The sequence below is a fragment of the Pseudomonas sp. GM50 genome (genome assembly GCF_000282375.1).
In the GTDB taxonomy this organism is placed as follows: Bacteria; Pseudomonadota; Gammaproteobacteria; order Pseudomonadales; family Pseudomonadaceae; genus Aquipseudomonas.
The window spans coordinates 1-57,671 of record NZ_AKJK01000137.1 but is presented as its reverse complement, the minus strand read 5'-3'; the positions used below and the strand labels follow the sequence as shown (position 1 = coordinate 57,671).

52 protein-coding genes (1 of these 52 running past the window's edge) are annotated in these 57,671 nt (G+C 58.9%); 38 read left to right on the top strand and 14 right to left on the bottom strand.

All coding sequences use genetic code 11. The features are described 5' to 3' along the window. The 5 genes from ffh to rplS all read left to right on the top strand — a co-directional run. Window positions 1-971, top strand: the 3' portion of a protein-coding gene (gene ffh, locus PMI30_RS01860) for a signal recognition particle protein (RefSeq protein ID WP_008014733.1). It extends 406 nt beyond the left edge of the window; the window shows 971 of its 1,377 coding nt (coding positions 407-1,377); its start codon lies beyond the left edge, outside the window; it ends in the stop codon at window positions 969-971. A 249-nt stretch (window positions 972-1,220) separates the two neighbouring features. Further along, the gene (gene rpsP / locus PMI30_RS01865) at window positions 1,221-1,472 is read left to right on the top strand and encodes a 30S ribosomal protein S16 (RefSeq protein ID WP_003198088.1); all 252 of its coding nucleotides are present in this window, start codon (window positions 1,221-1,223) and stop codon (window positions 1,470-1,472) included. A gap of 5 nt (window positions 1,473-1,477) precedes the next feature. Continuing rightward, window positions 1,478-2,014, top strand: a complete 537-nt coding sequence (gene rimM / locus PMI30_RS01870; RefSeq protein WP_008014731.1) for a ribosome maturation factor RimM — start codon at window positions 1,478-1,480, stop codon at window positions 2,012-2,014. Further along, window positions 1,996-2,769, top strand: coding sequence for a tRNA (guanosine(37)-N1)-methyltransferase TrmD (trmD, locus tag PMI30_RS01875; protein ID WP_177318863.1), 774 nt, complete (start codon window positions 1,996-1,998; stop codon window positions 2,767-2,769). Before rimM ends, trmD begins: the two co-directional genes overlap by 19 nt. A gap of 45 nt (window positions 2,770-2,814) precedes the next feature. Beyond that, window positions 2,815-3,165, top strand: coding sequence for a 50S ribosomal protein L19 (rplS, locus tag PMI30_RS01880; protein ID WP_003175895.1), 351 nt, complete (start codon window positions 2,815-2,817; stop codon window positions 3,163-3,165). Between the two features lie 297 nt (window positions 3,166-3,462). On the opposite strand, the gene suhB is transcribed toward rplS, so the two are convergent. Beyond that, on the bottom strand, window positions 3,463-4,281 hold the full coding sequence (gene suhB / locus PMI30_RS01885) for a type III secretion system regulator SuhB (RefSeq protein ID WP_008014726.1): 819 nt from the start codon (window positions 4,279-4,281) through the stop codon (window positions 3,463-3,465). Window positions 4,282-4,427: 146 nt separating this feature from the next. Between suhB and trmJ the strand changes: the two genes are divergently transcribed. The 21 genes from trmJ (at window position 4,428) to PMI30_RS01990 (ending at window position 23,518) form a co-directional block, all read left to right on the top strand. Further along, window positions 4,428-5,198 (top strand): tRNA (cytosine(32)/uridine(32)-2'-O)-methyltransferase TrmJ, encoded by a 771-nt coding sequence (gene trmJ / locus PMI30_RS01890; RefSeq protein WP_007903572.1) that lies wholly within the window; start codon window positions 4,428-4,430, stop codon window positions 5,196-5,198. A gap of 2 nt (window positions 5,199-5,200) precedes the next feature. After that, window positions 5,201-5,977: a serine O-acetyltransferase gene (gene cysE / locus PMI30_RS01895; RefSeq protein WP_008014724.1), complete on the top strand. Its 777-nt coding sequence runs from the start codon at window positions 5,201-5,203 to the stop codon at window positions 5,975-5,977. A gap of 265 nt (window positions 5,978-6,242) precedes the next feature. Next, window positions 6,243-6,734 (top strand): Fe-S cluster assembly transcriptional regulator IscR, encoded by a 492-nt coding sequence (gene iscR / locus PMI30_RS01900; protein ID WP_003227911.1) that lies wholly within the window; start codon window positions 6,243-6,245, stop codon window positions 6,732-6,734. 50 nt (window positions 6,735-6,784) lie between these two features. Then, window positions 6,785-7,999, top strand: a complete 1,215-nt coding sequence (locus tag PMI30_RS01905) for an IscS subfamily cysteine desulfurase (protein WP_007903584.1) — start codon at window positions 6,785-6,787, stop codon at window positions 7,997-7,999. Between the two features lie 85 nt (window positions 8,000-8,084). Then, window positions 8,085-8,471 carry a Fe-S cluster assembly scaffold IscU gene (iscU, locus tag PMI30_RS01910; protein ID WP_003443374.1) on the top strand — a complete coding sequence of 129 codons (387 nt, stop codon included), beginning with the start codon at window positions 8,085-8,087 and terminating at the stop codon, window positions 8,469-8,471. Window positions 8,472-8,505: 34 nt separating this feature from the next. Further along, complete coding sequence (gene iscA / locus PMI30_RS01915) at window positions 8,506-8,829, top strand: iron-sulfur cluster assembly protein IscA (RefSeq protein ID WP_007903589.1); 324 nt, start codon at window positions 8,506-8,508, stop codon at window positions 8,827-8,829. 8 nt (window positions 8,830-8,837) lie between these two features. Next, window positions 8,838-9,359 (top strand): co-chaperone HscB, encoded by a 522-nt coding sequence (gene hscB, locus PMI30_RS01920; protein ID WP_007903590.1) that lies wholly within the window; start codon window positions 8,838-8,840, stop codon window positions 9,357-9,359. A gap of 51 nt (window positions 9,360-9,410) precedes the next feature. Beyond that, window positions 9,411-11,276 (top strand): Fe-S protein assembly chaperone HscA, encoded by a 1,866-nt coding sequence (hscA, locus tag PMI30_RS01925; protein WP_008014722.1) that lies wholly within the window; start codon window positions 9,411-9,413, stop codon window positions 11,274-11,276. Further along, the gene (gene fdx, locus PMI30_RS01930; protein WP_008014719.1) at window positions 11,276-11,617 is read left to right on the top strand and encodes an ISC system 2Fe-2S type ferredoxin; all 342 of its coding nucleotides are present in this window, start codon (window positions 11,276-11,278) and stop codon (window positions 11,615-11,617) included. The genes hscA and fdx overlap by 1 nt, the downstream gene beginning before the upstream one ends. A gap of 14 nt (window positions 11,618-11,631) precedes the next feature. Further along, window positions 11,632-11,832: a Fe-S cluster assembly protein IscX gene (gene iscX / locus PMI30_RS01935; RefSeq protein ID WP_007903597.1), complete on the top strand. Its 201-nt coding sequence runs from the start codon at window positions 11,632-11,634 to the stop codon at window positions 11,830-11,832. Between the two features lie 92 nt (window positions 11,833-11,924). Further along, a complete protein-coding gene (ndk, locus tag PMI30_RS01940; protein ID WP_007903599.1) occupies window positions 11,925-12,350 on the top strand; it encodes a nucleoside-diphosphate kinase in 426 nt (141 codons plus the stop codon). Window positions 12,351-12,378: 28 nt separating this feature from the next. Then, window positions 12,379-13,527: a 23S rRNA (adenine(2503)-C(2))-methyltransferase RlmN gene (gene rlmN / locus PMI30_RS01945; protein WP_007903600.1), complete on the top strand. Its 1,149-nt coding sequence runs from the start codon at window positions 12,379-12,381 to the stop codon at window positions 13,525-13,527. Window positions 13,528-13,539: 12 nt separating this feature from the next. Then, window positions 13,540-14,298, top strand: coding sequence for a type IV pilus biogenesis/stability protein PilW (pilW, locus tag PMI30_RS01950; protein ID WP_007903601.1), 759 nt, complete (start codon window positions 13,540-13,542; stop codon window positions 14,296-14,298). After that, entirely contained in the window at window positions 14,298-15,323 is a 1,026-nt protein-coding gene (locus PMI30_RS01955; protein ID WP_008014716.1) for a RodZ domain-containing protein, read from the top strand. The genes pilW and PMI30_RS01955 overlap by 1 nt, the downstream gene beginning before the upstream one ends. Window positions 15,324-15,326: 3 nt before the next feature. Continuing rightward, the gene (gene ispG, locus PMI30_RS01960) at window positions 15,327-16,436 is read left to right on the top strand and encodes a flavodoxin-dependent (E)-4-hydroxy-3-methylbut-2-enyl-diphosphate synthase (protein ID WP_007903603.1); all 1,110 of its coding nucleotides are present in this window, start codon (window positions 15,327-15,329) and stop codon (window positions 16,434-16,436) included. A gap of 37 nt (window positions 16,437-16,473) precedes the next feature. After that, entirely contained in the window at window positions 16,474-17,763 is a 1,290-nt protein-coding gene (gene hisS / locus PMI30_RS01965) for a histidine--tRNA ligase (protein WP_008014713.1), read from the top strand. A gap of 40 nt (window positions 17,764-17,803) precedes the next feature. Then, on the top strand, window positions 17,804-18,445 hold the full coding sequence (locus tag PMI30_RS01970; RefSeq protein ID WP_008014712.1) for a tetratricopeptide repeat protein: 642 nt from the start codon (window positions 17,804-17,806) through the stop codon (window positions 18,443-18,445). Beyond that, on the top strand, window positions 18,438-19,589 hold the full coding sequence (gene bamB, locus PMI30_RS01975) for an outer membrane protein assembly factor BamB (RefSeq protein WP_032836290.1): 1,152 nt from the start codon (window positions 18,438-18,440) through the stop codon (window positions 19,587-19,589). The genes PMI30_RS01970 and bamB overlap by 8 nt, the downstream gene beginning before the upstream one ends. A 236-nt stretch (window positions 19,590-19,825) precedes the next feature. After that, complete coding sequence (der, locus tag PMI30_RS01980) at window positions 19,826-21,295, top strand: ribosome biogenesis GTPase Der (protein ID WP_008014708.1); 1,470 nt, start codon at window positions 19,826-19,828, stop codon at window positions 21,293-21,295. A gap of 295 nt (window positions 21,296-21,590) precedes the next feature. After that, a complete protein-coding gene (locus PMI30_RS01985) occupies window positions 21,591-22,739 on the top strand; it encodes a pyridoxal phosphate-dependent aminotransferase (protein WP_008014707.1) in 1,149 nt (382 codons plus the stop codon). Beyond that, window positions 22,727-23,518: an amidohydrolase gene (locus PMI30_RS01990; RefSeq protein ID WP_008014704.1), complete on the top strand. Its 792-nt coding sequence runs from the start codon at window positions 22,727-22,729 to the stop codon at window positions 23,516-23,518. The genes PMI30_RS01985 and PMI30_RS01990 overlap by 13 nt, the downstream gene beginning before the upstream one ends. A 205-nt stretch (window positions 23,519-23,723) precedes the next feature. On the opposite strand, the gene leuA is transcribed toward PMI30_RS01990, so the two are convergent. Then, window positions 23,724-25,403, bottom strand: a complete 1,680-nt coding sequence (gene leuA / locus PMI30_RS01995) for a 2-isopropylmalate synthase (protein WP_008014703.1) — start codon at window positions 25,401-25,403, stop codon at window positions 23,724-23,726. 396 nt (window positions 25,404-25,799) lie between these two features. On the opposite strand from leuA, the gene PMI30_RS02000 reads away from it, so the two are divergent. Beyond that, window positions 25,800-26,156: a hypothetical protein gene (locus tag PMI30_RS02000; RefSeq protein WP_008014701.1), complete on the top strand. Its 357-nt coding sequence runs from the start codon at window positions 25,800-25,802 to the stop codon at window positions 26,154-26,156. 118 nt (window positions 26,157-26,274) lie between these two features. Here the strand turns inward: PMI30_RS02000 and PMI30_RS02005 are convergent, their stop codons facing one another. From PMI30_RS02005 to PMI30_RS02015, 3 genes are all read right to left on the bottom strand, one after another. Then, window positions 26,275-27,096, bottom strand: a complete 822-nt coding sequence (locus PMI30_RS02005) for a peptidoglycan DD-metalloendopeptidase family protein (RefSeq protein ID WP_008014699.1) — start codon at window positions 27,094-27,096, stop codon at window positions 26,275-26,277. A 3-nt stretch (window positions 27,097-27,099) separates the two neighbouring features. Next, window positions 27,100-28,479, bottom strand: coding sequence for an exodeoxyribonuclease VII large subunit (gene xseA, locus PMI30_RS02010; protein WP_032836294.1), 1,380 nt, complete (start codon window positions 28,477-28,479; stop codon window positions 27,100-27,102). 138 nt (window positions 28,480-28,617) lie between these two features. Continuing rightward, on the bottom strand, window positions 28,618-29,514 hold the full coding sequence (locus tag PMI30_RS02015; protein ID WP_008014695.1) for a LysR family transcriptional regulator: 897 nt from the start codon (window positions 29,512-29,514) through the stop codon (window positions 28,618-28,620). Between the two features lie 100 nt (window positions 29,515-29,614). Between PMI30_RS02015 and PMI30_RS02020 the strand changes: the two genes are divergently transcribed. The 4 genes from PMI30_RS02020 to guaA all read left to right on the top strand — a co-directional run bounded on the left by PMI30_RS02020 (window position 29,615) and on the right by guaA (window position 34,477). After that, window positions 29,615-30,382: a sulfite exporter TauE/SafE family protein gene (locus tag PMI30_RS02020; RefSeq protein WP_008014693.1), complete on the top strand. Its 768-nt coding sequence runs from the start codon at window positions 29,615-29,617 to the stop codon at window positions 30,380-30,382. Window positions 30,383-30,556: 174 nt separating this feature from the next. Next, the gene (locus PMI30_RS02025; RefSeq protein WP_007903617.1) at window positions 30,557-31,105 is read left to right on the top strand and encodes a hypothetical protein; all 549 of its coding nucleotides are present in this window, start codon (window positions 30,557-30,559) and stop codon (window positions 31,103-31,105) included. 231 nt (window positions 31,106-31,336) lie between these two features. Then, the gene (gene guaB / locus PMI30_RS02030; RefSeq protein WP_007903618.1) at window positions 31,337-32,806 is read left to right on the top strand and encodes an IMP dehydrogenase; all 1,470 of its coding nucleotides are present in this window, start codon (window positions 31,337-31,339) and stop codon (window positions 32,804-32,806) included. 93 nt (window positions 32,807-32,899) lie between these two features. Further along, complete coding sequence (gene guaA / locus PMI30_RS02035) at window positions 32,900-34,477, top strand: glutamine-hydrolyzing GMP synthase (RefSeq protein WP_008014690.1); 1,578 nt, start codon at window positions 32,900-32,902, stop codon at window positions 34,475-34,477. A gap of 103 nt (window positions 34,478-34,580) precedes the next feature. Here the strand turns inward: guaA and PMI30_RS02040 are convergent, their stop codons facing one another. Both PMI30_RS02040 and treR read right to left on the bottom strand, forming a co-directional pair. Next, window positions 34,581-39,299: a membrane-targeted effector domain-containing toxin gene (locus PMI30_RS02040; RefSeq protein ID WP_008014689.1), complete on the bottom strand. Its 4,719-nt coding sequence runs from the start codon at window positions 39,297-39,299 to the stop codon at window positions 34,581-34,583. Between the two features lie 102 nt (window positions 39,300-39,401). Continuing rightward, a complete protein-coding gene (gene treR / locus PMI30_RS02045; RefSeq protein ID WP_008014686.1) occupies window positions 39,402-40,106 on the bottom strand; it encodes a trehalose operon repressor in 705 nt (234 codons plus the stop codon). Between the two features lie 237 nt (window positions 40,107-40,343). Between treR and treP the strand changes: the two genes are divergently transcribed. The 5 genes from treP (at window position 40,344) to PMI30_RS02070 (ending at window position 47,764) form a co-directional block, all read left to right on the top strand. Beyond that, window positions 40,344-41,786, top strand: a complete 1,443-nt coding sequence (treP, locus tag PMI30_RS02050; protein ID WP_008014684.1) for a PTS system trehalose-specific EIIBC component — start codon at window positions 40,344-40,346, stop codon at window positions 41,784-41,786. 119 nt (window positions 41,787-41,905) lie between these two features. Further along, window positions 41,906-43,555, top strand: coding sequence for an alpha,alpha-phosphotrehalase (gene treC, locus PMI30_RS02055; RefSeq protein WP_008014682.1), 1,650 nt, complete (start codon window positions 41,906-41,908; stop codon window positions 43,553-43,555). Window positions 43,556-43,650: 95 nt separating this feature from the next. Next, window positions 43,651-44,874 carry a maltoporin gene (locus tag PMI30_RS02060; RefSeq protein WP_008014680.1) on the top strand — a complete coding sequence of 408 codons (1,224 nt, stop codon included), beginning with the start codon at window positions 43,651-43,653 and terminating at the stop codon, window positions 44,872-44,874. Window positions 44,875-44,936: 62 nt separating this feature from the next. Further along, complete coding sequence (ptsP, locus tag PMI30_RS02065) at window positions 44,937-47,471, top strand: phosphoenolpyruvate--protein phosphotransferase (protein ID WP_008014679.1); 2,535 nt, start codon at window positions 44,937-44,939, stop codon at window positions 47,469-47,471. 2 nt (window positions 47,472-47,473) lie between these two features. Next, a complete protein-coding gene (locus tag PMI30_RS02070; RefSeq protein ID WP_008014677.1) occupies window positions 47,474-47,764 on the top strand; it encodes a PTS transporter subunit EIIB in 291 nt (96 codons plus the stop codon). Between the two features lie 279 nt (window positions 47,765-48,043). Here PMI30_RS02070 and PMI30_RS02075 read toward each other — a convergent pair whose 3' ends face one another. Continuing rightward, window positions 48,044-48,367: a hypothetical protein gene (locus PMI30_RS02075; protein WP_008014675.1), complete on the bottom strand. Its 324-nt coding sequence runs from the start codon at window positions 48,365-48,367 to the stop codon at window positions 48,044-48,046. 908 nt (window positions 48,368-49,275) lie between these two features. Between PMI30_RS02075 and PMI30_RS02080 the strand changes: the two genes are divergently transcribed. Together PMI30_RS02080 and tadA are read left to right on the top strand one after the other, a co-directional pair. Beyond that, window positions 49,276-50,652, top strand: a complete 1,377-nt coding sequence (locus PMI30_RS02080) for a multicopper oxidase family protein (RefSeq protein WP_008014673.1) — start codon at window positions 49,276-49,278, stop codon at window positions 50,650-50,652. Further along, window positions 50,652-51,149, top strand: a complete 498-nt coding sequence (gene tadA / locus PMI30_RS02085; RefSeq protein ID WP_008014671.1) for a tRNA adenosine(34) deaminase TadA — start codon at window positions 50,652-50,654, stop codon at window positions 51,147-51,149. Before PMI30_RS02080 ends, tadA begins: the two co-directional genes overlap by 1 nt. Window positions 51,150-51,282: 133 nt before the next feature. Here tadA and cmoB read toward each other — a convergent pair whose 3' ends face one another. The 6 genes from cmoB to lon all read right to left on the bottom strand — a co-directional run bounded on the left by cmoB (window position 51,283) and on the right by lon (window position 57,521). Further along, a complete protein-coding gene (cmoB, locus tag PMI30_RS02090) occupies window positions 51,283-52,239 on the bottom strand; it encodes a tRNA 5-methoxyuridine(34)/uridine 5-oxyacetic acid(34) synthase CmoB (RefSeq protein WP_008014669.1) in 957 nt (318 codons plus the stop codon). After that, window positions 52,236-53,015, bottom strand: coding sequence for a carboxy-S-adenosyl-L-methionine synthase CmoA (gene cmoA / locus PMI30_RS02095; RefSeq protein WP_008014666.1), 780 nt, complete (start codon window positions 53,013-53,015; stop codon window positions 52,236-52,238). The genes cmoB and cmoA overlap by 4 nt, the downstream gene beginning before the upstream one ends. Before the next feature lie 165 nt (window positions 53,016-53,180). Then, window positions 53,181-53,687, bottom strand: coding sequence for a hypothetical protein (locus PMI30_RS02100; RefSeq protein WP_008014664.1), 507 nt, complete (start codon window positions 53,685-53,687; stop codon window positions 53,181-53,183). 161 nt (window positions 53,688-53,848) lie between these two features. After that, a complete protein-coding gene (locus PMI30_RS02105; protein ID WP_008014662.1) occupies window positions 53,849-54,490 on the bottom strand; it encodes a lysoplasmalogenase in 642 nt (213 codons plus the stop codon). A 2-nt stretch (window positions 54,491-54,492) separates the two neighbouring features. Next, complete coding sequence (locus tag PMI30_RS02110) at window positions 54,493-54,885, bottom strand: protease inhibitor I42 family protein (RefSeq protein WP_008014660.1); 393 nt, start codon at window positions 54,883-54,885, stop codon at window positions 54,493-54,495. 218 nt (window positions 54,886-55,103) lie between these two features. Continuing rightward, entirely contained in the window at window positions 55,104-57,521 is a 2,418-nt protein-coding gene (lon, locus tag PMI30_RS02115; protein WP_008014658.1) for an endopeptidase La, read from the bottom strand. Window positions 57,522-57,671 lie beyond the last annotated feature (150 nt).

The window sequence follows — 57,671 nt, the reverse complement described above, 5'->3', positions numbered from 1 at the left end:
CCGCGGACGTTTACCGTCCGGCGGCGATCAAGCAGCTTGAAATGCTCGCGGGTGAAGTTGGCGTTACCTTCTTCCCGTCCGACCTGAGCCAGAAGCCGGTCGACATCGCGCAAGCAGCTATTAAAGAAGCAAAACTGAAATTCATCGACGTGGTCATCGTCGATACCGCCGGTCGTCTGCACATCGACGAAGAGATGATGGGCGAGATCAAGGCGCTGCACGCCGCGATCAACCCGGTTGAAACCCTGTTCGTGGTCGATGCCATGACCGGCCAGGACGCCGCCAACACGGCCAAGGCCTTCGGCGATGCGCTACCGCTGACCGGTGTGATCCTGACCAAGGTCGACGGCGATGCCCGTGGCGGTGCCGCGCTGTCGGTACGTGCCATCACTGGCAAGCCGATCAAGTTCATCGGTATGGGCGAGAAGAGCGAAGCGCTCGAACCATTCCATCCTGAGCGTATTGCGTCGCGCATCCTTGGCATGGGCGACGTGCTCAGCCTGATCGAGCAGGCCGAACAGACCCTCGACAAAGACAAGGCCGATAAACTGGCCAAGAAGCTGAAGAAGGGTAAGGGCTTCGATCTCGAAGACTTCCGCGATCAGCTGCAACAGATGAAAAACATGGGCGGCCTCGGCGGCCTCATGGACAAACTGCCGAACATCGGTGGTGTGAATCTGGCGCAAATGGGCAATGCCCAGGGCGCGGCAGAGAAACAGTTCAAGCAGATGGAAGCCATCATCAACTCCATGACCCCGGCCGAGCGCCGCGACCCTGAGCTGATCAGCGGTTCGCGCAAGCGCCGGATCGCCATGGGTTCCGGCACTCAGGTGCAGGACATCGGTCGCTTGATCAAGCAGCACAAGCAGATGCAGAAGATGATGAAGAAATTCTCCGCGAAAGGCGGAATGGCCAAAATGATGCGCGGCATGGGCGGTATGTTGCCCGGCGGCGGCATGCCGAAAATGTAAAGTATTCACGCAAGGGCTTGCCCTTGCATCTCCCACATGGAAGTGGGATCTCCAGCAAACCCGCACTTGGCGGGAGCTGACTGGCCGTTTTCAACGACGGCTCTATAGCAAATCTGGATGGCGACCGATAGGCCGCCGGAAAAAGACATTTGCAAAAGTCCGGATATTCCTTAGAATATGCGGCCTTTCGGGCACCTATGCCCGCTGTGCCTTTAGATTTGCAGCACCGACTACAGGAACGATGTTCACATGCTAACAATCCGTCTTGCCCTTGGCGGCTCCAAAAAGCGCCCGTTTTACCACTTGACCGTAACCGACAGCCGCAACCCGCGTGACGGTTCGCACAAGGAACAGGTTGGTTTCTTCAACCCTGTTGCTCGTGGTCAAGAAGTTCGTCTGTCCGTGAACCAAGAGCGCGTAGCCTACTGGCTGAGCGTTGGTGCACAACCTTCTGAGCGTGTTGCTCAGTTGTTGAAGGAATCTGCCAAGGCTGCGGCCTGAGCAATATGAACGCGACGCCAGCTGTTGCCGATGATTTGATCGTTATTGGCAAAATTTATTCTGTTCATGGCGTTCGCGGCGAAGTGAAGGTGTATTCCTTTACTGATCCGACTGAAAACCTGTTGCAGTACAAAACCTGGACGCTCAAGCGCGAAGGCAATGTGAAACAGGTCGAGCTGGTCAGCGGACGTGGGAATGACAAGTTCCTGGTCGCAAAGCTCAAGGGTCTTGATGATCGTGAAGAAGCACGTCTTCTGGCTGGTTATGAGATCTGCGTGCCGCGCAACCTGTTCCCTGAATTGACCGACGGCGAGTACTACTGGTACCAGCTGGAAGGTCTGAAGGTTATTGATCAACTCGGGCAATTGCTCGGGAAAATCGATCATCTTCTGGAAACCGGCGCCAATGATGTAATGGTGGTCAAGCCTTGCGCTGGCAGCCTGGATGATCGCGAACGCCTGTTGCCCTATACGGAACAATGCGTGTTGGCTGTCGACCTTGCCGCAGGCGAGATGAAGGTGGAATGGGATGCGGACTTCTAAACGTGGCTAACCTGCGCGTAGAAATGATCAGTTTGTTTCCCGAGATGTTCTCCGCCATCAGCGAGTACGGCATCACCAGTCGGGCGGTGAAACAGGGGCTGTTGCAGCTCACCTGTTGGAATCCGCGAGACTACACGACGGATCGACATCACACTGTGGATGATCGCCCATTTGGCGGTGGTCCGGGCATGGTGATGAAGATCAAGCCCCTGGAAGATGCTCTGGTTCAGGCCAAGGCAGCAGCCGGGGAGGCGGCGAAGGTAATTTACCTGTCCCCCCAAGGCCGTCAACTGACTCAGTCGGCGGTACGCGAGTTGGCGAATCTGGATGCATTGATCCTGATTGCCGGCCGCTATGAAGGCATTGACGAGCGTTTTATAGATACTCATGTCGATGAAGAGTGGTCGATTGGCGACTATGTACTGTCTGGCGGCGAGCTGCCGGCGATGGTCCTGATCGATGCGGTTACACGACTGCTGCCTGGAGCTTTAGGGCATGCGGACTCCGCCGAGGAAGATTCCTTTACGGATGGTTTGCTGGATTGCCCGCACTACACCCGACCGGAGGTGTATGCGGATCAGCGTGTTCCCGACGTATTGCTAAGTGGCAATCACGCGCACATCCGGCGTTGGCGTTTACAGCAGTCCCTTGGTAGGACCTTTGAACGACGCGCCGATCTTCTGGAAAGCCGCTCGCTTTCTGGAGAAGAGAAGAAGCTGCTCGAGGAATACATCCGCGAGCGGGACGATAGTTAACAACGTATCGATGGTAGATCCGACGATTTACCTTAGGAGCACAGCATGACTAACAAAATCATCCTTGCACTCGAAGCAGAGCAGATGACCAAAGAGATCCCTACCTTTGCCCCGGGCGACACCATTGTCGTTCAGGTGAAAGTGAAGGAAGGCGATCGTTCGCGTCTGCAAGCGTTCGAAGGCGTAGTTATCGCCAAGCGTAACCGCGGCGTAAACAGTGCTTTCACCGTTCGTAAAATCTCCAACGGTGTTGGCGTAGAGCGTACTTTCCAGACCTACAGCCCGCAAATCGACAGCATGGCCGTTAAACGTCGCGGTGACGTACGTAAAGCCAAGCTGTACTACCTGCGTGACCTGTCCGGTAAAGCAGCTCGCATCAAGGAAAAACTGGCTTAAGTCCAGCTTCCGATGCGCAAGAGTCGGCCTGTACAGGCTGGCTCTTCAAGAAAATGCCTCGTATCGAAAGATACGGGGCATTTTTCGTTATGGGGTGGAGCCTGTAGGAGCGAGGCTTGCCCGCGAAGAGGGTGTGTCAGTCGACATTGATGTTGCCTGGTGCGCCGTCTTCGCGAGCAAGCCCGCTCCCGCACGGATCGTGGCGTTAGGGGGGAAGACTTTTTCCGCACAAAAGAAAACGCCCCGAACAAGTCAGGGCGTTTGCTTGAAGTGCTGCGGCTTTTTGAGCGTGGGCGCTTAGCGCTTCAGCGAAGCTGGCAGGTGCGGCTGGATCGCCGTCAGTACTGCCTTGAAGCATTTGGTGTTGCCAGCGACGATGTGGCCTTTCTCAAGGAAGTCGTGACCGCCGGTGAAGTCGCTCACCAAGCCGCCGGCTTCCTGGATCAGCAGGGCGCCTGCAGCCATGTCCCACTCGGACAGGCCCGACTCCCAGAACGCATCGAAACGGCCGGCAGCCACGTAGGCCAGGTCCAGGCTCGCCGAGCCAGCGCGGCGGATGCCGGCGGTCTGGCCAACCAGGGCGCGGAACATGCCCAGGTAGTTGTCGAGGTTGTCCATCTGGTCATCGCGGAACGGGAAGCCGGTACCCAGCAGGGCGCCGTCCAGGCTGGTGCGACCGCTGACGCGCAGACGGCGACCGTTCAGTTGAGCGCCGCGACCACGGCTGGCGGTGAATTCTTCCTGGCGAACCGGGTCCAGAACAACAGCGTGCTCCAGGCGACCGCGGTATTTGCAGGCAATGCTGACAGCGAAGTGAGGAATGCCGCGCAGGAAGTTGGTGGTGCCGTCCAGCGGATCGATGATCCACAGGTACTCTTCGCCTTCGATCCCGGTGCCGGCGTGCATGCCGGTTTCTTCACCCATGATCGAGTGATTCGGGTAGGCCTTGCGCAGCGCATCGATGATTTTCTGTTCGGCGGCGCGATCCACCTCGGATACATAATCCTTGGCGTCTTTTTCGTCGACCTTGATGGTATCCAGGCGCTCGATGGAGCGGAAAATCAATTCACTGGCGCTGCGGGCGGCGCGCAGCGCGATATTCAGCATGGGCTGCATGGATGTGTCACCTAAGGTTGTTAAAGAAAGCCGGGCATTCTATCAGAACTTTTCTACAGGTGAAGGTCAGTGTTCGCTTTCATAGCTTAACGGTAGGTTGAGCTGTAAGATTCTGCTCCCCATTAAAGTGTTCGAGAGCGCCTCCCTTGCTGCAAAACATTCGTGTCGTCCTGGTCAATACCAGTCACCCCGGCAATATCGGCGGGGCTGCGCGTGCCATGAAGAACATGGGCCTGTCGCGGCTGGTGCTGGTCGAACCGCGGTTGTTCCCGCACCACGAGGCCGATGCGCGTGCGTCCGGCGCCGGTGACATCCTTGAAAATGCTCAAGTCGTCGCCACTTTGGAAGATGCCTTGGTCGGCTGCAATCTGGTGCTCGGCACCAGTGCTCGTGATCGTCGCATTCCCTGGCCGTTGCTCGATCCCCGCGAATGCGGTGTGAAGGTGGTCGAGGAGGCGGGGCAGGGCGCCGAGATCGCGTTGGTGTTCGGCCGTGAAGATTCCGGCCTGACCAATGAAGAGCTGCAGCGATGTCATTATCACGTGCACATCCCATCAGACCCTGAGTTCAGTTCGCTGAACCTTGGGGCGGCGGTGCAGGTGTTGAGCTATGAAGTGCGTATGTCCTGGTTGGCGGCAGCAGGTCAGCCGAGCAAGGTCGAGAAGGAAGAAGTGGCGTCCACCAAAAGTGGTGAGCTGGCGACCATGGATGAGCTGGAGCGATTCTATGAACACCTGGAGCAAACGCTGGTGGCCATCGAATTCCTCGACCCGGAAAAACCACGGCACTTGATGGCGCGTCTGCGCCGGTTGTACGGACGCAGCTCGGTCAGCCGGGCGGAAATGAATATATTGCGTGGCATCCTCACGGAAACCCAGAAAGCGGCCCGTGGCGAGCTTCTAAAGCGGAAGGATTAATGATGTTCGAGCGTTTGCGTGAAGATATCCAAAGTGTTTTCCATCGTGACCCGGCGGCGCGTAATGCTTTTGAGGTTCTGACGTGCTACCCGGGCATGCACGCCATCTGGATCCATCGCCTGTCGTCAGCGTTGTGGGGCATGGGCTGGAAATGGCTGGCGCGTCTGGTGTCGAACTTCGGTCGCTGGTTGACCGGGATCGAGATTCATCCGGGTGCCAAGGTCGGTCGTCGCTTCTTTATTGACCACGGCATGGGCATCGTTATTGGTGAAACCGCCGAGATCGGTAACGACGTCACCCTGTATCAAGGCGTGACCCTTGGCGGCACCAGCTGGAACAAGGGCAAGCGTCACCCGACTCTGGAAGATGGCGTAGTGGTCGGGGCGGGCGCCAAGGTGCTCGGCCCGTTTACAGTGGGTGCCGGGGCCAAGGTGGGCTCCAATGCCGTGGTCACCAAAGCGGTTCCGCCCGGGGCGACAGTGGTGGGGATTCCGGGGCGGATCATCGTCAAGTCTGATGAAGAGCAGGACGCCAAGCGCAAGGCCATGGCTGAGAAGATCGGTTTTGATGCCTACGGTGTCGGTGAGGATATGCCGGACCCGGTGGCTCGAGCCATTAATCAGTTGCTCGATCATCTGCAGGCTGTAGATGGTCGACTTGAAGGGATGTGCGGGGCGCTGAAGGATCTGGGTAGCAATTACTGTGCGAAAGATCTGCCTGAGCTGCGCGAAGAAGACTTTGCCTGTGTGAAGGACAAGGATCAGAGCCAGGCCGGCTAAACCGCGCCGACCCCTTCGCGAGCAAGCCCGCTCCCACATTGGATCTTCAGCGGGCACGGATTTGTGTTCGACACAGATCAAGTGTGGGAGCGGGCTTGCTCGCGAAGAACGATAACGCGCATTTGCTGGTGATACACGGCCAGCCTTTGCTATGATGCGCGCGCTCTTTTGCGGGTAAACCTGACTAAAGTACTAGGTCTTATAGTTGACTTAAATACTCGGGAATTGCATACTCGCCCCATTCCGAATTCCGTGGTAATTGTCCATGCGACTGACTACAAAAGGCCGATACGCCGTGACCGCCATGCTTGACCTGGCGTTGCACGCGCAGCACGGGCCGGTGTCCCTGGCCGATATCTCCGAGCGCCAAGGCATCTCCCTGTCCTACCTCGAGCAGCTTTTTGCCAAATTGCGCCGCAGCAATCTGGTGTCCAGTGTTCGTGGTCCAGGCGGTGGTTACCAGCTGTCCCGCGACATGCAGGGCATCCAGGTCGCCCAGGTGATCGATGCGGTCAACGAATCGGTCGATGCAACCAAATGCCAGGGCCAGGGCGATTGCCATTCCGGCGACACCTGTCTGACCCACCACTTGTGGTGCGATCTGAGCCTGCAGATTCACGAATTTCTGAGCGGTATCAGCTTGGCTGACCTTGTAACTCGCCGTGAGGTGCAAGAAGTAGCCCAGCGTCAGGACCAGCGTCGTTGCAACAGCAAGGCGCCACGCCTGGACAAGATTGAAGCGTCCGCCGTCGAATGACAGCCAAAGAGCTAGCGGCACGCCAGCCAGCCTGATTTAGGAGATAGTCCATGAAATTGCCGATTTACCTTGATTACTCTGCGACGACCCCGGTTGATCCTCGTGTCGCGCAAAAGATGAGTGAATGCCTGCTGGTCGACGGAAACTTCGGTAACCCGGCGTCCCGTTCCCACGTGTTTGGCTGGAAAGCTGAAGAGTCCGTCGAGAACGCTCGTCGTCAGGTCGCTGACCTGGTTAACGCCGACCCGCGTGAAATCGTCTGGACCTCCGGTGCCACCGAGTCCGACAACCTGGCAATCAAGGGTGCGGCGCATTTCTACTCCACCAAAGGCAAGCACCTGATCACCACCAAGATTGAGCACAAGGCTGTCCTCGACACCATGCGCCAACTGGAGCGTGAAGGTTTCGAAGTGACCTACCTCGACCCTCGCGATGATGGTCTGGTCACTCCGGAAATGGTCGAGGCTGCCCTGCGTGACGACACCATCCTGGTCTCGGTCATGCACGTGAACAACGAAATCGGCACCATCAACGACATCGCCGCCATCGGCGAACTGTGCCGCTCCAAGGGCATTCTGTTCCACGTCGACGCCGCTCAGTCCACCGGCAAGGTCGAGATCGACCTGTCGAAGCTGAAAGTCGACATGATGTCGTTCTCTGCCCACAAAACCTATGGCCCTAAAGGCATCGGCGCGCTGTACGTCAGCCGCAAGCCGCGTGTTCGCATCGAAGCGACCATGCACGGCGGCGGTCACGAGCGCGGCATGCGTTCCGGCACCCTGGCGACCCACCAGATCGTCGGCATGGGCGAAGCTTTCCGTGTGGCCAAGGAAGACATGGCTGCCGAGAACGTACGCATCAAAGCCCTGAGCGACCGCTTCTTCAAGCAGGTCGAAGGCCTGGAAGAGCTGTACGTCAATGGCAGCATGACCGCCCGCGTACCGCACAACCTGAACCTGAGCTTCAACTACGTTGAAGGCGAGTCGCTGATCATGGCGCTCAAGGATCTGGCGGTTTCGTCCGGTTCGGCCTGCACCTCGGCATCGCTTGAGCCTTCGTACGTACTGCGCGCCCTGGGTCGCAACGACGAACTGGCACACAGCTCGATTCGTTTCACCTTCGGCCGTTTCACCACCGAAGAAGAAATCGACTACGCCGCGCAGAAAGTCTGCGAGGCCGTTACCAAGCTGCGCACTCTCTCGCCGCTGTGGGACATGTACAAAGATGGCGTCGACATTTCGAAAATCGAGTGGGCGGCGCACTGATATTCAAGTCGCCGCAACCAGGCCCTGCCAATCCACGATTTGCAGGGCTTCAAGAGCGACTCCTGATGAGTGAGGATTAAGAATCATGGCTTACAGCGAAAAGGTCATCGACCACTACGAGAACCCGCGCAACGTCGGCAAGATGGACGCGGAAGATCCTGATGTCGGCACCGGCATGGTCGGCGCTCCGGCGTGCGGCGACGTGATGCGCCTGCAGATCAAGGTCAACGAACAAGGCATCATCGAAGACGCCAAGTTCAAGACCTACGGTTGCGGTTCGGCGATCGCCTCCAGCTCCCTGGCGACCGAGTGGATGAAAGGCAAGACTCTGGATGAAGCAGAGACCATCAAGAACACTCAGCTGGCCGAAGAACTGGCGCTGCCGCCAGTGAAAATTCACTGCTCCGTACTTGCTGAAGACGCTATCAAAGCGGCCGTTCGCGACTACAAGCAGAAGAAAGGCTTGATCTGACTTTCAAGATTTGGCGACGAGTAAGGAGTCACCGATGGCTATCAGCATGACAGAAGCGGCTGCTCAACACGTGCGACGCTCCCTCAACGGGCGCGGCAAAGGTGAAGGGATTCGCCTGGGTGTTCGCACCACAGGCTGTTCCGGCCTTGCCTACGTGCTGGAGTTTGTCGACGAGGTGGTTGCAGAGGATCAGGTGTTCGAAAGTCACGGCGAGAAAGTGATCATCGACCCGAAAAGCCTGGCCTACCTGGACGGCACCGAACTCGATTTCGTCAAGGAAGGGTTGAACGAAGGCTTCAAGTTCAACAATCCCAACGTGCGCGGTGAATGTGGCTGCGGCGAAAGCTTCAACATCTGAGGCTGCGCGTGGGTACTCCTTGTCATTTCGCTTTATTTGAGCTGAAACCGAGCTTCCGTCTGGATCTCGATCAGTTGGCCACGCGCTACCGTGAGTTGGCGCGCGGTGTTCATCCGGACCGCTTTGCTGACGCTTCCGAGCGTGAGCAGCGGCTGGCGCTCGAGCAATCCGCGAGCCTCAACGAGGCCTACCAGACGCTCAAAAGTCCCCCCAAACGCGCGCGATACCTGCTCGCCATGGGCGGTCGCGAGCTGCCGCTGGAGGTCACGGTGCATGATCCGGAGTTTCTTCTGCAGCAGATGGAGTTGCGTGAAGAGCTCGAAGACCTGCAAGACAGCGCCGACCTGGCGGGTGTCGCAGTGTTCAAGCGTCGCTTGAAGAGCGCGCAGGATGAACTGAACGAAAGCTTCGCAGCCTGTTGGGATGATGCAGCGCAACGTGAACAGGCCGAACGCCTGATGCGGCGCATGCAGTTCCTCGACAAGCTCACCTACGAAGTGCGCCAGTTAGAAGAGCGCCTCGACGATTAACCCAGTGCCGCTCCGGTCGCACGCCTGATATACAGATAAGTCCTGATAACGATGGCCCTACTGCAGATCGCCGAACCCGGCCAAAGTCCTCAACCGCACCAGCGTCGTCTGGCTGTGGGGATCGACTTGGGCACTACCAATTCGCTGGTCGCTGCATTGCGCAGTGGTCTTTCCGAGCCTCTGGCCGATGCGCAAGGGCAGGTCATCCTGCCGTCTGCCGTGCGCTATCACGCCGATCGCGTCGAAGTCGGCGAGTCGGCCAAGCTGGCCGCCGCGTCCGATCCTTTGAATACTGTGCTGTCGGTCAAGCGCTTGATGGGTCGTGGTCTGTCCGACGTCAAGCAATTGGGCGATCAGCTGCCGTACCGTTTTGTCGACGGCGAGTCGCATATGCCGTTCATCGACACGGTTCAAGGCCCGAAAAGCCCGGTCGAAGTCTCCGCCGATATCCTCAAGGTGCTGCGTCAGCGCGCTGAAGCGACCTTGGGTGGCGAATTGGTTGGCGCGGTGATCACCGTTCCAGCTTATTTCGATGATGCTCAGCGTCAAGCCACCAAGGATGCGGCCAAGCTGGCCGGTCTGAACGTGCTGCGTCTGCTCAATGAGCCAACCGCCGCCGCGGTGGCCTACGGTCTGGATCAGCACGCCGAAGGCCTGGTCGCAATTTATGACCTGGGCGGCGGTACGTTCGATATTTCGATTCTGCGCCTGACTGGCGGTGTGTTCGAAGTGCTGGCTACCGGCGGCGACAGCGCCCTGGGTGGCGATGACTTTGACCACGCCATTGCTGGCTGGATCATCGAGAGCGCCGGTTTGTCGGCCGACCTCGATCCGGGCACGCAACGTAATCTGCTGCAAACCGCGTGCACAGCCAAAGAAGCCCTGACCAATTGCTCGTCCGTTGAAGTCGCTTATGGCGACTGGAAGGCCGAGCTGACCCGTGAAGCCTTCAATGCGTTGATCGAGCCGATGGTCGCTCGCAGCCTGAAAGCCTGCCGTCGCGCGGTGCGTGATTCCGGCATCGAGCTGGAAGACGTTCACGCTGTGGTCATGGTCGGCGGCTCGACGCGCGTGCCTCGCGTCCGTGAAGCTGTTGCGCACGCCTTCGGTCGCGAACCGCTGACCGAAATCGATCCGGATCAAGTCGTCGCCATCGGTGCTGCGATCCAGGCCGATACCCTGGCCGGCAACAAACGTGACGGCGGCGAACTGCTGTTGCTCGACGTGATTCCGTTGTCCCTGGGGCTGGAAACCATGGGCGGCCTGATGGAGAAGGTGATTCCGCGCAATACCACCATCCCCGTCGCCCGGGCCCAAGACTTCACCACTTATAAAGATGGCCAGTCGGCCATGGCGATCCACGTATTGCAGGGCGAGCGTGAGTTGATCAGCGACTGCCGCTCCCTGGCGCGCTTCGAACTGCGCGGTATTCCGGCGATGGTGGCTGGCGCGGCGAAGATTCGCGTGACCTTCCAGGTCGACGCCGACGGTCTGCTCAGTGTCTCGGCCCGCGAATTGGGTTCGGGCGTCGAAGCCAGCATCCAGGTCAAGCCGTCCTACGGCCTGACCGACGGCGAAATCGCCAAAATGCTCAAGGATTCGTTCCAGCACGCCAGCGACGACAAGGTCGCCCGGGTGTTGCGTGAACAGCAAGTCGATGCCCAACGCCTGATCGAGGCGGTGCAGGGCGCTCTGGAGGTTGACGGCGAGCGCTTGCTCGACGCCGAAGAGCGCATGGTCATCGAATTGCAGATGCAGGAACTGACCGAATTGATGAAAGGTACCGATGGTTACGCTATCGAGCAGCAGACCAAGCGTCTGTCGCAAGTGACCGATGCCTTTGCTGCCCGCCGCCTGGACTCGACGGTGAAAGCCGCTCTGGCGGGGCGCAACCTGAATGAAATCGAGGATAACTGATGCCGCAGGTCATTTTTCTGCCACACGAGAAGTTCTGCCCGGAAGGCATGGTCGTAGAGGCTGAGCCCGGTATATCCATTCTCGAACTGGCCCATGAACACCATATCGAGATGGAAAGCGCCTGTGGCGGCGTCTGCGCTTGCACCACTTGCCACTGCATCATCCGCGAAGGTTTTGATTCGCTGGAAGAGGCCGATGAGCTGGAAGAAGACTTTCTTGATCGGGCCTGGGGTCTGGAGGCGCAATCGCGTCTAGGCTGTCAGGCGATCGTCGGTACAGAAGACCTGACCGTCGAGATTCCGAAATACTCGCTCAACCATGCAGCCGAAGCGCCGCACTGATTCAAGGAACCGACATGAGTCTGAAATGGGTTGATGTGCTTGAAATCGCGATCCAACTGGCTGAATCCAGGCCGGAAGTGGATCCGCGTTATGTGAACTTCGTCGATCTGCACCAATGGGTGCTGGCATTGCCGGAGTTCAGTGATGATCCGACCCGCGGTGGCGAGAAGGTGCTTGAAGCCATTCAGGCCGCCTGGATCGAAGAAGCAGACTGAGTCTGCACCGTACGCAGTTAGGCAATACCAAAGAACCCGCGTATAATTCGCGGGTTTAATTTTTCGCAAATTACCGTTTCTGGAGTTACACCATGGCTGTTCAACGTACTTTCTCCATCATCAAGCCTGACGCTGTTGCAAAAAACGTTATCGGCGAGATCACCACTCGTTTCGAAAAAGCTGGCCTGCGCGTTGTAGCTTCGAAACTGAAGCAACTGTCCAAAGCCGAAGCTGAAGGCTTCTACGCTGAGCACAGCGCTCGTGGTTTCTTCAACGACCTGGTTGCTTTCATGATCTCCGGTCCGGTTGTCGTTCAGGTTCTGGAAGGCGAAAACGCTATCGCTCTGAACCGTGAGCTGATGGGCGCTACCAACCCTAAAGAAGCTGCTGCCGGCACCATCCGCGCTGACTTCGCTGATTCCATCGACGCCAACGCTGTACACGGTTCGGACTCCGAAGCCGCTGCTGCTCGCGAAATCTCGTACTTCTTCGCAGCTACTGAAGTAACCACTCGCTAAGCATTGGCTTAAGAGTGAAGGTGAATCCATGACTACATCGACTGTAAAAACCAACCTGCTGGGTCTGACTCAACAGGAAATGGAAAAATTCTTCGACTCAATCGGGGAGAAGCGTTTCCGTGCCGGTCAGGTAATGAAATGGATTCACCACCTTGGCGTTGATGATTTCGACGCCATGACGAACGTCAGCAAGGCCTTGCGCGACAAGCTCAAGGCCATTGCTGAAGTCCGCGGCCCCGAAGTGGTCAGCGAGGACATCTCCACCGATGGCACCCGTAAGTGGGTGGTGCGCGTGGCGTCCGGCAGCTGCGTCGAGACCGTGTACATTCCCCAGGGCAAGCGCGGCACTCTGTGCGTTTCGTCCCAGGCAGGCTGTGCCCTGGATTGCAGTTTCTGCTCCACCGGCAAGCAAGGTTTCAACAGCAACCTCACCGCCGCCGAAGTGATCGGTCAGGTGTGGATTGCCAATAAATCGTTCGGCAGCATCCCGGCGACCGCCGACCGTGCCATCACCAACGTGGTGATGATGGGCATGGGTGAGCCGCTGCTGAACTTCGACAACGTCGTGGCCGCCATGCATCTGATGATGGATGACCTGGGCTACGGGATCTCCAAGCGCCGCGTGACCCTGTCCACTTCGGGCGTGGTGCCGATGATCGATGAGCTGTCCAAGCACATCGATGTGTCCCTGGCGTTGTCGCTGCATGCACCAAATGACGCATTGCGTAACCAATTGGTGCCGATCAACAAGAAATATCCGCTTAAGATGCTGCTCGAGTCGTGCCAGCGCTACATGTCGTCCCTGGGCGAAAAGCGCGTGCTGACCATCGAGTACACCTTGCTCAAGGACATCAACGACAAGGTTGAACACGCCGTTGAGATGATCGAGCTGCTCAAGAACATCCCGTGCAAGATCAACCTGATTCCGTTTAACCCGTTCCCGCATTCCGGTTACGAGCGCCCAAGCAACAACGCGATTCGCCGGTTTCAGGATCAGCTTCACCATGCAGGCTTCAATGTCACCGTACGCACCACCCGCGGTGAAGACATCGATGCCGCGTGTGGCCAATTGGTAGGGCAGGTGCTGGATCGCACCCGTCGCAGCGAGCGTTATATCGCCGTGCGCGAGTTGAGCGCCGAAAACGATATCGCAACAAACGCTGCGAACAATAATTAAGAGAGGATCTCTATGTCCCTGCGCTTCGCGCTGCTTGTGCTGTTGGCCAGCCTCTGTGCTGGTTGTGTCCTGTCGGGCGATTTCAACCCGATGAAGACCAGCAAGGGCCGTGATGAGGCGCGGGCCGCCTACGTGCAGCTGGGCCTGGGGTATCTGCAGCAGGGCATGACCGAGCGCGCCAAGGTCCCGTTGAAGAAGGCCTTGGACCTGGATAGCTCGGATCCTGACGCCAACGCGGCTCTGGGGCTGGTGTTCCAGGCCGAGATGGAGCCGGAACTGGCCGATCAGCATTTTCGCAAGGCGCTGTCTTCTCGTCCCGCCGATGCGCGAATCCTGAATAACTACGGCAGTTTTCTTTTCGAAGAGAAACGTTACAAAGAGGCGTACGAACGCTTCGAACAGGCCGCCGCCGATACCCTGTATCCTGAGCGTTCACGGGTTTTCGAAAACCTGGGCATGACCGCATCAAAGCTTGGCCAGCGTGATCTGGCCCGCCAGCAACTGGAAAAAGCCCTGCGTTTGAATCGCCAACAGCCACGTGCGTTGCTGGAAATGGCTGAGTTGTCTTACGAAGACAGGCATTATGTGCCCGCGCGTGACTATTACGACCGTTTTAGCCTGCTCACCGAGCAAAATGCACGTAGTCTATTGCTCGGCGTTCGGCTGGCAAAAGTGTTCGAAGATCGCGACAAGGCCGCCAGTTTTGGCCTGCAATTAAAACGACTCTATCCCGGTACGCCGGAATATCAGCAATACCTGTCGGAGCAATGATGAAAGCGGCGCATCCCGAAGTTGTAGCAGCGAATCGCGTTAACCCCGGTGAGACTTTGCGCCAGGCCCGCGAAAGCAATGGCTGGTCGCTGGCCGAAGTGGCCCTCAAGCTCAACCTCACCGTCAATTCCCTGAGCAATCTGGAAGCCGGCGCTTTTGACAAGCTGCCTGGGCACACCTTTGCTCGTGGCTATATTCGCGCGTATGCCAAATTGCTCGGCATGGACCAAACCGTTCTGGTCCAGCAGTTCGACCAATCCACCGGCACCGACTCCCAGGGCAGCAACGTCCACAGCCTGGGACGTATCGAAGAGCCGGTTCGGGTGTCTCACACTATTTTGCGAATTGTCAGCCTGCTGTTGCTGCTCGCGGTGATTGGCGGTGGTTTTGTCTGGTGGCAGGATCAAACCTCATTGCGCACCAAGGACTTGATCGGTCTGGCCCCGGAACACGTTGAAGTCGAAGGCGCCGACGGCACCACCCAGATCCATCCACTGGACGAGCCGGAAGACCAGGCCGTTGCGCAAGGTCAGGCTGAAGGGGAAACACCTCTTGCGCTGCCTCAGGCCGAGACTTCGACCGAGGAGCCAGTCAGTGCCGAAACGAGCGCACCGGTTCCAGTGCCAGCGGCTCCAGCAGTAACGCCTGCGGCTGCGGCCCACAGCACTGCTCCGGTTGTCGCGACACCGGCGACACCTGCACCGGCTGTTCCAGCTGTACCGGCACCGGTTGTCACTGCTCCGATTGCTCCCACCGCCCCGGCTCCAGCGGCTCCGGTGGCCGGCCAAGGCCAGGTTCAACTGCAATTCACTGCTGATTGCTGGACGCAAGTCACCGATGGCACGGGTAAGGTGCTGTTGAGTGGTCTCAAGCGTAAAGGCGAAAATGTTACTGTCAGCGGCAAACCGCCTTTTTCCGTGCGTCTGGGCTTCGCCCGTGGCGCGCAGGTCAGCTACAACGGGCAGGTGGTCGATGTCGCTCCGTTCACCAGTGGCGAGACTGCTCGCCTGAAGTTGGGTCAATAAGTCATGCACGGCGAATCTCCAATCAAACGTCGCGAATCCCGCAAGATCTGGGTCGGCAACGTGCCCGTGGGCGGCGATGCGCCTATCGCTGTGCAGAGCATGACCAACAGCGACACCAATGACGTGGCCGCCACCGTGGCCCAGATCAATCGTCTGGAAGCCGCTGGCGTCGATATCGTGCGGGTTTCCGTGCCGGACATGGACGCCGCCGAAGCCTTCGGCAAGATCAAGCAGTTGGTCAAAGTGCCATTGGTGGCCGACATCCACTTCGACTACAAGATCGCTTTGCGCGTAGCCGAACTGGGTGTGGATTGCCTGCGGATCAACCCGGGCAACATCGGTCGTGAAGACCGCGTGCGTGCGGTGGTCGATGCCGCCCGTGATCGTGGGATTCCGATCCGCATCGGCGTCAACGCCGGTTCCCTGGAAAAAGACCTGCAAAAGAAATATGGCGAGCCGACTCCAGCCGCGCTGGTCGAGTCCGCCTTGCGTCACGTCGAACACCTCGAACGCCTGAATTTCCAGGACTTCAAGGTCAGCGTGAAAGCCTCCGACGTGTTCATGGCCGTCGCCGCCTACCGCTTGCTGGCCAAGGAAATCGTCCAGCCGTTGCACTTGGGCATCACCGAAGCCGGTGGTTTGCGTTCAGGCACAGTGAAATCCGCCGTGGGCCTCGGTATGCTGCTCGCCGAAGGGATTGGCGATACTATTCGCATCTCGTTGGCGGCCGACCCGGTCGAGGAAGTGAAAGTCGGCTACGACATTCTCAAATCCCTGCACCTGCGTTCCCGTGGCATCAACTTCATCGCTTGCCCGAGCTGCTCGCGGCAGAACTTCGATGTGGTCAAAACCATGAACGAGCTGGAAGGGCGCCTCGAAGACCTGCTGGTGCCGCTGGATGTCGCGGTGATCGGTTGCGTGGTCAACGGGCCGGGCGAAGCCAAGGAAGCCCATATCGGCTTGACCGGCGGCACGCCAAACCTGATTTACATCGACGGTAAACCGTCGCAGAAACTGACGAATGACAATCTGGTGGATGAGCTTGAACGCTTGATCCGCCAGAAAGCGGCCGAAAAGGTCGAAGCCGACGCAGCTGTAATCGCTCGCGGCTGAGCCTGACTAAAGAGCCGAACGAATTTAAGGATTTATAGTGAGCAAGTCTCTGCAAGCCATTCGTGGCATGAACGACATCCTGCCCGAACAGACTCCCCTGTGGCGTCATTTCGAGGGCACCGTTTCGCGTTTGCTGGATAACTACGGTTACAAGCAGATCCGCATGCCGATCGTCGAGTTCACCGAGCTGTTCAAACGCTCCATCGGTGAAGTGACCGACATCGTCGAAAAAGAGATGTACACCTTCGAGGATCGCAATGGCGATTCCCTGACCCTGCGCCCTGAAGGCACAGCGGCCTGCGTGCGTGCGGTGCTCGAGCACGGCATCACCGGCGGCGGTCAGGTGCAGAAACTCTGGTACATCGGCCCGATGTTCCGTCACGAACGTCCACAGAAAGGTCGTTATCGCCAGTTCCACCAGATCGGTTGCGAAGTCTTCAACCTCGACGGTCCGGACATCGACGCCGAGCTGATCGTGCTGACCTGGCGCCTGTGGGGCGAGCTGGGTATCCGCGATGCGGTCAAGCTCGAACTCAACAGCCTGGGCACCAGCGAGTCCCGTGGTCGTTATCGTGAAGCACTGGTCGAATACCTGTCCGCTCGCCTGGATCAACTGGACGAAGACAGCCAGCGCCGTCTGAAGACCAACCCGCTGCGGGTTCTGGATACCAAGAATCCCGACACTCAAGCGGCGTTGGCCGACGCGCCAAAGATGGCCGACTACCTCGACGAAGAATCCCGCGTGCACTTCGAGGGCCTCAAGGCTCGTCTGGACGCCGCCGGCATTCCTTATGTGATCAACCCGAAGCTGGTTCGCGGGCTGGATTACTACAGCAAGACCGTTTTCGAATGGGTCACCGACAAGTTGGGCGCCCAAGGCACTGTGTGTGCCGGTGGTCGCTACGACGGTCTGGTGGAGCAGATGGGCGGCAAGCCGACCACGGGCGTTGGCTTCGCCATGGGCATCGAGCGACTGGTGCTGCTGCTTGAAACCCTGGAGCAGATTCCCGAAGAAATCTCCCGTCAGGTCGATGTCTACCTCTGCGCCTTCGGCGAAGCCGCCGAGTTGGCCGGTCTGACCCTGAGCGAGCGTGTTCGTGATCAATTGCCCAACCTGCGCCTGCAAGTCAATGCTGGCGCCGGCAGCTTCAAAAGCCAGTTCAAGAAAGCCGACAAGAGCGGTGCGCTGTACGCATTGATCCTCGGTGACGACGAAATGGCCCAGCAAGTGGTAGGTTTCAAACCCCTGCGTGGCCAGGGCGAACAACAAAGCATTGCCTGGGATGCGCTTGCTGCACACCTGGCCACCTGCGTCGTGCAGGGTTGAAGCTGTCAAACAGCCGATTTAGCGATTAAGGAGTATTGGGGTGTCGAGTACCGAAGACGAACATCTGGCGGAGTTGAAGGACTGGTGGACACGCAACGGCAAGCCCCTGGTCACTGGCGGCCTGTTGGCGCTGGTCATCGTATTCGGCTGGCAGGCCTTTCAGAAGTATCAGAGCAATCAGTCGCAAGGCGCCTCGATTCTCTATCAGCAATTGCTCGAAACCACGCTGACGCCTGACGGCAAGCCTGATGCTGCACGTGTTTCGGACCTGGCCGGCAAGCTCAACAGCGAGTTCGGCGGCACCGCTTACGCGCAATACGGCAGCCTGTTCGTGGCGAAAGTTGCAGTCGACAGCGGCAAGCTGGACGACGCAGCCAGCGAGCTGAAAGCCATTGTCGCCAAACCGGCCAACCCGGCACTGGGCGAAATTGCCCGTCAGCGTCTGGCGCAGGTGCTGGCCGCGCAGAGCAAGATCGATGAAGCCCTGAAACTGCTCGAAGGCGATGCCGACAAAGCTTTCCTGGCCACTCGCGAAGAACTCAAAGGCGACCTGCTGGTGCAGTTGGGTCGTACCGACGAAGCGAACACGGCGTATCAAAAAGCCAAGGCGGCACTGTCGGATGAAGCGGCGGTCGGTGGCCTACAAATCAAGCTGGACGACCTGGCCAAAGGGGATGCGTGACGTGATCCGTTGGAAACATGCAGCATTGCTGGCTCTGGCCATATTGGCCGCGGGTTGCAGCAGCAACAGCAAAAAAGAATTGCCACCGGCCGAGTTGACCGACTTCAAGGAAGAAGTGGTTCTGCAAAAGCAGTGGAGTCGTTCGATCGGTGACGGTCAGGGCGAAACCTACAACATGCTGGTTCCGGCGATCGATGGCGATACCATCTATGCCGCCGACGTCACCGGCGTGGTGATGGCGATGGATCGCAGCAATGGCGACGTCAAATGGAAGAAAGATCTCGAACTGCCTGTCTCCGGCGCCGTTGGCGTGGGTTACGGTCTGGTCATGATCGGCACGCTCAAGGGCGAAATCGTTGCCCTGGACGCCAGCAGCGGTGAAGAGAAATGGCGCGCTCGCGTGACCAGTGAAGTGCTCGCGCCGCCGGCCACCAACGGTGACGTTGTTGTGGTTCAGACCCAGGATGACCGTCTGATCGGTCTGGATGCCGCCACCGGCAACCAGCGCTGGTTGTATGACAGCACGCCAGCGGTTCTGACCCTGCGCGGCACCAGCGCACCGATCGTCACCAACCGCCTCGCGGTGGCTGGCCTGTCGACTGGTAAAGTGGTCGCTCTGGATGTTTCCAACGGCGTGCCGGTGTGGGAACAGCGCGTAGCGATTCCACAAGGTCGTTCGGAGCTGGAGCGTGTGGTTGATATCGACGGTGGCTTGCTGCTGTCCGGCGGTACACTGTATGTCGCCAGCTACCAGGGTCGCGTCGCGGCACTGGATCTGGAAAGCGGTCGTCAGCTCTGGCAGCGTGATGCTTCCAGCTATGCCGGCGTTGCCCAGGGTTTTGGCAGCGTCTACGTGAGCCTGTCTGCAGGCACCGTTGAAGGCGTTGACGAACGTTCTACCACTGCGTTGTGGAGCAACGATTCGCTGGCTCGCCGCCAACTGTCGGCTCCAGAAGTGTTCTCCAGCTATGTTGCAGTCGGTGATATGGAAGGTTACCTGCACCTGCTGAGTCAGGTGGACGGTCGTTTCGTCGGCCGCGAGCGTATCGACAGCGACGGCCTGCGTGCCCGTCCGCTGGTGGTGGGTGACACGATTTATGTGTATGGCAACAGCGGCAAACTGGAAGCCCTGACCATCAAGTAAGAACTATGCTTGGGTTTTAACCCCCAAGCGGCTTCACCTGTGGGTATGAATGTGGGAGCGAGCCTGCTCGCGAAGGACGTCAACGATAACGTTTGCGGCCTGAATGAATGCGGTGCCTTTGCGTTTATCGCGAGCAGGCTCGCTCCCACAAAAAGCCCCACAGTGATTGCCCCGAGCACCAGCCGCTGCCTCGCAGCGGCTTTTGTATTTTCTGAAATAACGAAGTGGAGAGCCGCATGGTTCCCGTAATCGCCCTGGTGGGCCGACCGAACGTCGGCAAGTCCACCTTGTTCAACCGCCTGACCAGGACTCGCGACGCCATCGTCGGCGACTTGTCCGGTCTGACCCGTGATCGCCAGTACGGTGAGGCCAAGTGGCAAGGGCGTTCCTACATTCTGGTCGACACCGGCGGTATCTCCGGTGACGAGCACGGTATGGACGAAAAAATGGCCGAGCAGTCGCTGCTGGCCATTGAAGAAGCAGATGTCGTTCTGTTCCTGGTAGATGCCAAGGCCGGTTTCACCGCGGCCGACCAGATGATCGCCGAGCACTTGCGCAAGCGTAACAAGCGTTCCTACGTGGTCGCCAACAAGGTCGACAACATCGACCCTGAAATGGCCCGCGCTGAATTCGCCCCATTGGGCATGGGCCACGCGATCCCGATCGCCGGTGCTCATGGTCGTGGCATCACCCAGATGCTGGAAATCGCCCTGAGCGACTTCCCCAAAGACGACGAAGAGCCGGAAGATGGCGAAGAAGAGATCGTTGCCGAAGGTGAGGAAGCCAAGCGCATTCCTGGCCCAAGCGAAAAAGACGGTATCAAGATCGCCATCATCGGTCGTCCGAACGTCGGCAAGTCGACCCTGGTCAACCGCATGCTCGGTGAAGACCGGGTTATCGTTTATGACCAGCCCGGCACCACCCGCGACAGTATCTACATCCCGTTTGAACGTAACGACGAGAAGTACACGCTGATCGACACCGCCGGTGTGCGCAAGCGCGGCAAGATCCACGAAGAAGTCGAAAAGTTCTCCGTGGTCAAAACCCTGCAAGCGATCAAAGACGCCAACGTGGTGATCTTCGTGATGGACGCCCGCGAAGGCGTGGTGGACCACGACCTCAACCTGCTGGGCTTTGCCCTTGAAGCCGGTCGTGCGCTGGTTATCGCGATCAACAAGTGGGACGGCATGACGCCGAGCGAGCGCGACTTCGTGAAGGTCGAGCTGCAACGTCGTCTGTTCTTCGTCGACTTCGCCGACATCCACTTCATCTCGGCCCTGCACGGCACTGGCGTAGGCAACCTCTACGCGTCGGTACAGAACTCGTTCAAGTCCGCGGTCACCCGCTGGCCGACCAACCGCCTGACCCAGATTCTGGAAGATGCGGTTGGCGAGCACGCGCCACCGATGGTCAACAACCGTCGGATCAAGCTGCGTTACGCCCACTTGGGTGGTGCGAACCCGCCGATCATCGTGATTCACGGTAACCAGATCGAGAAGGTGCCGAAGTCTTACGTGCGTTACCTGGAAAACACTTATCGCCGTGTCCTGAAGCTGGTCGGTACGCCGATCCGTATCGAGTTCAAGGGCGGCGAGAACCCGTACGAAGGTAACAAGAACTCGCTCACCGACCGCCAGGTCAACAAGAAGCGTCGGATGATGTCGCACCACAAGAAAGCCGACAAAAAACGCCGCGACAAGCGTTGATTCACGGCTTGCCCATGCCGCTGGTGTGGGCGCATTTGTGGCGAGGGGGCTAGCCCCCGTTCGGCGGCGAAGCCGTCGTAAAACCTGTGTATGCGGTGTACCTGAAAACATGCGGTTGCAGGTTTTGGGGCCGCTTCGCGACCCAACGCGGGCAAGCCCGCTCGCCACAGGTATTGCGGTGAATGTTTTAGAAGAAGGGCGCCGGTTGGCGCCCTTTTTTTATGGGCGTCGTTTGGGCTATTCTCGAGCTCTCCCGTGCCGTCGTAGAGCCGGGTGCAGAGCCAGGGAATCACCGATGATCACCAGCAAGCTGCCGAATGTCGGCATCACTATCTTCACGCAGATGTCTCAGCTCGCGGCGCAAACCGGGGCGATCAATCTGTCTCAGGGGTTTCCCGATTTCGACGGCCCGCAGGCCCTGCGCGATGCAGTCGGCCGGCATATCGCCAGTGGCCACAACCAGTACTCGCCGATGACTGGCCTGCCGGTGTTGCGTCAGCAGATTGCGGCGAAGATCGCTCGCAGCTATGGCGCCCATGTCGATGCCGACAGCGAAGTGACGGTCACCCCCGGCGCGACTCAGGCGATCTTTTGCGCCATTCAGGCGGTGATCCACAGCGGTGACGAAGTCATCGTGTTCGATCCGGCCTACGACAGTTATGAACCCTCGGTTGAGCTGGCCGGTGGTCGCTGCGTCCATGTGCAGTTGGGCCTGAATGACTTCGCCATCGACTTCCAGAAGCTCGCTGAAGCCATTACGCCGCGCACGCGGATGATTATCCTCAATACCCCGCACAACCCCAGCGGCGCGCTGATCAGTCGTGCCGAGCTGGATCAACTGGCGGTGTTGATTCGCGACCGCGATATCTATGTGATCAGCGACGAAGTCTACGAACACCTGGTATTCGACGGTGTGCCTCACGTCAGCGTATTGGCCCACGAAGAGCTCTATCAGCGCGCATTCGTGGTCAGCTCGTTCGGCAAGACCTACCACGTCACCGGCTGGAAAACCGGTTATGTCGTGGCACCTCCGGCCCTCACCGCGGAACTGCGCAAGGTTCACCAATACGTCAGTTTCTGCGGCGTGACGCCGTTGCAATACGCGTTGGCCGATTACATGGCCGAGCACCCGGAGCACGTCGAAGAGTTGCCGGACTTCTATCAGGCCAAGCGCGATCTGTTCTGCGATCTGCTGTCGCCGTCGCGCTTCAGTTTCACCCGCGTGGCCGGTACTTATTTCCAGCTGGTCGATTACTCGCAGATTCGCCCGGACCTCAATGATGTAGAGATGGCACTGTGGATGACCCGCGAACATGGCGTCGCGAGCATTCCGATCTCGGTGTTCTACCAGACGCCACCCGAAGGCCAGCGCCTGGTGCGTCTGTGCTTTGCCAAACGCGAGGAGACCCTGCGTGAAGCAGCGGCAAAACTATGCGTGATCTGAGTGCTCTGCCCAATCTGAATGTTGCGCTGATCCAGACCACCCTGGCCTGGCATGATCGTCAGGCCAATCTGGAGCATTTCGAGCCCTTGCTGGAACAGGCTCGCGGCGCTGACCTGATCATCCTGCCGGAGATGTTCACCACCGGTTTCTCCATGGAGTCGGAAACCCTCGCCGAGCCGGAAAATGGCCCCACCAGTAAATGGCTGCGGGTTCAGGCGGCGAAACTGGATGCGGTGATCACCGGCAGCATCATCGTCCAGGTGGCTGACGGCAGTCATCGCAATCGTCTGTTGTGGGCGCGGCCGGACGGAGAGGTGTGGCATTACGACAAGCGTCACCTGTTCCGCATGGCGGGCGAGCACAACCATTTCACCCCGGGCGAGCGGCAGGTGCAGTTCGAATTGAAGGGCTGGCGAGTGCGGCCGTTGATTTGCTACGACTTGCGTTTTCCGGTCTGGAGCCGCGATCCTCAAGACACCGACTTGTTGCTGTACACCGCCAATTGGCCGGGCGCCAGGCGCCAGCACTGGAACCGTTTGCTACCGGCACGGGGGATCGAAAACCTCTGCTATGTGGCGGCGGTGAACCGCATCGGTACCGATGGCAAAGGCTTTGCGTATACCGGTGACAGTCAGGTGCTGGATTTCCAGGGTGAGACGTTGCTCAGCGCAGGCGATGCCGATGGGGTATTCAAGGTCGTTCTGGACGCGGCGGAGCTGGCGGCTTATCGCGCGCGGTTTCCGGCGAATCTGGATGCGGATACCTTCGAGTTCACCTGAGACTTTCGCTGCCTGACCGTCCGTCTTCGCGAGCAAGCCCGCTCCCACACTTGATCGGTGTGAACACAGATTTTGTGTACACCAAAAATCCACTGTGGGAGCGGGCTTGCTCGCGAAGAGGCCAGAACAGGCAACACAAAAATTCCAAGTAAACAAAAAAGCCCCGAGGTTCTCACCCCGGGGCCTTTTGCATTGCAGCACTGACTTACGCCGCTTTCGCTTCCGGCTGGCTCAGGGAGCGGTTCAGCGCGCTGAACAGGGCCTTGAAGCTGGCGGTGGTGATGTTTTCATCGATGCCGACGCCGTGCACCGCACGCTCACCGTTTACGCGCAGTTCAATGTAAGCCGCCGCTTTGGCATTGGTGCCCGCGCCGATGGCGTGTTCGTTGTAGTCCATGATTTCCACCGGGATCGGCAGACCAGCCACCAGTGCTTCCAGAGCGCCGTTGCCCTTGCCACGCCAGTGCAGGTTGGTTTCGCCCTGACCTTTGCTGGAAACTTCCACTTCCACGGCGCTGTGACCGTTTTCTTCCTGCAAGCGATGGCTGACCAGTGCGTACGGAGTGTTGGCCTGCAAGTATTCGCTGTGCAGCAGCGCGTGGATCTGCTGGGCCGTCATCTCAAGGCCCAGGCGATCGGTTTCACGCTGCACGACCTGGCTGAACTCGATCTGCATGCGGCGCGGCAAGTTGATGCCGTATTCCTGTTCCAGCAGGTAAGCGATACCGCCCTTGCCCGACTGGCTGTTGACGCGAATCACCGCCTCGTAGCTGCGGCCGATGTCGGCCGGGTCGATCGGCAAGTACGGCACTTCCCACAGGGCGTCCGGTTGCTGCTGGGCGAAGCCTTTGCGGATGGCATCCTGGTGTGAGCCGGAGAACGCGGTGTGAACCAGGTCGCCGACATACGGGTGACGTGGGTGCACGGGAATCTGGTTGCACTCTTCGACGACTTTGCGCACGCCATCGATGTCAGAGAAGTCCAGCTCAGGGTCGACGCCCTGGGTGTAGAGGTTCAATGCCACGGTCACCAGATCGACGTTACCGGTACGCTCGCCGTTGCCGAACAGGCAGCCTTCGACACGGTCGGCGCCGGCCATCAGGCCCAGCTCGGTGGCGGCTACGCCAGTACCACGGTCGTTGTGGGTGTGCAGGCTGATGATCACGCTGTCACGACGGTTGATGTGACGGCCGAACCATTCGATCTGGTCGGCATAGATGTTCGGGGTGGCGCATTCGACGGTGGCAGGCAGGTTGAGGATCACCTTGTGCTCAGGCGTCGGGTTCCACACTTCGATCACCGCGTCGCAGACTTCCTTGGCGAACTCGAGTTCGGTAGCGCTGAAGGTTTCTGGCGAGTACTCGAAGGTCCACTCGGTTTCCGGCTGCTGGGCTGCGTATTTGACGAACAGCTTGGCGGCGTTCACGGCGATGGCCTTGATCCCGTCCTTGTCTTGATTGAAGACAATGCGGCGGAAGGAAGGGGAGGTCGCGTTGTACAGGTGAACGATGGCTTTCTTGGCCCCGCGCAGGGATTCGAAGGTACGTGCGATCAAGTCTTCACGGCCCTGGGTCAGCACCTGAATGGTGGTGTCGTCCGGGATGTGGCCGTCTTCGATCAGCGTACGCACGAAGTCGAAGTCGGTTTGCGAAGCGGCCGGGAACGAGGCTTCGATTTCTTTCACGCCGACTTGCACCAGGGTTTTCCAGAAACGCAGCTTCTTGACCGCGTCCATCGGCTCGATCAGCGACTGGTTGCCGTCACGAAGGTCCGAGCTGCACCAGATCGGCGCGGCGGTGATGGTCTTCGACGGCCAGGTGCGGTCCGGGATGTCGATGGTCGGGAACGCGCGGTATTTCGAAGACGGGTCTTTGAGCATGCTCATCGGAAAATCCTTATTGTGTGGGCCGAAAAAAGGCGGCCTGCCGGTGGATCAAATGTTCTGGGGATAAAGCGTAAGACGAGGTACCGCGATTCAGCCTGGCAGTCGTGCACTGACGAGGCACAGGCTGCGGTGCTGGCGGAGCTGAATGAGGGTGTGAGAGGTTTTCATGCCTTCAACCCTAACCGCGGGGATGAAGGATGGCAAGCAGTCGAAAAAAATTGAGAGGAATACTCGAAAAGTCGTATTTATTGAGATTTTGTTGCGGTGAATGGCAGAGATTGTATTGATGTTTGCGCGAGGTTTGAGCGATGCGCAATTGAAGGTTGGCGATTGCAGTTCGGTCGACGCAGCTATTCTTAAAGCCTCAACCTGACGACCAGGAAGCAGGAGTTGGCGATGAACGAGTCGGATTGGAAGCTCTATAGCACGCTGCGCCCAGTAGCCCATGAGCGGATGTGTACCCGGATCATGGAGGAGGTCGAGCGTACGGTGCTGGATAAAAGCCTGGCGCCTTATGAGCGTATTGAAGCCAGTGAAGAAAGGTTGAAGGCCGGTCAGCAGGAGCTGTATTGGGCGTTTGGCGTTTTCGGTCACTCACGCAATGAAGCGCCTGCTCATTTGCTGGGGCTGTGTACCCATGAGCTGATCACATCTGAAGAGTTGGCGGGTTTCTCGGAGGAAACCCAGACCTGGATCAAAGAGCGTCTGGCGCACAGGGAGGTCCACGGAATTGAGGACCTTGAGGCGGAATAAGCGACGCCAATGAGGCCGTCTTCGCGGGCAAGCCTCGCTCCTACAGATTAGTTGCGGTCATCCCCAATCCGTAGGAGCGAGGCTTGCCCGCGAAGAGGCCGGTAGCCTCAACAACTATTTAAGGCTGAAACGCCCCAATAAAAATCGCCGGATCCACCCGCGCATCATTCAGGCTGATGTTCCAGTGCATATGCGGCCCGGTCGCGCGCCCCGTGGAGCCGACTTTGCCGACCACGCCACCTCGCGCCAATTGCTGCCCAACTTTCACATCGATCTTCGACATGTGGCAGAACATGCTGATAAAGCCCTGGCCGTGGTCGACGAACACCGTATTGCCGTTGAAGAAGTAGTTACCGATCAGGATCACCTTGCCGGCGGCCGGGGTCTTGATCGGCGTGCCGGCGGGCACCGCAAAGTCGAGGCCCGCATGGGGGTTGCGTTCTTCTCCATTGAAAAAGCGGCGCACGCCGAACTTGCTCGACAGCGGCCCGTTGACCGGTTTGTCCAGCAGCAGATTGCTCGGGGTGTTCGGGCTGAAGCTGCGGTAGGCCTGGATCTGTTCCGCCAGCTCACCCTCGATGCGCTTGAGGTTCTCCGGGTTCGGATTGACCTGCTGGGTATTCTTCAGGGTGATGTGCTGTTCCGGGTATTTCTTGCTGCCGACGGTGAAGCTCAGATTGCGGCCGCCGCTGCTAAGCGACTGGCTACCCGGTTTGACCGTCAGCGGCACGCCGACGATGGCCAGCCAGTTGTTCTGTTCTTTGACCACCAATACCGGTCTCCCCTGATAGCTGGCTTTGGGTGCCTGGGCGGAGCTGCCCAAATCCACCACTGCCACGCCCCCCGGCACCGGTTTGTTCAACAGGCGGGTGATGTAACTGTCGGCGTGGGCGTTGAAGGTCAGGCACAGCAACAGCAGCGGAGCTAGAAAACGCGGCATGGATCAATCCAGTAAAGAAAGGGTGACAGGCGTCAGGTGATTGTCTTCGACCCGCACTTGCAGTTCGCCTTCGCCCAGTCTGGCTTTCAGGCGCTGGCCGGTATGGGTTTGCGCGGCGCTGCGAATCGCATTGCCGCGCTCGTCCAGCAGAATGCTGTAACCACGCGCGAGGGTCGCCAGCGGGCTGACCACGTGCAGCGTCTGCATCTGACTTTGCAGTTGCAGGCGGCGGGATTTAAGCCCTTCACGCATGGCCCGGGGCAGGCGTTCGGCGAGGCTGTCGAGGCGCTGACGAAGCATCGCCAATTGCCGCCCGGGATGTTGCCCGGCGAGGCGGGTTTCCAGGCGGATCAAACGTTCGCGACGGGTATTGAGGCTGCGTTCGAAGGCGCGGCGCATGCGCATGTCCAGATCATCCAGACGTTGTGCTTGCTGACGCAGTCGTTCACCGGGATGGCGCAGTCGGCGTGAAATACCTTCCAGGCGCAGCCGATCACGCATCAGGCGGTCGCGCATGCGCATCACCAGGCGCCGGTGCAGGCTTTCGACCCGACGCACCAGGTCACTGGAATCCGGCGCGAGCAGTTCGGCGGCGGCGGAAGGCGTGGGGGCGCGGACGTCGGCGACGAAGTCACTGATCGATACGTCGGTTTCGTGGCCGACAGCGCTGACAATCGGCGTCACGCAGGCATCCACGGCGCGGGCCACGGCTTCTTCGTTGAAACACCAGAGGTCTTCCAGCGAGCCGCCACCACGGGCCAGGATCAATGCGTCGAAACCGCGGGCGTCCGCCAGTTTCAGCGCACGGACAATCTGCGCGGTGGCTTCGCGACCTTGCACGGCGGTGGGGATCAGCGTCAGTTGGATCTGCGGCGCGCGGCGGCGGAACACACTGATGATGTCGCGGATCACCGCGCCGGTGGGTGAGCTGATGATGCCGATGCGTTGCGGGTGCGCCGGTAGCGGCACTTTGCGCTCGGCACTGAACAGGCCTTCGGCGCTGAGCTTTTCCTTCAAGGCATCGAAGGCCAGGCGCAGGGCGCCATCACCGGCCGGCTCCACGGTGTCGAGGATCAGTTGGTAATCGCCACGACCTTCAAACAGCGAAACCTTGCCGCGAACCTTGACCGCCAAGCCGTCCTTCAACACCTGGCGAACCCGAGCGGCGTTCTGCCGGAACAGCGCGCAACGCACCTGGGCGCCGCTGTCCTTGAGGGTGAAATACACATGGCCGGACGCCGGGCGGGCGAGGTTGGAGATTTCGCCTTCGACCCAGATGTTGCTGAACACGTCTTCGAGCAACACCCGCGCGCGGCCGTTGAGCTGGCTGACAGTCAGGACTTCCCGGTCCAGGCCGAGTCTTGCAAAGGGATCTTTAATCATGGGGCGCATGATAAAGGCAATCTCCTGCGCAATGCACGATCCCCCTGTAGGAGCTGGCGCAGGCTGCGATCTTTTGATCTTGATTTTCGGCGAGGCTGAAATTGTTGAGGATCAAAAGATCGCAGCCTTCGGCAGCTCCTACGCCGATCGGGTGAAGTGTTCGACAAATTGCTGGACCAATGCCGTGGGGTGGTGCCGGCAGGCGAGGGCGACGGTGCTGTGGCAATCCGGGTCGGCCAAGGGGAGGAAGTGGATATCGGGCGGCGCGATGTCTTGCATCGACTCCGGTAACAGCGCGATGCCGAACCCGGCCTGGATCAATTGCAGTTGCGTGGTTTTGCGCGACACCACCCGAGCCGCCTGGGGAAAGAACCCCTGGCGCATGCACAACTCGGCGGACAAATAGCTCAGGCCGCCGCGCTGTGGATGAGGGATGGAAATAAACGCTTCACCCTTCAACTGCGCCAGATCGATGCCTTGCGCGGACTTATCCACAGCCAATCGATGATTCGGCGGCACCGCCAGCAACAGGCGCTCGCTGTACAGCGGAACAATCTGCACCCCTTCACGCTGACGCAGCACCGGCAGGCGCAACAGGCCCACATCGAGGCGACCCTCGGCCAATTCTTCCAGTTGCGCCTCGGAGGACAGTTTGACGATGTCCATGGACACACCGGCGTGCCGATCCAGATATTCGCTGATACCTCGCAACAGCCGACCGCTCATGGGCACAGTACTGGAGTGACTCAGGCGCAACACGCCCAGTTGACCGGTGCCCACCTGAGTGGCCATCTCGCTGGCCTTGGTCAGTTCGTTCAGCAGGTTTCTCGCCCGAGGCAAAAAGGCCTCACCCGCCGCCGTCAGTCGGGGTTGGCGCGCGGTGCGTTCGAACAGCGGCGTTTGCAGCCGGGTTTCCATGTCCTTGATCTGCCGGCTCAAGGCGGATTGAGCAATAAACAGTCGCTCGGCTGCAGCGCTGAAGCTGCCGCTCTCGGCGATTTCCACGAAGTAACGCAATTGGCGGATTGAAAGCACGAGGTATGCCTTTTCGAGATGGCTAGTCGATGTGGAAGATATTAGTCGCAACGCTGGGCGCTGGCTAAAGTCATCGCAGGAATAAAAGGAAACCGTGTCGATGAATGTGCTGGAGTTGTTAAACCAATGGCCGTGGGGTGCGGTGGATTGGCTGGTGATCGGGTTGGGCGTTGCCTTGGCCTACATCGTGTTCGGCATCGCTGGTTTTGGTACTGCGCTGGTGGCGGGGCCGATTCTGATCCTGTTCATGCCACTGTCGAAAATCGTGCCGTTGTTGGTGCTGCTGGATTTCGTCGCGGCGTTCGGCAATTTGCTGCCCTCGCGACGGGATGTGGCGAGGCCCGAATTGTTGCGACTGCTGCCCTGCATGGCGGTGGGCTGTACGTTGGGGGTGATTTTTCTGCTGAACCTGAAATCCGATGTTTTGCTGCTGTTGATGGGGCTGTTTATCAGCGCCTATGCGGTTTACAGCCTGTGGATTAAAACCCGCCCCGCGCAATTGTCCGCCGGGTGGGCGGTGCCGATGGGCACGGTGGGCGGGATGTTCGGGGCGTTGTTTGGCAGTGGCGGCTTCTTATATGCCATCTATTTGAACAGTCGGTTGCCCAAGGACGCGGCCCGGGCGACCCAGAGTGCGTTGATCAGTTGCAGCACCGTGGTGCGTTTGAGCCTGTTTGCCGTCGCCGGTGTGTATGCCGAGCTACCCTTGTTGGTATTGGCGCTGTGTTTGTTGCCGGCGATGGCGCTGGGGTTGTGGATCGGTCGGCGATTGACCATGAAATTGTCCCGCGAGGCATTCGTGCGGCTAGTGACCTGGCTGGTGCTGGCCAGCGGGATTGCCTTGATCGGGCGTTATTTGAGTACTTGACCGGATTTCGTCAGGGATTAAGCTGCCGGCCGCCCTGGCGCCTTCGCGGGCAAGCCTCGCTCCTACAAGGGATTGGTGTCGTTCCATAAATTTCCCTGTAGGAGCGAGGCTTGCCCGCGAAGGCGTCATCCGACACGCCGCAGAAATATCCATTTGACGCAGTAGGCTTGCACCATGAACTCGCAAAGCATCATCGTCCCGAAAATCTCCACCCTGCCGGTACACGAACCCCGGGCCCGGGCGGTCGTGCGTTGGCTGGTGCGCAAGAACATCATCAAAGAAGAACTGACCACCTGTGGCCGCACCGGCAATCGCATGGCCCACGCCATCGCCGACGGCGCCCGCGCCGTGGTCCTGCACCCTGACGCGCTGCCGTTCGGCGAGCCGGTCAATGGTCTGGAAATCATCACCAAGCGCTGCATCTATACACCGGCCAAGGGGTTTCTCGAAGAAGCCGGTTGCGCCGAGTGCCGCAAGGAAGTCGGCGAAGCATTGTTCGAAAGCCTGGAAGACTGGATGCCGGGGCGCACCGATAACTTCACGTGCCCTGAGTGCGGGCATGAAGATGACATCAACGGGTTTCTGTTCTTGCAGGAATGCGGCTTTTCCAACCTGGGTTTCATCTTCAACAACTGGCTCGAGGCCGGGTTCAAGCAAAGCTTCATCGACGAATTCGCCGATTGGCTGGATCAGCCTGTGAGTTGGGTCAAGGTCGAACTTTAAACCTGCGCCAGTCCCGTACTGTAGGAGCGAGGCTTGCCCGCGAAGGCGTCGCTGCGGTACATCAGATACACCGAGTCGATGCCTTCGCGGGCAAGCCTCGCTCCTACGGGATTTGTGTGCCAAAACCTCCGTCGATCACCGCGTCGATAATAGACAGAGTTTTACATTGAACCCGAGGGGGTGTCTGACTATAATGGCGCGCTTCCATTTTCCCGCTCGGGAGCCCCCGCGATGCTGCGTATCAGCCAAGAAGCTCTGACCTTCGACGACATTCTTTTAGTGCCCGGTTATTCCGAGGTTCTTCCTAACGAAGTCAGTCTCAAGACCCGCCTTACCCGTGGCATCGAGCTGAATATTCCACTGGTTTCTGCTGCCATGGACACCGTTACTGAAGCCCGCTTGGCAATTGCCATGGCTCAGGAAGGTGGCATCGGCATCATCCACAAGAACATGACCATCGAGCAGCAAGCTGCCGAAGTGCGTAAGGTCAAGCGGTACGAGGCCGGCGTGGTCAAGGACCCGATCACCATCGAGGCTGACGCCACGGTTCGTGAACTGTTCGAACTGACTCGCCTGCACAACATCTCCGGCGTTCCGGTACTGCACGATGGCGACCTGGTCGGCATCGTCACTTCCCGTGACGTGCGTTTCGAAAACCGTCTGGACGTCAGTGTCCGTGAAGTGATGACGCCTAAAGAGCGTCTGGTCACGGTCAAGGAAGGCGCCGACAAGAACGACGTCCGTGAGCTGTTGCACAAGCACCGTATCGAACGCGTACTGATCGTCGACGACAAATTCGCCCTCAAAGGCATGATGACCGTCAACGACATCGAAAAAGCCAAGGCCTACCCGCTGGCCAGCAAGGACGATCAAGGTCGTCTGCGCGTTGGCGCTGCGGTCGGCACCGGTAAAGACACCGGTGACCGCGTAGCTGCCCTGGTCCACGCGGGTGTTGACGTGGTCGTGGTCGACACTGCTCACGGTCACTCCAAAGGCGTGATCGACCGCGTTCGTTGGGTCAAGCAGAACTTCCCTGAAGTGCAGGTCATCGGCGGCAACATCGCCACCGGCGCTGCCGCCAAGGCCTTGGCCGAAGCCGGCGCTGACGCAGTCAAGGTCGGTATCGGCCCAGGCTCGATCTGCACCACCCGTATCGTTGCCGGTGTCGGCGTCCCGCAAATCAGTGCCATCGCCAACGTCGCCGCTGCCCTTGAAGGCACTGGCGTTCCGTTGATCGCCGACGGCGGCATCCGTTTCTCCGGTGACCTGTCCAAGGCCATCGTTGCCGGTGCCTCCTGCGTGATGATGGGCTCGATGTTCGCCGGTACTGAAGAAGCACCGGGCGAGATCGAACTGTTCCAGGGCCGTTCGTACAAGGCTTACCGTGGCATGGGTTCGCTGGGCGCCATGTCCCAGGCTCAAGGCTCCTCCGACCGTTACTTCCAGGACTCCTCGGCAGGCGCCGAGAAACTGGTTCCGGAAGGCATCGAAGGGCGTGTTCCGTACAAGGGCACCCTGAGCGCCATCATCCATCAACTGATGGGCGGCCTGCGTTCTTCCATGGGCTACACCGGTAGCGCCGATATCGAAGAAATGCGCACCAAGCCTGAGTTCGTGCGGATCACCGGCGCCGGCATGGCCGAGTCCCACGTTCACGATGTGCAAATCACCAAAGAAGCGCCAAACTACCGCGTAGGTTGAGGCTTCCAGCAATAAGTTAAGTAACCGGGGCTGTTTTCAGCCCCGAGTTGTTTCTGATTCTCTTCACCGAACTGCATAGACGAGACTGACCACATGGCCCTCGACATTCACGCTCACCGCATCCTGATCCTCGACTTCGGTTCTCAGTACACCCAGCTGATCGCTCGCCGCGTGCGTGAAATCGGCGTGTACTGCGAACTGCATCCGTTCGACATGGACGACGAAGCGATTCGCGAATTCGCTCCAAAAGGCGTCATTCTCGCCGGCGGCCCCGAGTCCGTGCACGTAGCCGACAGCCCGCGCTGCCCGCAAGCGGTGTTTGACCTGGGCGTACCGGTCTTCGGTATCTGCTACGGCATGCAAACCATGGCTGAACAGCTGGGTGGCAAGGTCGAAGGTTCCGAGCTGCGTGAGTTCGGTTATGCCCGCGTTGACGTGGTCGGCAGGAGCCGTCTGCTCGATGGCATCGAAGACCATATCGACGCCGATGGCCTGTTCGGTCTCGACGTGTGGATGAGCCACGGTGACAAGGTCACCAAGATGCCGGAAGACTTCCACATCCTGGCCAGCACCCCGAGCTGCCCGATTGCCGGCATGTTCAACGATGCTCGCGGCTACTACGGCGTGCAGTTCCACCCGGAAGTGACCCACACCAAGCAGGGCGGTCGCATCCTCTCGCGCTTCATCCTCGACATCTGCGGCTGCGAAGCCCTGTGGACACCTTCGAAGATCGCTGAAGACGCTATCGCCCAGGTCCGCGCCCAGGTTGGCACCGACAACGTATTGCTCGGCCTGTCCGGCGGCGTTGACTCCTCGGTGGTTGCCGCGCTGCTGCACAAGGCTATCGGCGACCAGCTGACCTGCGTCTTCGTCGACAACGGCCTGCTGCGCCTGCACGAAGGCGAGCAAGTGATGGCCATGTTCGCCGAGAACATGGGCGTCAAGGTGATTCGCGCCAACGCTGAGGACCAGTTCCTCGACAATCTGGCAGGCGAAAGCGACCCAGAGAAGAAGCGCAAGATCATTGGCCGTACCTTCATCGACGTGTTCGATGCCCAGTCCAACAAACTGGACAACATCAAGTACCTCGCCCAAGGCACCATTTACCCGGACGTGATCGAGTCGGCTGGCGCCAAAAGCGGCAAGGCCCACGTGATCAAGTCGCACCACAACGTGGGCGGCCTGCCGGAAGAAATGAACCTCAAGCTGGTTGAACCCCTGCGCGAACTGTTCAAGGACGAAGTCCGTCGTCTGGGCCTGGAACTCGGCCTGCCGTACGACATGGTCTACCGTCACCCGTTCCCGGGCCCGGGCCTTGGCGTTCGCATCCTGGGTGAAGTGAAGAAGGAATACGCCGACCTGCTGCGTCGCGCCGACCACATCTTCATCGAAGAACTGCGCAAAGCCGACTGGTACCACAAGGTCAGCCAGGCATTCGTGGTGTTCCAGCCGGTGAAATCGGTTGGCGTGGTTGGCGATGGCCGTCGTTACGCCTGGGTCGTGGCCCTGCGTGCCGTGGAAACCATCGACTTCATGACCGCGCGTTGGGCGCACCTGCCTTACGAGCTGCTGGAAACCGTCAGCGGCCGGATCATCAATGAAATCGAAGGCATCTCCCGCGTCACTTACGACGTGTCGAGCAAGCCGCCAGCGACCATTGAGTGGGAATGATCGTGTTTGAGCCTGTGAAACCAGGCTCAAAACGATAGCGGTAAAAGAAGCCCTCGGTCGCGAGACCGGGGGCTTCTTGCATGCAGGCGTGGCAGAAAACCAATTACAGCGGCAGGCGACCTTCAAGGTCCATGCCCATTCCGTTGAGGGCCCAGGACAGATCCTCGATTCGGTTGTAGGGCACCTGGTGAACACTGGTCCATGTCGGACGATTGATCAGGTACTGGCCGCCAGCCGTACGCTCAACCAGTGTTCGTGTAATGCGGCCATCCCTTGCGCGGTGAATCAGCGTCCAGGTTCCATCGGTTTTTTCGAAGGTAAACATACCTTGTCGCATCAACAGCTGCTCAAGCTGCGCCGGCGTTCGCTGGATAAGTGGCTGCGGCATTTTCAGGCTCAGGTCGGCGTGCAAGGTCTCGAAGTGACCGGTGGGGGAGGCGGGCTGGGAAGTGAAGCCGCTACCGACTTCGATGCCACGGTCAGTCTCGATCAACGAGCCGCTTTCAGGCAGCACTTCTTCGATGCGCAAGCCTATGCCACCGTGCATTTCACTGATGCCAGCCATGCCACGGAAAGTATTGGTGTTTTCCTGACCGGTCAGCACCACCCATTTCGTCGACCCATTGAGTGAATCGTTGGCCTGCATGATGGTATGAGTGAGGTAATTCTTGATGGCTTGTTCATGCATGTCGGGAAGCGGGGAACCGGGAAAGCGGTAGCTCGCCAGACAGTCCGTCGCTTGCACCCGAATACCATTGAGGCGGGCGGCTTTCACTACTTCAAGAGGGGTATGCTGTCCGGTCGGGTCGCTTTGCAGTTGTCGCAGGCTTTCCTCGAGGTCGTCCGACATTTCCCCGGTTCTGGCGAATGTATTGAGATCCAATTGACTGAAGTCGTTGAGCAGTCGGTGGAAAAAAAGGGTCTTGACCCCCTGTCGGGACAAAGTCGGCATGTTCTCGATGAGAAAACGCATGCTGGCAATACGATCCTGGCTTTCCCCTACCACCAGCCCTGGCGCGACGTCGAACACTTTCTCGATCAGTTCCGTGGCGGTGGTCGATGACGTAACGACCGGGACAGCCGGACGTGCAGGCAAGGAAGTGAAAAAACCACTGCGTTGAAAGAAATCGCGAGCATCTCCTGATAACTTGCTACGAAGAGGGGCGACTTTTTCCTCGTAGGTGGTTATCCCTTTCATTGTTCCATCGGGTAAACGCAAGATTTTGATATGGGACTCCGGCTTGCCCATCGCCAGTCTCCTGAGACTCCAACGGGTCGGTGCGTCGTAGCGGGTGACGGGTTTACGCAAGATGACGGGGGGCGTGGGTTGAGTGACAACCGGCGACATACCTTTAAGTTCGTTGCCGCCGCCCTTCAGGCCGGCTTTTGGTGTCAGCTCCCATTCACCTTGGGCGTTCAGGCGCACCGGTAATGAGCCTGAAAAAGCATTCGGGTTTTCAGGATCGATGATGGCCCAGGTACCCATTCCGTTCGCATCGGTTTCGTAGCGCACGTACCAGGCTGTATCGTCGAGCATGATGGCTGTCGAAGGGTTGCCTTTGAGCGTAAAAATGCCCAGGAATTTCCCCGGTGATGTTTCGGGTGTCATTCCCTCCAGCAGTTCGTTGGCCTGCCACTGTGGTGGTGGGGTCAACCTGGAAGTTTCAGATTGCACCTGGGCAAGGCCTTCGAGAAGCGTTGCCGTACCCTCAGCTTCGCCGGCGCCTTCAGGCCAGCCCCTTGGCTCCATGCCTTTTTCGATCAATGCCTTTTTCAGTTCAGCGAGATTGTCCACGGTCATGGAGTCGTGGGTTGGCCCGAGCGGAGTATCCAGATTCATCCGCCCGCCCGGGGTCATTCTGATCACGCTGTCTGCCATGCGTTTTTCGGAATTGCGATAGACCACTAACAGGCTGCTTCGGTAGCGCTGGAAAGTGAACATCCCCGGTTCCGGCAACAGTGTCCGCAGTTCCTGTGACGTTCGGTAAGCCCATGGCGTTTGCACCTGCAAACGCCAGTCGCCTTTGATGCGGTCATCAATGTGGTTGAAACCTTCGATATCAGACCCTGGTTCTTCGACAGGTGAATCCGGATAGTCTGCATACTCCACCGCTAACCCGGGATCGGCGCCAATGGGCTGTGCCTGACCCGGTGACACATCATCGATTCGTACGCTCAGGGCATCGGTTTGCTCACTGATGCCCTGGTAACCCCTGAAGCTTGTCATGTGTTCCTGATCGACCAAGGCAATCCATTTGGCGGGTCCTTTCAATTCTTCATTGAACTGAATGACTTCGCTGGCAAAGAAATTCCTCATCATCAAACTGTTCGGATTTCGTGTGCTGATGTCTTCATTGATGTTCCAGGTCGTCGTCATGTCGAGAGCTTGAACGCGGATGTGCTGGGCATTGGCGGCCTTGACCAGAGCCATCAGATTGAACCTGCCCTCGGGGTCATTGCCGGCCTTGATGTCGAGTTTTTGCAAATAATTTTCCAGCTCCTCGGACATCTCGCCGGTTCTGGCAAAGGTGTCCAGGTCGAGTTGATTGACGTTGGCCAACAGCTCCTGCAAATACAGTGTCTTCACGCCACGCTGGGCCAGGGTGGGCATGTTTTCAATCAGGAACTGTTTACTGCCGATACCGCCACGGCGCTCGCCAACGACCAGCCCCGGTTTTTCCGCGAAGGTGGTATCGAGCAGTTCCGTCGACGTATTTATCGCTCGTGCGGGTACTGGCAGGCGGGGAGTCGGGGGATTGAGTTCATAGTAGGCGTTTGCATCACTGATCAGATTGTCTTGGGACTCTTCCTGGTCCAGGTCGAACTCGCTCAAGGATTGGATGCGTTCGTCGAAGGGAGACATCAACAACCGGCGTACACCGACGGTATCTTCGCTGGACCCGACCACACTGCTGACGTCTATGTCGAAGATCGTCCTTGCGCGCCTGTACAGATTGCGTACATCGGGTCCACCGAGTGCCCAGGTCCTCATTTCCGGGTCTTCGAGTCCGGGCACATGAATGCCCGGCGTACGCGCCCACTCTTCGACGACGGGCTCACTGGTTGCGCCTGCTGTTGCAACAGGCGATGGGATCATTCCCCCCCTCAATCCCAGGCGCGGGACGATTTCCCACTTGCCCACTGCATTCAAACGTACGGGGATGGAACCGGAAAATGCATCGGGGTTGGCCGGGTCGATGATGGCCCAGGTACTACGGCCGTTGATGCTGGATTCATAGCGTACGTAATACGCGCTGTCCTTGAGTTTGATCGCGGACGAAGGGTTGGAAGCAAGCCGGTAGGTGCCCTGGAACTTACCCGGTTCACGAACTAGTGTGTCTTCGCTCAATGACAGGTCGATCTTGAAGGATTCCGGCACCTTCACGCTAGGCTCGGCAATATCCGGCGAGTCGACGACGCCTTCGGGGGGAGAAGGTTTGGCGGCTTCGACCGGTTGTGTCGTCTCCTTCAGTTCAGCCATTTCTTGCGCCTCGGCGGCGTCGATCTCGGGGCCGATTTCTTCTAGCGACCCCGGCCCTTTAAGTACCAATAGATTGAACAGCACATCGATGCCGCTGAGTACTGCGCCCAAAATACCGGCTTTGCGGTCTTGCGTCGTTTTTCCGTTGACCGCCTGATCGATGTTCAACCCCATGCTGGCGATGCTGGCGCCGATTACCGGCAGCGCCACCGGCCAGCCGACAACCGCCATCGGGCCGAACACTTTCAGACCGGCGCTGAGGTAGCCGATCCACAGTTTTTTGCGCAGATCACCATTGGAAGTCAGTGACAGCGTGGCCTCGGAGAACATGGCGGCTTTGGTCGAGTCTCGAAGCCAACTGAAAGCGTCACCGTCAACAGCCCGGTTTTCCTGATTGATCAACTCATGGTTGTATACGCTCCAACTGCCCACCAGACGGTTCATCAGATCGGTGATGTTCTCGGTGATGTCCTGTCGATCGGACAGGGAAAAATGCGTCATGAACGCCTGCCGATCCTCTTCCATATTCATCCGCTTCAACATCCAGAAGTGCATGTCGATGACGGTTTCCTGTATCTGAAATGCTTCGGTGTCGCCGGGTAGATAGATGATCTGCCGGCCCTTGGGGGCGATAAACCGCAGAATGTTGGTCGAAACATACCCTGCGACATCCAGCATGCGAACGCTATTGGTGCCAGTGTGCTGTGATTGCAATAGTTGCAGACTGATCGGCCAGGTGATCGGGCCAAAAACAGCCTGAGTGACAAACTGGAAATCTTCGTCACTCAACTGGCGTTTGTCCCTTGCCTGGACGGCGCTGATAAGGAAATTGCACTTGGCCAAGGTTCGGAAATCGTCGCCAGATTCCTTCCAGAAGTTCGTCAGCCGTTCGTTGTACAGCGAGCTGAAGTTGATGTTCCAGAAGTCCTTGAGCACATCATTGCCATGCAGCCGCACTTCGTTGGCTTCGTTGAACGTGCCAGCGTTCGGACCTTCGGAGTAGAAGCCTGCATACACATCCAGCAAATCGGCATTGTCCTGATCGGCGACACGGAAGCGGCGGATCACCAGTTGGGTCAGGGTCATGGAGGACGTTGGCGTTGCGTTGACATGCTCCCATCCGGTAAAGGCTTTCGAGCTGCTTTGCGACGCGTCGAAGCGGTGGAAGTAAACCCGGTCCGGATCAAGGCTGGTAATGCCGTACTTCTTCAGTAAATTGCTCGCGACCTCGTGAGCGGTGTCTTGCAGGCTCGGGCATGTCCGGATGATGCGGGTGGCGATGGTCTTGAGGGCAGCCTTGTCGGCGGCATTGGGTAATGGGCGGGTTTCTGTCGTGTTCATGCACGCTCTATCCTTGAGAAATGGGTCGTCGAGATTGGCCCGTTTGCTCAAGGAGGGTGCACTACATAGTTATGCTTTTTGGCGATTCGCCAGGGTGTAGTGTCAGCGTCTGGCCACATCCGAAAAGTAGAACTTATCCAGCGTATGCCGCGACTCGGTGTACTCGAACTGCCGGCCATCCTGCAAAAACGTCTGGTTACTGACCACGATCACATGGCTCTGGCCGTCGAGGTCCAGGTGTTGCTGGTCGTCCTTGCTGCGGGGCACTGCTTCGATGGTGCGCTGGGCGTAGGCGATTTGCAGTTGCAGGGTCTGTTCGATGAAGGCGTAGATCGATTGCTCGGCGATGTCGCGGGACAGACCGGGAATCACGTCGCTGACGAAATGGTTGATGTCGAGGATCACCCGTTTGCCGTCGATCCGCCGTACTCGCTTGATCCGCGTGATCAGGCTGCCTTCTGCAGCCTTGATGTGTTCGAGCAGCGGGCCTTCGAGGGGGATTTGTGTGAACTCGACCACCTCGGTGCTGACGTCATTGCCCAGTCGCGGGTAGGTTTCCTGGAAACTGACGATGCCGCCCAGTTGAAACTCGATCGGGTTGGTCGACAGCACGAAGGTGCCTTTGCCATGGACTTTCTGGGCGAAGCCGCGCTCCTGCAATTGCTCGATGGCCTTGCGCACGGTGCCGCGACTGGCCTGGTAGCTGTCCATCAGTTCGGTTTCGGACGGCAATCGGGCGCCGCGTTCCAGACGTTCGGTCGTGATGCTGGCAAGCAGATCGCTGTAGATCTGGTTGTATTTACTCATGGGGATGGCTCTGTGCCGCGCTGTGCTCAAGGTTTCGAACCTTAAGGGCAGGGTAGGGGTTTGTCCATGCGGGTTTAGGTTTCTTTGACTTTTGAGGTAGGAAATATCGCCGCTTGTCGGGTTCAGGATGAACAAAACCAAACTCGTCTGTACGAGTTGTTGCAATAACTCGTACAGACGAGTACTTTTCGCTTCGGCGTGCTGCCAATAACAAAAAACTACAGCGGAAGAATAAGCATGAGCCACGACTATCCGAATATCGTCACTGAGCTGCTGCACAGCCTCGGTGGCAACGATAACCTCGAGCAGGCCGCGCATTGCGTCACACGGCTGCGCCTGGCCCTCAAGGACCCGAGCCTGGTTAACAGCGCCACGCTGAACCAGATCGATCTGGTCAAAGGTTCGTTCTATACCGGCGGCCTGTTCCAGGTGGTCATCGGCCCCGGCGAAGTGGAAAAGGTCTACGCCGAGCTGCGCCGGCAAACCGGTCTCGCCATTTCAACCATCGCCGACGTCAAACAGAAAAGCGCCGACAAGATCCACCCGATGCAGCGATTGGTGCGGGTGTTTTCCGACGTGTTCATGCCGATCCTTCCGGCGCTGATCATTGCTGGCCTGCTGATGGGCATCAACAACCTGATTGGCGCCAAGGGCATGTTCATCGAGGGCAAGACCCTGCTGGACGCTTACCCCAAGCTTGACGGGCTCTGGAGCCTGATCAACCTGATGGCCAACACCTCGTTCGTGTTTCTCCCGGCGCTGGTGGGCTGGTCGGCAGCCAAGCGCTTTGGCGGCAGCGAAATCCTTGGCATCGTGCTTGGCCTGATGCTGGTGCATCCAGACCTGCTCAACGCCTGGAACTACGGCAAAGCGGTGGCCGGGCTTGAGGGGCAGAGCCTGCCGTACTTCGATATCCTCGGTATGTTCCAGATCGAAAAAGTCGGTTATCAGGGGCAAATCCTGCCGATCCTGCTGGCGGCCTATGTGATGAGCGTCATCGAAAAGTGGCTGCGGGCGCGGGTGCCTAATGCGGTGCAATTGCTGGTAGTGCCAATCACCACCATCGTCGTCACCGGTGTGCTGGCGCTGGCGGTGATTGGCCCGGTGACCCGTCATCTGGGGATTCTCATCACCGAAGGTGTGGTGACCCTGTTCGACCTGGCACCGATGGTCGGCGGCGCGATTTTCGGCCTGCTCTACGCACCGCTGGTGATCACCGGCATGCACCACATGTTTCTCGCGGTCGATCTGCAACTGATCTCCACCCAGGGTGGCACTTTCATCTGGCCGATGATCGTCATGTCCAACCTCGCCCAGGGCAGCGCGGCACTGGCGGTGTTCTACATGACCCGCAGTGTGCGCGATAAAAGCATGGCCTCGACCTCGGCGATTTCTGCCTACTTCGGCATCACCGAACCGGCCATGTTCGGGGTCAACCTGCGCTACAAGTTTCCGTTCTATGCGGCCCTGATCGGCTCGGCGCTGGGCTGCATGTTCCTGTCGCTGAACAAGGTCCAGGCGTCGGCGATCGGCGTCGGCGGGTTGCCCGGTTTCATCTCGATCATCCCCCAGTTCATTCCGATGTTCGTGGTCGGGATGGTGATTGCCATGGTCGTGCCGTTTGTTCTGACCTGCGGGTTGAGCATGAGGATTGTTCGGCCCGGGTATCGGGTCGCCTGACAGATCGCATTCGCGGGCAAGCCTCGCTCCTACAAGAGGGCGCATTCCAATGTAGGAGCGAGGCTTGCCCGCGAAGAGGCCCCCAAGGCCAGTACAAAACTTACTGAAGGAATCCCGCCATGCAAGACTGGCAACGTTCGGTGATCTACCAGATCTACCCGAAGAGTTTTCACAGCCACGCCGGCAACCCCACGGGTGATTTGCTCGGCGTCGTGGCCAAGCTCGACTACCTGCACTGGCTGGGTGTCGATTGCCTGTGGATCACGCCGTTCCTGCGTTCGCCCCAGCGCGACAACGGTTACGACATCAGCGATTACTACGCCATCGATCCAAGCTACGGGACCATGGCCGACTGCGAGCTGCTGATCGCCGAGGCCGGCAAGCGCGGGATCAAATTGATGCTCGACATCGTGGTCAACCACACCTCGATCGAACACACCTGGTTCCAGCAGGCCCGTAGCAGCCTCGACAACCCTTACCGCGATTTCTACATCTGGCGCGACCAGCCGAATAACTGGGAATCCAAGTTCGGCGGTTCGGCCTGGGAGTACGAAGCCCAGACCGGCCAGTACTACCTGCACTTGTTCGACCACACGCAGGCCGACCTGAACTGGGACAACCCCCAGGTGCGCGCCGAAGTGTTCAAGATGATGCGTTTCTGGCGCGACAAAGGCGTGGGCGGTTTCCGTCTGGACGTGATCAATCTGATTTCCAAGCCAGCGGATTTCCCCGAGGACAACAGCGACGGTCGGCGCTTCTACACCGACGGCCCGAACGTCCACGACTACTTGCAGCAGATGCACCGTGAAGTGTTCGAAGGCCATGACCTGATCAACGTCGGAGAGATGTCGTCCACCAGCCTGGAACACTGCATTCGCTATTCGCGGCCGGAGTCGAAAGAGCTGTCGATGACTTTCAATTTCCATCACTTGAAAGTTGATTACCCGAACCTGCAGAAGTGGGTTCGCGCCGATTTCGATTTCCTCGCACTCAAGCGCATCCTCTCCGACTGGCAGACCGGCATGCAGGCTGGCGGCGGCTGGAACGCGTTGTTCTGGTGTAACCACGACCAGCCGCGGGTGGTCTCGCGTTTTGGTCACGACGGAGAGCATCGGGTGGTGTCGGCAAAAATGCTCGGCACAGCGCTGCATTTCCTGCAGGGCACGCCGTTCGTGTATCAAGGTGAAGAGTTGGGCATGACCAATCCGGGTTTCGATCACATCGATCAGTACCGCGATGTCGAAACCCTGAACATCTACCGGCTCAAGCGCGAGGCAGGTAGCAGCGACGCCGACAACATGGCGGCGATCATGCAGAAGTCCCGGGATAACGGCCGCACGCCGATGCACTGGAACGCCGAGTCGAACGCTGGTTTCAGCGCGGTCGAACCCTGGATCGGCGTGCCGGCCAACGCGGCGCAAATCAACGTCGCTCACCAACTCGACGACCCGGATTCGGTGCTGCATCACTATCGACAGTTGATTGCGCTGCGCCGCAGTGAAACGTTGATGTCCGACGGCGTGTACCGGCAGTTAATGCCTGAGCACACACAAATCTGGGCGTACGTGCGTGAAGGCCATGGTGAGCGTTTGCTGGTGCTGAACAACTTCTATGGCACGCCGTGCGAAGTCGAGCTGCCGTCAGAAGTGATCAACGAATCGATGGTGCAATCTCTGGTGATCAGCAACTACCCGGACTGCCCGCCGCGCAATCGGCAGGTGTTTCTACGGCCCTATGAGTCGTTCGTTCTGCGCCTCACTGACCACTAAAAAACACTAATTCAAAAAACACGCAGAACGCTGCGCGGGGGAGTTTTGCGCGCCGGTTTTTGCTGCATCACACAATAAAAATAATGAGGTGGTTCTTGAAAACAACAATAAATCGCAGCCTTGCCGCCGCGAGCGTGTGCCTGGCGTTACCGTTGTCGGCCCAGGCGCTGGAATTCGCCGGCTACTTGCGTAGCGGTGTCGGCACCTCAGTCAACAGCAGTTCGCAGTCATGCTTTCAATTGCCGGGCGCGCAGTCGAAATACCGCCTCGGCAACGAATGCGAACAGTATGCGGAGCTGGAGTTGCGTCAGGATCTGTTCACGCTGGACGACGGTTCGGTGCTCAGTGTCGACGGCATGGCCTCGCTGTATAACCAGTACGACCGCAGCCTGACGTTCAACGGTGAAAACGGCTCGGTGCGCATGCCGCAGTTGTATGCGCAATGGTCGAACATGCCCAGCCTCAACGGCGGTTCACTGTGGGCTGGTCGGCGTTACTACAAGCGGAACGATATCCATATTTCCGACTTCTACTACTGGAACCAGAGCGCCACCGGTGGCGGTATCGAAGATGTGCTGATTGGTGATCTGAAGTACAGCTACGCCTTCTCGCGCAAGGACAACCTGTACCAGAAGGACTACATCAATCGTCACGATTTCAACGTCGCCGGCTTCGATACCAACCCCGGCGGTGAGCTGGAATTCGGCCTGAGTTACATCGACAAACCCGACAGCCGCGACGCTCACCACGGTTGGGCGATTACCACCCAGCATGTGCAGAAGGGCTTTCTGGGTGGCAAGAATAAACTGGCCTTTCAGTATGGCGAAGGGCCCGGCACCGGGTTGGGTTATACCGGTAACGTGAAGCTGGATGACAGCAGTAAAAGCTATCGCGTGGTGGAGTTCTTCGACTGGCAAGTGACGCCGCGCTTCGGCGGGCAGGTTGAAGCGGTCTACCAGAAAGACATTCGCCCGGACGGCGCCGACCAGAACTGGATCTCCCTTGGAATTCGCCCGGCGTATGCGATCACCGAGCAGTTCAAACTGGTGACCGAACTGGGCCACGATCAGGTTGAAGCCACGGGCGGGACGCGCAAGCTGAGCAAGTTCACCTTCGCCCCGACCTGGTCGCCCAAGGGCCCGGATTTCTGGGCGCGCCCCGAGGTGCGTCTGTATTACACCTATGCCAGCTGGAACGAGGCGGCCAAGCGGGCGGCCAATGAACTGGCGGCGGGTTCGGCGTTGTCCGACACCGGCGCCTTCGGCACGGCGCGACACGGTTCGAACGTCGGATTGCAGGTCGAGTATTGGTGGAAATAAGCGATGCTGTCGGAGCCTCGCGCTCCATCGGCACTTCAAAGAACAAAACAGCAGGTGACGTCATGGCCACACCCCAACAATTGCAACTGCTGGCACCCTTGTCCGGCGTGCTGATGCCGCTGGACCAGGTGCCCGATCAGGTATTTTCCAGCCGTGTGATCGGCGATGGTCTGTGCATTGATCCGACCTCAAACACCTTGTGCGCGCCGCTGGCTGGAGTCGTCAGCAATGTGCAGGCCAGTGGGCATGCCGTCAGCATCACCGGGGAAAACGGCGTGCAAGTGCTGATGCACATTGGCCTCGATACGGTGAACCTGGCGGGGAAGGGGTTTACCCGGTTGGTGGAAGAGGGCGAACGGGTCGACGTCGGGCAGTCGCTGATCGAATTCGATGCCGACTTTGTCGCGTTGAATGCCCGCAGCCTGCTGACGTTAATGCTGGTGGTCAGCGGTGAACCCTTCACCTGGCTGGTGCCCGAAACGGGAGTGGTGGACAGCGGCCAGCCATTGTTGAGTATGCACGGTGCCGGGCAAACGTCGGATGAAGGGTTGCCGGAGGAGGGCGAGGCGTTGTTTTCCAAACCGGTGACGCTGGCCAATCCGAACGGCTTGCATGCGCGTCCGGCGGCGGTGTTTGCCCAGGCTGCCAAAAGGTTCTCGGCAAGTATTCATCTGCATAAACAGCAGGAGAGCGTGAACGCGAAATCCCTGGTGGCGATTATGACGTTGCAGACCGCTCACGGCGATGTAGTGCAAGTCAGCGCGGCTGGCCCGGATGCCGCAGCGGCGATCAGTACGCTGACCGAGCTGTTGCTGACCGGCTGTGGTGAGGCGGGAGCGGCCTCGGCGCCGGTTGAGGCGAGTCGGGCCGAGGCCTCATCGCTGAAGGTTTTACGCGGGGTTTGCGCCTCGGCCGGGTCGGCGTTTGGCCGCGTGGTGCAGATCGCTGAACCTAGCCTGGAAGTGCATGAGCTCGGCACTACCGCGCTGGCTGAGCGCGATCACTTGGCTCGGGGCCTGGCCGAGGCGCGACAAGCCTTGCAGCAGCTACGCGACAACGCGATGGGCAACGCGCAGGCCGACATCTTCAAGGCTCATCAGGAACTGCTCGAAGACCCGGGTTTGCTGGAGGTGGCCCATGTGCTGATCGACGAAGGCAAAAGCGCGGCATTCGCCTGGCGCGCGGCCACCGAGTCGGCGGCGACCTTGTTCAAGGGTTTGGGCAACGCCCTGCTGGCGGAGCGGGCGGCGGACTTGGCGGATGTTGGCCAACGGGTGCTCAGGTTGATTCTCGGCGTAGAGGATCATGCGCTGGAGGTGCCGGACGGGGCGATTCTGATTGCCGAGCAACTGACGCCATCCCAGACCGCCGGGCTCGATACCCGCAAAGTGCTGGGGTTCGCCACGGTGGGCGGCGGCGCCACCAGCCATGTCGCGATTCTGGCCCGGGCCGCTGGCCTGCCGGCGATTTGCGGGTTACCGGTTCAGATCCTGACACTGATCAATGGCACCCAGGTGTTGCTCGATGCCGACAAGGGCGAGTTGCAACTGGACCCTGATCTGGCCGCCATCGAGCAGTTGCAGGCCAATCGTCAGCTGCAAAAGCAACGCCAGCAATACGAGCTGGCGAACGCAGGGCTGGCCGCCTCTACCCGCGATGGGCATCACTTTGAAATCACCGCCAACATTGCGTCGCTGGCCGAAGCCGAACAGGCTATGGCGCTGGGCGGCGATGGCGTCGGTCTGTTGCGTTCGGAGTTTCTTTATCTCGATCGCAACCATGCGCCGAGCCATGACGAGCAGGCCTCCACCTACAGCGCCATCGCCCGCGCCCTGGGGCCGGCGCGCAATCTGGTGGTGCGCACCCTGGATGTCGGCGGTGACAAACCGTTGGCCTATGTGCCGATGGACCACGAAACAAACCCGTTCCTGGGCATGCGCGGCATTCGTTTGTGCCTGGAGCGTCCGCAATTGTTGCGCGATCAGTTCAAGGCGATTCTGAGCAGCGCCGGGCTGGCTCGTCTGCACATCATGCTGCCGATGGTTACGCAGCTGTCGGAGTTGCGGCTGGCTCGTCAGCTGCTTGAAGAAGAGGCGCTGGCACTGGGCCTGACTGAACTGCCGAAACTGGGGATCATGATTGAAGTACCGGCAGCGGCGCTGATGGCTGATCTGTTTGCGCCCGAAGTGGATTTCTTCTCCATCGGCACCAACGACCTGACCCAATACACCCTGGCGATGGACCGCGATCACCCACGGCTGGCCAGTCAGGCCGACAGTTTTCATCCTTCGGTATTGCGCTTGATCGCCAACACCGTGAAAGCCGCCCATGCCCATGGCAAATGGGTCGGGGTGTGCGGCGCCCTGGCTTCGGAAAACCTGGCGGTGCCGTTGTTGCTGGGACTTGGCGTGGATGAACTGTCGGTGAGCGTGCCCTTGATTCCTGCGATCAAAGCGGCGGTTCGCGAAGTGGATCTGCTGGACTGCCAAGCCATCGCCCAGCAAGTGCTGGGGCTGGAAAGTGCCGAGCAGGTACGCGAGGCATTGCGGCTGCACCACGAGGCAACGGTAGATACTTCACTGGTTCTGGAGAACTGAGCATGTTCGAGAAAATGCAGCGGGCGTTCTGGAAAGCGTTGACCCCGGACCTGGTAGTGGATGAGCCGAAAATGGAGGCTCAACCGGTTGGCGGTTTGGCCGCAAATATCGTCGCCGCGCTTGGCGGAGTGGATAACCTCAAGTCGCAACAGCCGGTGGCGTTGACCCGTGTGCGGGTGGAATTGCGGGATGTGGCGCGGATGGATCGACAGGCTTTGGCGGCGGCGGGGGTGCCGGGGGTGATGATGTTGGAGAAAGGGGTGATGCATCTGATCACCGGTATTCAGCCATAACCGTAATTTTGTGGTGAAGGGGATTACCTGTGGTGAGGGGGCTTGCTGTGGTGAGGTGGGCTTGCCCCCGTTGGGCTGCACAGCAGCCCCAGAAACCAGAGACCACCACCAAACCTGTGGCGAGGGGGCTCGCCCCCGTTCGACTGCGCAGCAGTCGCCAAACCAAACACCGCGGTATGTCTGACAAAACCGGATTGCTGGTTTTGGGGGCTGCTGCGCAACCCAACGGGGGCAAGCCCCCTCGCCACAGGCAAGCCCCATCACAAATGTCGGCCGCTGCTACTCCGAAGACCGAGCCCGCAACCGTCGTCCAATCACATCCAGCACATCACAGCCATCCCTCAGAGGAATGGCGCAGAGCAAGGCAAAGTCACTGAGAATGAACGACTCACACTCGACTGCACCGCGCATCGACATGTTCTCCAGCACCTGCGTGACTGCACGAATTCGATAGTTGGCAGCGTCATACAAAACATCGAGCGGCGCGTGGGTATCGACGAACAGGGTGGGCATGTCGGTGCAGTTGCCGGTGAGTGCCATGAAGCGGTTGTCGGGGTGGGGAATTGGATTTTCGTAGGGTGGATCGGGGTGAAGACTTTTCATTTTTAAACCTCTGGTAGAAGTGGAGCTACCATCGGCCTTCCTACAGGCTTGGGTGGCAGCTATACGCGGGGTAGGAATATCGAGACCAGAGAACTCGACCACACCGAAGCGTGCCCGCGCACAGCCGCCGCAACTGATCTTACGGACACACGTTGATGGCCGCAATTCAGGTGTCGACGCCAAAGCGTCCTCTCTAGTCTTGAAGGGTTCCTACACCCCACCACTGAATTTTCAGTGACCACCAGAGACTATCGATTGAAAACATTCCACACCAGTTCATGGAAACCGCCGCAGGTTGAAGGAAACTTCCGATGACCTTGCCCAGAAATTTCGTAACCTGTAAGACCGCCTTCGCGGGCAAGCCTCGCTCCTACAGATCACCACCGTCCTGTAGGAGCGAGGCTTGCCCAAAATCTATCTGCCTCAGAGATAACAGGCCTTACTGTCGAGTTCTTGTTCGATGCGGGCGACGTGCTCCATCAACGTACCGAACGATAGGAGGTGGGGTTAAAAATCGGTTCGAACATGAGCAATCCCTGGCGCAGAAAATCAGGCGCGGGGACTTTGCGGGGGAACGATCAGGAAAGAAGTCGGGAAAGGTGGAAATGGATGTAGGGTAATTCTCTGATTAGCGGCGACTCAGTAACGATCAGCGAAACAGCCCCAAATTCTGTAATTGCATTGCATCAGACATGTCGCGCGAGGCTAAAAAGATCGCAACCTTCGGCAGCTCCTACAGGGTGTACGCCGATCAAATGTAGGAGCTGCCGAAGGCTGCGATCTTTTAAAGGGTTCACCACCGGCTGTGACCATCCGCCGCGCTGCCCTTACTGTTTCTCAACCGCAGGTGTATCGTATTCGCCTTTTGCAGGCTCCGCGCCTGGCTGATACGTGAGGTAGTTGAGTTCATGTCCTTTACCCGTCGACAAATACTCGGTGGCTTGGCCGGTCTTGTGGTGGTTGGCGTGGGGGCCGGTGGCGCGTCGCGTTACTGGTTGGGCAAAATGGCCGACGCTGACGCCGGCCACGACTATGAGCTGATCGCCGCACCTCTGGACGTCGAGCTGGTGGCCGGGCACAAGACCCCGGCCTGGGCGTTCGGCCCATCGGCGCCGGGCACCGAGTTGCGCGTGCGTCAGGGCGAATGGCTGCGGGTGCGTTTCATCAATCACCTGCCGGTGGCGACCACCATTCACTGGCACGGTATCCGCCTGCCGCTGGAAATGGACGGCGTGCCGTACGTCTCGCAATTGCCGGTGCTGCCGGGCGAGTACTTCGACTATAAATTCCGCGTACCCGACGCCGGCAGCTACTGGTATCACCCGCACGTGAACAGCAGCGAAGAGCTCGGTCGTGGATTGGTCGGCCCGCTGATTATCGAAGAGCGCGAGCCCACCGGTTTCAAATACGAAAAGACCTTGAGCCTCAAGAGCTGGCACGTCGATGAAGAGGGCGCTTTCGTCGCGTTCAGCATTCCTCGCGAAGCGGCCCGTGGCGGCACGGCGGGGGGCTTGTCGACCATCAACGGCGTCTCACAAGCGGTGATCGACTTGCCCGCCGGGCAGATCACTCGCGTACGCCTGCTCAACCTCGACAATACGCTGACATACCGCCTCAACATCCCCGGCGTCGAAGCGCAGATCTATGCGTTGGACGGCAATCCAATTGAACCGCGCCCACTGGGCAAGGAATACTGGCTGGGGCCTGGCATGCGTATTTGCCTGGCGATCAAGGCACCACCGGCCGGTGAAGAATTGTCCCTGCGTAACGGCCCGGTACGCCTGGGCACTTTTCGCTCAGTGGCCAATACTGACGCGCCAACCGCGTGGCCGCCGGCGCTGCCCGCCAACCCGGTGGCCGAGCCGGACCTGGCCAATGCCGAGAAACTCAACTTCAATTTTGAATGGGTAGGCTCGGTATCGGTGAATGTCGACAATGGCAAGCCGCCAAGCCTGTGGCAGATCAACGGCAAGGCCTGGGACATCACCGACAAGACCTGTGCCGACCGACCGATTGCCAAGCTCGAGAAGGGCAAAAGCTATATTTTCGAATTGAAAAACATGACTCAGTATCAGCACCCGATCCACCTGCACGGCATGAGCTTCAAAGTCATTGCCTCGAACCGGCACAAGGTCATCCCGTACTTCACCGACACCTACCTGTTGGGCAAGAACGAGCGCGCGCAAGTGGCGCTGGTGGCGGATAACCCTGGGGTCTGGATGTTCCACTGCCATGTGATCGACCACATGGAAACCGGCCTGATGGCCGCCATCGAGGTGGCGTGATGCGGCAGATACGCCCCGCAGCGATTATCGACCGCAGCCGTGATCGTGATTTCATGCGCGAAGCCCTGGCCCTGGCCGCTCAAGGCGCGGCGCTGGGTGAAGTGCCGGTGGGCGCGGTGCTGGTGCAGGATGGTGAAATCATCGGGCGCGGGTTTAATTGCCCGATCAGCGGCAACGACCCCAGCGCACACGCCGAGATGGTCGCGATCCGCGCCGCCGCCCAGGCTGCCAGCAACTATCGTCTGCCGGGCAGCACGCTATACGTGACGCTGGAGCCGTGCAGCATGTGCGCCGGGCTGATCGTGCACTCGCGGATTGCGCGGGTGGTGTATGGCGCGCTGGAACCCAAGGCCGGGATTGTGCAGAGCCAGGGGCAGTTCTTTACCCAAGGCTTTTTGAATCACCGGGTGTTGTATGAAGGTGGGGTGTTGGCGGAAGAGTGCGGCGCGGTGTTGAGCGAGTTCTTCAAGGCCCGAAGAGCCAAGCCAGCAGACTAAACACCGAGTTACTGTGGGAGCGAGCCTGCTCGCGATAGCGGACTAACATCCAACATCTTCGTTGGCTGAAAGGCCCTCATCGCGAGCAGGCTCGCTCCCACAGGGGATCTCCATGGGTAGGGAGATTGGGTGTTTATTTGCGGGCGACGATGACGGCGCGCATTGGGGCCGGCAGCCCTTCGATGGTTTTGCTGTGATCCTGCGGATCAAGGAAATCGCTCAACGACTGATACTTCATCCATTCCGTCCCGCGTTGTTCCTCGACCGTGGTCACGCTCACATCCACACAACGCACATCGCTGAAGCCTGCGCGGCGCAGCCACAGTTCCAGCGCCGGCACCGACGGCAGGAACCACACGTTACGCATCTGCGCATAACGGTCTTCCGGCACCAGCACCTGCTGTTGATCGCCTTCGATCACCAGCGTCTCCAACACCAGTTCACCGCCCTTGACCAGGCAATCCTTCAGCGCCAGCAAATGCTCGATCGGTGAGCGGCGGTGGTAGAACACGCCCATGGAAAACACGGTGTCGAAGCCTTCCAGATTGGGAGGAAGATCCTCAAAGGGAAACGGCAAGTGCCAGGCATTGGGCTCGGACAGGTAACGCTGGACGGCCTGGAACTGGCAGAAGAACAGCCAGTTGGGGTCGACGCCAATCACGCTGTCGGCCCCGGCACCGAGCATGCGCCACATGTAATAACCGTTGCCGCAGCCGACATCGAGGATGCGTTTGCCTTTCAGGTTCAGGTGCGGAGCTACCCGGGACCACTTCCAGTCCGAGCGCCATTCAGTGTCGACGTGCACGCCGAACAGGTCGAACGGACCTTTGCGCCACGGAGACAAACCCATCAGCGCGGTGCGCATTTGTGCGCGGGTCTCAACGTCGCAATCGGTGTCCAGCTTCAGGCCGTTCAACAAATCGACTTCGCTCGGCTGAATCTTCGGCAACGCATCCAGCGCACTCTGCCAGCGTTCCAGGTCGCCGTGACCTTTTTCCATTTTCTTGTCGAGTTGCGCTTGCAGGGTGTTGGCCCATTCGGCCAGCGGGGTACCGGCCAGACGGCGGGCCAGGGGAGACAGATCAATCATGGCAAGGCAATCAACGAGGCAAAGTTAAGACACTGGAACCACGGCACGACTTTCGAGAACCCGGCGGCCAGCAGGCGTTCGCGGTGTTCTTCGAGGCTGTCGGGCTTCATGACGTTTTCGATGGCGCTGCGTTTCTGGGCGATTTCCAGTTCGCTGTAGCCGTTGGCGCGTTTGAAGGCCACGTGCAGGTCGGTGAGCAGCGCGTGTTCTTCGGGGTCGTTGAAGCGCAGCTTCTCCGAGAGGATCAGCGCGCCACCGGGCACCAACGATTGGTGAATGCGCGCGAGCAACGCGGTGCGCTGGTCCGGGGCAATGAATTGCAGGGTGAAGTTCAGCGCCACCACCGAGGCTGGCTCGAACTCAAGGGCGAGGATGTCGCCTTCGATCACTTCCACCGGCAGCAACTCCTGAAACATCGAGTCCTGGCCATTGAGGTACTCGCGGCAACGCTCGACCATGGCCGCGGAGTTATCCACAGCGATCACCCGGCAACCGTCGGTGCGCACGTGACGGCGCAGGGCCTGAGTCACCGCGCCCAACGACGAGCCCAGGTCGTACAGCACGCTGTTGGGCTGGGCGAACTGCGCGGCGAGCACGCCGAGGTTTTCCACTATGGTCGGATAACCCGGCACCGAGCGCTTGATCATGTCCGGGAATACCCGCACCACGTCCTCGTTAAAGGCGAAGTCAGGCACCTGGGTCAAAGGCTGGGCGAAAAGGCGATCGGATTCTTTGCTCACGGCGGTTCCGGCGGTGTCGGTGGAAAAGGCCGGCATTTTAGCCAAATTGACGGGGGGATGCTTGGGTTGTCTGATAAAGCGTGAGGGAGGCCAGGCGAGGACTTCTTTCCAGTGAAGGTCAGCGAACGGTATGTAGAGAGGAAACACTAAGTAATGACTGAATGGCCAACCCCCAAAACTGGGGGGTTGGCCATTCAGTTATTACATTGGGCGTGTAAACACAATAAGTGTTGCTGCGCCCTCGATCTTAAGCTCTTCGTTTCTATTATCTTTACCTTTAAAGTTAAAGCCGATTTTATAGTGCAATTTTCTTTCGCTGTTTTCGATTGTCTCTACGGAGAATGTTCCACTCTGAGGTGTGTAATGGAAAGATGTAGTAAAGCCTGGGATAGTTCCCATTTCAAAATAGTACGCTTCACGAAAGGGAAAGCCTGAATCTGTAACATCATACGTGCCAGGTTTAATGTTTTTATCGAACATCAGTAAAAAGCCTTTTTTATTTGCTTCTGAGATGTCCTCGGCATTAGCACGAGCGATAAAGGCGATCAACGTACCGCCGTCTGTTCCGTATTCGATGTTTTGGGTATGAAAAGGAACACGATCCGAAACAGTAGCTTTGATTTCAGAACTGACGGTGATGACCGGCTCAACAGTGACACCATTCGCCTCCTGCAGACCAGAAACAGAACTCTTATTAAAAATATTCATAAACTGCCTTCCTTGCGTTAGATGGATGGTTGCTAAAACCATTCAAATAATAAGTTCGCAGAGATGGACGTGGCTACTGTCAGATTTGACAGGTTTTTATACTCTTTAGCTATGCTTTTAATATTTTTTATGCAGGTTGCAAATGATTAACTGGTCCGATTTTAATCGATGGGCATTTTTTTTGAGAACACCGACGCCGCAATCCCCCACTGCCCCAGCCAGTAGCTGAGAATAATCACGTAAGGTGCAACGTTGAACGGTGATACAAACCGGTTAATGCCAATCACACTGTCAGAAAACACAAACGCCACCGCGCCCGCCGCCGCCAGCAGCGCCGAGCGTTTGGGCACGTCGGTGCCGAGTCGGGCCAGGGCGCGCCAGAGCATCGCGCTGATGGCCAGCCCGTAGACGATCACCGGGACCAGCAACGGACCCAAGCCATTGGAAATCAGGATCCCCAGCAGTACCGCGCCGACGCTCAACGCGAGGATCAACGGCAACAACGCCAGACGCCGGCAATCGCTCAAGTAAGCTTTCAGGTACGCCAGATGCGCGACCAAAAACGCCCCAAGCCCAAACACAAACAAATCCCCCGGCCATGCCAGCAACACGTCGCCGACCAAGGAGAAAATCAAACCCAGGCTGATCCAGCGCCGATAGTCACTGGGCGGTGCATCGTGCAACCAGCCGAGCAGGGCCAGCACCGGCAACGGTTTGACCAGCAGGCACAGCAACGCGGCATGCACGCTCAGGCCATACAGAAAGGTCACCGCGCCCATCAGCGCCAGAATCAGCCAGCCCACGATCAGTTAACCGCGATGGCGCAGTCGAAGGTTTTCACCGCCGGTACTTCGGGTGCCCATGGTTGTGAATACGTCAGTCGCAAGCGGGCCGTGCCGGCGGCAAAGGCCTGGAAGCGCCAGGTGGAAATGCCCGCGCTGCCGACGATCCCGGCATCTTCCGGGTTGCTGTAAACCTCGGGGCTGAGCGCACGCAACACGCCGCCGGCCGAATCCTGGATCGCCCAGCGGTAACCCGTGGTCGGGTTGCTTGGCAGGGTCAGGATCAGGTTTTGCCCGTTGTTCAGTTGCACCGGGCATTCGCTTTGTTTTTCCACAGTCACGTTGTGTTTCGATTGCGTGGCACAAGCGCTCAGCAAGGCGAGGGCGAGGGGGATAAACAGGCGGGTGGGGGACATAAGTCAGCGGCTCCGGCATTCACGACGAACGGCGAGCATAACTGAAGATGAGACAAAGTGTGACAGTGCTGGGAATGGGGGGTGTCAGGGCTGACGCCTTCGCGGGCAAGCCTCGCTCCTACAGGTGTGTGTGTCGATCACAAAAAATGCGAACGACACACAACCCTGTAGGAGCGAGGCTTGCCCGCGAAAGCAATCGCACAGGCACTACATAACGATCAGAACAATATCTTCGCCACATCCGCAAAGCGCTTGGCAAAGTGCACGGTAATCCCTTCCTTCAGATAATCCGGCAGTTCTTCAAAGCTACCGCGATTAGGTTCCGGCAGGATCAACTCGAAAATCTTCTGCCGCCGCGCTGCAATCACCTTCTCGCGCACACCGCCAATCGGCAGGACATGCCCGGTCAGGGTCAGTTCGCCGGTCATGGCCACGCCTTTTTTCGGTAGCTGGTTGCGGGCCAGGGACAGCAGGGCGCTGGCCATGGTCACGCCGGCGCTCGGGCCGTCTTTCGGCGTGGCGCCTTCCGGTACGTGGAGGTGAACGAAGGCTTCGTCGAAGAACGTCGGATCGCCGCCAAATTGCTTCAGATTGGAGCTGACGTAGCTGTAGGCAATTTCTGCCGACTCTTTCATCACTTCCCCCAGTTGCCCGGTGAGTTTGAAGCCACGGTTGAGGGTGTGAATGCGCGTCGCTTCGATCGGCAGGGTGGCGCCGCCCATGCTGGTCCAGGCCAGCCCGGTGATTACGCCGATGCCGGACAGTACTTGCTCATTACGGAACACCGGCCGGCCGAGTGAGGCTTCCAGGTCTTTCGGGCCGAGCTTGATCACCGCTTTCGGTTCGTCGAGCAACTTCATCACGGCCTTGCGCACCAGTTTGCCGAGGTTCTTTTCCAGCTGCCGCACCCCGGCTTCACGGGCGTAGCCGTCGATCAAGGCCTTCAACGCGTTGTCGCTGATGCTCAGGCTACCCTTGGACACGCCGGCTTTTTCAAGTTGTTTCGGCCACAGGTGACGCTTGGCGATCGCGACTTTTTCTTCGGTGATGTAGCCCGACAGACGAATCACTTCCATCCGGTCCAGCAACGGGCCGGGAATCGAGTCCAGAGTGTTGGCGGTGCAGACGAACAGCACTTTCGACAGGTCCAGGCGCAAATCCAGGTAGTGGTCGAGGAATTCGACGTTCTGTTCCGGGTCGAGGGTTTCCAGCAGCGCCGAGGCAGGGTCGCCCTGGTAGCTCTGGCCCATTTTGTCGATCTCGTCGAGCATGATCACCGGGTTCATCACTTCGACGTCTTTCAACGCGTGGACGAGTTTGCCCGGTTGCGCGCCGATGTAGGTGCGGCGGTGGCCCTTGATCTCTGCTTCGTCACGCATGCCGCCGACGCTGAAGCGATAGAACGGCCGACCGAGGGATTCGGCGATGGATTTGCCAACGCTGGTCTTGCCCACACCCGGCGGGCCCACCAGCAACACGATTGAGCCGCTGATCTCGCCCTTATAGGCACCGACCGCGAGAAATTCGAGGATGCGGTCCTTGATGTCATCGAGGCCGGCGTGGTGTTTGTCCAGCACCTTGCGCGCGTGTTTGAGGTCGAGTTTGTCCTCGCCGTACACGCCCCAGGGTACCGAGGTCGCCCAGTCGAGGTAGTTGCGGGTCACCGCGTATTCCGGTGAACCGGTCTCGAGGATCGACAGCTTGTTCATTTCCTCTTCGATGCGTTTCTGTGCCTGAGGCGGCAACACCTTGCCCGTCAGACGTTGCTCGAACTGCTCGATGTCGGCGCTGCGGTCGTCCTTGGTCAGGCCCAGCTCTTGCTGGATGACCTTGAGTTGTTCCTTGAGGAAGAACTCGCGCTGATGCTCGCCGATCTTGCGGTTAACTTCGGCGGAGATTTCTTTCTGCAGGCGCGCGACTTCGACTTCCTTGCGCAGCATCGGCAGGACTTTTTCCATGCGCTTGAGCATCGGCACGCAGTCGAGCACTTCTTGCAGCTCGCTGCCAGTGGCCGAGGTCAGGGCGGCGGCGAAGTCGGTCAGCGGTGACGGGTCGTTGGGGCTGAAGCGGTTGAGGTAGTTCTTCAGCTCTTCGCTGTACAGCGGGTTGAGCGGCAGCAGTTCCTTGATCGCGTTGATCAGCGCCATGCCGTAGGCCTTGACCTCGTCGGTCGGTTCGGTGGGCTGATGCGGGTATTCGACTTCCACCAGGTACGGCGGGCGATGGTGTTTGAGCCAGGTTTTGATGCGCACCCGGGTCAGGCCTTGGGCGACGAATTGCAGTTTGCCGTTTTCGCGACTGGCGTGGTGGACTTTGACCAGGGTGCCGTATTCCGGCAGGGCTTTGGTGTCGAAGTGGCGCGGGTCTTCCTGGGGGGTGTCCATGAAGAACAGGGCCAGGGAATGGTGCTCGGATTGGCTCACCAGTTCGAGGGTTTCGGCCCACGGCTCTTCGTTGACGATGACCGGCAGTACTTGCGCCGGGAAGAAGGGCCGGTTGTGGATGGGGATGATGTAGACCTTGTCCGGCAGGTTCTGGCCAGGCAGGGCGAGGCCTTTGCCGGTGGAGTGGTGTTCGGCGTTGTCTGTTTCGGCGTATTCGCTCGTGTCTTCAGGGAATTCTTGCTGGTCGGTCATGGGGCACCTGCGCAATAGGGTATGGGTCTTAGATGGGGCAGGTGGGGGGTGGTTTCAATGGGCATGGATATTTCAGCTTGTGTGTTCAGGGTTTTGACAGGTGTTTGGACTTGGCGGCCTTTGGGCCGACCATGCTCCGGTATCCATCTG

Bases quoted from the DNA above. Each gene is read 5' to 3' on its own strand.
- rpsP (WP_003198088.1), top strand. From the start codon at position 1,221: ATGCTAACAATCCGTCTTGCCCTTGGCGGCTCCAAAAAGCGCCCGTTT.
- rimM (WP_008014731.1), top strand. From the start codon at position 1,478: ATGAACGCGACGCCAGCTGTTGCCGATGATTTGATCGTTATTGGCAAA.
- trmD (WP_177318863.1), top strand. From the start codon at position 1,996: ATGGGATGCGGACTTCTAAACGTGGCTAACCTGCGCGTAGAAATGATC.
- rplS (WP_003175895.1), top strand. From the start codon at position 2,815: ATGACTAACAAAATCATCCTTGCACTCGAAGCAGAGCAGATGACCAAA.
- suhB (WP_008014726.1), bottom strand. From the start codon at position 4,281: ATGCAGCCCATGCTGAATATCGCGCTGCGCGCCGCCCGCAGCGCCAGT.
- cysE (WP_008014724.1), top strand. From the start codon at position 5,201: ATGTTCGAGCGTTTGCGTGAAGATATCCAAAGTGTTTTCCATCGTGAC.
- iscR (WP_003227911.1), top strand. From the start codon at position 6,243: ATGCGACTGACTACAAAAGGCCGATACGCCGTGACCGCCATGCTTGAC.
- PMI30_RS01905 (WP_007903584.1), top strand. From the start codon at position 6,785: ATGAAATTGCCGATTTACCTTGATTACTCTGCGACGACCCCGGTTGAT.
- iscU (WP_003443374.1), top strand. From the start codon at position 8,085: ATGGCTTACAGCGAAAAGGTCATCGACCACTACGAGAACCCGCGCAAC.
- iscA (WP_007903589.1), top strand. From the start codon at position 8,506: ATGGCTATCAGCATGACAGAAGCGGCTGCTCAACACGTGCGACGCTCC.
- hscA (WP_008014722.1), top strand. From the start codon at position 9,411: ATGGCCCTACTGCAGATCGCCGAACCCGGCCAAAGTCCTCAACCGCAC.
- fdx (WP_008014719.1), top strand. From the start codon at position 11,276: ATGCCGCAGGTCATTTTTCTGCCACACGAGAAGTTCTGCCCGGAAGGC.
- iscX (WP_007903597.1), top strand. From the start codon at position 11,632: ATGAGTCTGAAATGGGTTGATGTGCTTGAAATCGCGATCCAACTGGCT.
- ndk (WP_007903599.1), top strand. From the start codon at position 11,925: ATGGCTGTTCAACGTACTTTCTCCATCATCAAGCCTGACGCTGTTGCA.
- rlmN (WP_007903600.1), top strand. From the start codon at position 12,379: ATGACTACATCGACTGTAAAAACCAACCTGCTGGGTCTGACTCAACAG.
- pilW (WP_007903601.1), top strand. From the start codon at position 13,540: ATGTCCCTGCGCTTCGCGCTGCTTGTGCTGTTGGCCAGCCTCTGTGCT.
- PMI30_RS01955 (WP_008014716.1), top strand. From the start codon at position 14,298: ATGAAAGCGGCGCATCCCGAAGTTGTAGCAGCGAATCGCGTTAACCCC.
- ispG (WP_007903603.1), top strand. From the start codon at position 15,327: ATGCACGGCGAATCTCCAATCAAACGTCGCGAATCCCGCAAGATCTGG.
- bamB (WP_032836290.1), top strand. From the start codon at position 18,438: ATGCGTGACGTGATCCGTTGGAAACATGCAGCATTGCTGGCTCTGGCC.
- der (WP_008014708.1), top strand. From the start codon at position 19,826: ATGGTTCCCGTAATCGCCCTGGTGGGCCGACCGAACGTCGGCAAGTCC.
- PMI30_RS01985 (WP_008014707.1), top strand. From the start codon at position 21,591: ATGATCACCAGCAAGCTGCCGAATGTCGGCATCACTATCTTCACGCAG.
- PMI30_RS01990 (WP_008014704.1), top strand. From the start codon at position 22,727: ATGCGTGATCTGAGTGCTCTGCCCAATCTGAATGTTGCGCTGATCCAG.
- leuA (WP_008014703.1), bottom strand. From the start codon at position 25,403: ATGAGCATGCTCAAAGACCCGTCTTCGAAATACCGCGCGTTCCCGACC.
- PMI30_RS02000 (WP_008014701.1), top strand. From the start codon at position 25,800: ATGAACGAGTCGGATTGGAAGCTCTATAGCACGCTGCGCCCAGTAGCC.
- PMI30_RS02005 (WP_008014699.1), bottom strand. From the start codon at position 27,096: ATGCCGCGTTTTCTAGCTCCGCTGCTGTTGCTGTGCCTGACCTTCAAC.
- xseA (WP_032836294.1), bottom strand. From the start codon at position 28,479: ATGATTAAAGATCCCTTTGCAAGACTCGGCCTGGACCGGGAAGTCCTG.
- PMI30_RS02020 (WP_008014693.1), top strand. From the start codon at position 29,615: ATGAATGTGCTGGAGTTGTTAAACCAATGGCCGTGGGGTGCGGTGGAT.
- PMI30_RS02025 (WP_007903617.1), top strand. From the start codon at position 30,557: ATGAACTCGCAAAGCATCATCGTCCCGAAAATCTCCACCCTGCCGGTA.
- guaB (WP_007903618.1), top strand. From the start codon at position 31,337: ATGCTGCGTATCAGCCAAGAAGCTCTGACCTTCGACGACATTCTTTTA.
- guaA (WP_008014690.1), top strand. From the start codon at position 32,900: ATGGCCCTCGACATTCACGCTCACCGCATCCTGATCCTCGACTTCGGT.
- PMI30_RS02040 (WP_008014689.1), bottom strand. From the start codon at position 39,299: ATGAACACGACAGAAACCCGCCCATTACCCAATGCCGCCGACAAGGCT.
- treR (WP_008014686.1), bottom strand. From the start codon at position 40,106: ATGAGTAAATACAACCAGATCTACAGCGATCTGCTTGCCAGCATCACG.
- treP (WP_008014684.1), top strand. From the start codon at position 40,344: ATGAGCCACGACTATCCGAATATCGTCACTGAGCTGCTGCACAGCCTC.
- treC (WP_008014682.1), top strand. From the start codon at position 41,906: ATGCAAGACTGGCAACGTTCGGTGATCTACCAGATCTACCCGAAGAGT.
- ptsP (WP_008014679.1), top strand. From the start codon at position 44,937: ATGGCCACACCCCAACAATTGCAACTGCTGGCACCCTTGTCCGGCGTG.
- PMI30_RS02070 (WP_008014677.1), top strand. From the start codon at position 47,474: ATGTTCGAGAAAATGCAGCGGGCGTTCTGGAAAGCGTTGACCCCGGAC.
- PMI30_RS02075 (WP_008014675.1), bottom strand. From the start codon at position 48,367: ATGAAAAGTCTTCACCCCGATCCACCCTACGAAAATCCAATTCCCCAC.
- PMI30_RS02080 (WP_008014673.1), top strand. From the start codon at position 49,276: ATGTCCTTTACCCGTCGACAAATACTCGGTGGCTTGGCCGGTCTTGTG.
- tadA (WP_008014671.1), top strand. From the start codon at position 50,652: ATGCGGCAGATACGCCCCGCAGCGATTATCGACCGCAGCCGTGATCGT.
- cmoB (WP_008014669.1), bottom strand. From the start codon at position 52,239: ATGATTGATCTGTCTCCCCTGGCCCGCCGTCTGGCCGGTACCCCGCTG.
- cmoA (WP_008014666.1), bottom strand. From the start codon at position 53,015: ATGCCGGCCTTTTCCACCGACACCGCCGGAACCGCCGTGAGCAAAGAA.
- PMI30_RS02100 (WP_008014664.1), bottom strand. From the start codon at position 53,687: ATGAATATTTTTAATAAGAGTTCTGTTTCTGGTCTGCAGGAGGCGAAT.
- PMI30_RS02110 (WP_008014660.1), bottom strand. From the start codon at position 54,885: ATGTCCCCCACCCGCCTGTTTATCCCCCTCGCCCTCGCCTTGCTGAGC.
- lon (WP_008014658.1), bottom strand. From the start codon at position 57,521: ATGACCGACCAGCAAGAATTCCCTGAAGACACGAGCGAATACGCCGAA.